The sequence below is a fragment of the Streptomyces sp. NPDC051064 genome (assembly GCF_044455985.1).
Classification (GTDB): Bacteria; Actinomycetota; Actinomycetes; order Streptomycetales; family Streptomycetaceae; genus Streptomyces.
In genome coordinates this window covers 1-56,822 of record NZ_JBITFK010000018.1, presented here as the reverse complement: position 1 = coordinate 56,822, position 56,822 = coordinate 1, and the positions used below count along the sequence as shown (strand labels likewise).

General features: G+C 70.4%; 46 protein-coding genes and 1 pseudogene. 30 read left to right on the top strand and 17 right to left on the bottom strand.

The genetic code is table 11. The features are described from left to right. From ACIBCU_RS37455 to ACIBCU_RS37440, 4 genes and pseudogenes are all read left to right on the top strand, one after another. Positions 1–152 (top strand): annotated as a pseudogene (locus ACIBCU_RS37455) (4-hydroxy-3-methylbut-2-en-1-yl diphosphate synthase); the annotation flags it as partial. A 143-nt stretch (positions 153–295) separates the two neighbouring features. Beyond that, a complete protein-coding gene (locus ACIBCU_RS37450) occupies positions 296–1,141 on the top strand; it encodes a GNAT family N-acetyltransferase (protein WP_399237038.1) in 846 nt (281 codons plus the stop codon). A 29-nt stretch (positions 1,142–1,170) separates the two neighbouring features. Further along, a complete protein-coding gene (locus ACIBCU_RS37445) occupies positions 1,171–1,746 on the top strand; it encodes a GNAT family N-acetyltransferase (RefSeq protein ID WP_362937786.1) in 576 nt (191 codons plus the stop codon). A gap of 105 nt (positions 1,747–1,851) precedes the next feature. Continuing rightward, on the top strand, positions 1,852–3,552 hold the full coding sequence (locus ACIBCU_RS37440; protein ID WP_362937789.1) for a proline--tRNA ligase: 1,701 nt from the start codon (positions 1,852–1,854) through the stop codon (positions 3,550–3,552). A 62-nt stretch (positions 3,553–3,614) separates the two neighbouring features. Here ACIBCU_RS37440 and ACIBCU_RS37435 read toward each other — a convergent pair whose 3' ends face one another. The 3 genes from ACIBCU_RS37435 to ACIBCU_RS37425 are packed head-to-tail and all read right to left on the bottom strand — an operon-like array spanning position 3,615 to position 5,590. Then, a complete protein-coding gene (locus ACIBCU_RS37435) occupies positions 3,615–4,529 on the bottom strand; it encodes an aminoglycoside phosphotransferase family protein (RefSeq protein ID WP_399237034.1) in 915 nt (304 codons plus the stop codon). A gap of 36 nt (positions 4,530–4,565) precedes the next feature. Further along, positions 4,566–5,060 (bottom strand): ferritin-like domain-containing protein, encoded by a 495-nt coding sequence (locus ACIBCU_RS37430; protein ID WP_399237041.1) that lies wholly within the window; start codon positions 5,058–5,060, stop codon positions 4,566–4,568. 5 nt (positions 5,061–5,065) lie between these two features. Continuing rightward, on the bottom strand, positions 5,066–5,590 hold the full coding sequence (locus ACIBCU_RS37425; RefSeq protein ID WP_399237032.1) for a hypothetical protein: 525 nt from the start codon (positions 5,588–5,590) through the stop codon (positions 5,066–5,068). A 171-nt stretch (positions 5,591–5,761) separates the two neighbouring features. Here ACIBCU_RS37425 and rimP point away from each other — a divergent pair, with 171 nt between their 5' ends. The 10 genes from rimP to ACIBCU_RS37375 all read left to right on the top strand — a co-directional run bounded on the left by rimP (position 5,762) and on the right by ACIBCU_RS37375 (position 18,861). Beyond that, the gene (rimP, locus tag ACIBCU_RS37420; RefSeq protein ID WP_399237030.1) at positions 5,762–6,259 is read left to right on the top strand and encodes a ribosome maturation factor RimP; all 498 of its coding nucleotides are present in this window, start codon (positions 5,762–5,764) and stop codon (positions 6,257–6,259) included. Positions 6,260–6,261: 2 nt separating this feature from the next. Next, positions 6,262–7,302: a transcription termination factor NusA gene (gene nusA / locus ACIBCU_RS37415; protein WP_362937801.1), complete on the top strand. Its 1,041-nt coding sequence runs from the start codon at positions 6,262–6,264 to the stop codon at positions 7,300–7,302. Positions 7,303–7,461: 159 nt separating this feature from the next. Then, entirely contained in the window at positions 7,462–7,740 is a 279-nt protein-coding gene (locus tag ACIBCU_RS37410) for a YlxR family protein (RefSeq protein WP_329206847.1), read from the top strand. Positions 7,741–7,888: 148 nt separating this feature from the next. Beyond that, positions 7,889–11,008: a translation initiation factor IF-2 gene (infB, locus tag ACIBCU_RS37405; protein WP_362937804.1), complete on the top strand. Its 3,120-nt coding sequence runs from the start codon at positions 7,889–7,891 to the stop codon at positions 11,006–11,008. 201 nt (positions 11,009–11,209) lie between these two features. Beyond that, entirely contained in the window at positions 11,210–11,506 is a 297-nt protein-coding gene (locus tag ACIBCU_RS37400; RefSeq protein ID WP_056792835.1) for a DUF503 domain-containing protein, read from the top strand. Between the two features lie 25 nt (positions 11,507–11,531). Continuing rightward, positions 11,532–11,990, top strand: coding sequence for a 30S ribosome-binding factor RbfA (gene rbfA / locus ACIBCU_RS37395; RefSeq protein WP_362937808.1), 459 nt, complete (start codon positions 11,532–11,534; stop codon positions 11,988–11,990). Further along, a complete protein-coding gene (gene truB / locus ACIBCU_RS37390) occupies positions 11,987–12,883 on the top strand; it encodes a tRNA pseudouridine(55) synthase TruB (RefSeq protein ID WP_104789493.1) in 897 nt (298 codons plus the stop codon). Before rbfA ends, truB begins: the two co-directional genes overlap by 4 nt. 231 nt (positions 12,884–13,114) lie before the next feature. Continuing rightward, positions 13,115–16,672, top strand: a complete 3,558-nt coding sequence (locus ACIBCU_RS37385) for a serine protease (protein ID WP_399237026.1) — start codon at positions 13,115–13,117, stop codon at positions 16,670–16,672. 43 nt (positions 16,673–16,715) lie between these two features. Further along, positions 16,716–17,669, top strand: coding sequence for a bifunctional riboflavin kinase/FAD synthetase (locus ACIBCU_RS37380; protein ID WP_362937814.1), 954 nt, complete (start codon positions 16,716–16,718; stop codon positions 17,667–17,669). A 79-nt stretch (positions 17,670–17,748) separates the two neighbouring features. Beyond that, on the top strand, positions 17,749–18,861 hold the full coding sequence (locus tag ACIBCU_RS37375; RefSeq protein ID WP_362937817.1) for an XdhC family protein: 1,113 nt from the start codon (positions 17,749–17,751) through the stop codon (positions 18,859–18,861). Here the strand turns inward: ACIBCU_RS37375 and ACIBCU_RS37370 are convergent. The 9 genes from ACIBCU_RS37370 to eccE form a co-directional block, all read right to left on the bottom strand. Beyond that, on the bottom strand, positions 18,858–19,856 hold the full coding sequence (locus tag ACIBCU_RS37370; RefSeq protein ID WP_399237023.1) for an oligopeptide/dipeptide ABC transporter ATP-binding protein: 999 nt from the start codon (positions 19,854–19,856) through the stop codon (positions 18,858–18,860). The two genes, ACIBCU_RS37375 and ACIBCU_RS37370, sit on opposite strands and share 4 nt — an antisense overlap. Beyond that, positions 19,853–20,914: an ABC transporter ATP-binding protein gene (locus ACIBCU_RS37365; protein ID WP_399237021.1), complete on the bottom strand. Its 1,062-nt coding sequence runs from the start codon at positions 20,912–20,914 to the stop codon at positions 19,853–19,855. Before ACIBCU_RS37365 ends, ACIBCU_RS37370 begins: the two co-directional genes overlap by 4 nt. Then, the gene (locus ACIBCU_RS37360) at positions 20,911–21,831 is read right to left on the bottom strand and encodes an ABC transporter permease (RefSeq protein WP_399237019.1); all 921 of its coding nucleotides are present in this window, start codon (positions 21,829–21,831) and stop codon (positions 20,911–20,913) included. The genes ACIBCU_RS37365 and ACIBCU_RS37360 overlap by 4 nt, the downstream gene beginning before the upstream one ends. After that, entirely contained in the window at positions 21,828–22,919 is a 1,092-nt protein-coding gene (locus ACIBCU_RS37355) for an ABC transporter permease (protein WP_362937829.1), read from the bottom strand. The genes ACIBCU_RS37360 and ACIBCU_RS37355 overlap by 4 nt, the downstream gene beginning before the upstream one ends. A gap of 3 nt (positions 22,920–22,922) precedes the next feature. After that, entirely contained in the window at positions 22,923–24,797 is a 1,875-nt protein-coding gene (locus tag ACIBCU_RS37350) for an ABC transporter substrate-binding protein (protein WP_399237017.1), read from the bottom strand. Between the two features lie 197 nt (positions 24,798–24,994). Then, positions 24,995–27,925: an SCO5717 family growth-regulating ATPase gene (locus ACIBCU_RS37345; protein ID WP_399237015.1), complete on the bottom strand. Its 2,931-nt coding sequence runs from the start codon at positions 27,923–27,925 to the stop codon at positions 24,995–24,997. Between the two features lie 353 nt (positions 27,926–28,278). Beyond that, a complete protein-coding gene (locus tag ACIBCU_RS37340) occupies positions 28,279–28,512 on the bottom strand; it encodes a DUF397 domain-containing protein (protein ID WP_104791893.1) in 234 nt (77 codons plus the stop codon). A gap of 82 nt (positions 28,513–28,594) precedes the next feature. After that, positions 28,595–29,305 (bottom strand): hypothetical protein, encoded by a 711-nt coding sequence (locus tag ACIBCU_RS37335; protein WP_362937838.1) that lies wholly within the window; start codon positions 29,303–29,305, stop codon positions 28,595–28,597. After that, positions 29,302–30,642 carry a type VII secretion protein EccE gene (eccE, locus tag ACIBCU_RS37330; RefSeq protein WP_362937841.1) on the bottom strand — a complete coding sequence of 447 codons (1,341 nt, stop codon included), beginning with the start codon at positions 30,640–30,642 and terminating at the stop codon, positions 29,302–29,304. Before eccE ends, ACIBCU_RS37335 begins: the two co-directional genes overlap by 4 nt. A 183-nt stretch (positions 30,643–30,825) precedes the next feature. Here eccE and eccB point away from each other — a divergent pair, with 183 nt between their 5' ends. From eccB to ACIBCU_RS37295, 7 genes are all read left to right on the top strand, one after another. Continuing rightward, a complete protein-coding gene (gene eccB / locus ACIBCU_RS37325) occupies positions 30,826–32,355 on the top strand; it encodes a type VII secretion protein EccB (RefSeq protein WP_362937844.1) in 1,530 nt (509 codons plus the stop codon). A gap of 11 nt (positions 32,356–32,366) precedes the next feature. After that, positions 32,367–33,617, top strand: a complete 1,251-nt coding sequence (mycP, locus tag ACIBCU_RS37320) for a type VII secretion-associated serine protease mycosin (RefSeq protein WP_362937847.1) — start codon at positions 32,367–32,369, stop codon at positions 33,615–33,617. A 147-nt stretch (positions 33,618–33,764) separates the two neighbouring features. Continuing rightward, entirely contained in the window at positions 33,765–34,217 is a 453-nt protein-coding gene (locus ACIBCU_RS37315) for a hypothetical protein (protein ID WP_399237011.1), read from the top strand. Continuing rightward, positions 34,217–35,887, top strand: coding sequence for a hypothetical protein (locus ACIBCU_RS37310; RefSeq protein WP_399237009.1), 1,671 nt, complete (start codon positions 34,217–34,219; stop codon positions 35,885–35,887). The genes ACIBCU_RS37315 and ACIBCU_RS37310 overlap by 1 nt, the downstream gene beginning before the upstream one ends. Before the next feature lie 25 nt (positions 35,888–35,912). After that, positions 35,913–37,172: a S8 family serine peptidase gene (locus ACIBCU_RS37305; RefSeq protein WP_399237007.1), complete on the top strand. Its 1,260-nt coding sequence runs from the start codon at positions 35,913–35,915 to the stop codon at positions 37,170–37,172. Between the two features lie 75 nt (positions 37,173–37,247). Then, on the top strand, positions 37,248–37,601 hold the full coding sequence (locus tag ACIBCU_RS37300) for a WXG100 family type VII secretion target (RefSeq protein ID WP_104789510.1): 354 nt from the start codon (positions 37,248–37,250) through the stop codon (positions 37,599–37,601). Between the two features lie 63 nt (positions 37,602–37,664). Then, a complete protein-coding gene (locus ACIBCU_RS37295; RefSeq protein ID WP_362937856.1) occupies positions 37,665–37,964 on the top strand; it encodes a WXG100 family type VII secretion target in 300 nt (99 codons plus the stop codon). Positions 37,965–38,344: 380 nt separating this feature from the next. Here ACIBCU_RS37295 and ACIBCU_RS37290 read toward each other — a convergent pair whose 3' ends face one another. From ACIBCU_RS37290 to eccCa, 3 genes are all read right to left on the bottom strand, one after another. Further along, complete coding sequence (locus ACIBCU_RS37290) at positions 38,345–38,983, bottom strand: hypothetical protein (RefSeq protein ID WP_399237005.1); 639 nt, start codon at positions 38,981–38,983, stop codon at positions 38,345–38,347. A 495-nt stretch (positions 38,984–39,478) separates the two neighbouring features. Further along, positions 39,479–40,081: a hypothetical protein gene (locus ACIBCU_RS37285; protein WP_362937862.1), complete on the bottom strand. Its 603-nt coding sequence runs from the start codon at positions 40,079–40,081 to the stop codon at positions 39,479–39,481. A gap of 345 nt (positions 40,082–40,426) precedes the next feature. Further along, on the bottom strand, positions 40,427–44,389 hold the full coding sequence (eccCa, locus tag ACIBCU_RS37280; RefSeq protein WP_362937865.1) for a type VII secretion protein EccCa: 3,963 nt from the start codon (positions 44,387–44,389) through the stop codon (positions 40,427–40,429). Positions 44,390–44,635: 246 nt separating this feature from the next. Here eccCa and eccD point away from each other — a divergent pair, with 246 nt between their 5' ends. The 6 genes from eccD to ACIBCU_RS37250 all read left to right on the top strand — a co-directional run bounded on the left by eccD (position 44,636) and on the right by ACIBCU_RS37250 (position 51,707). Further along, positions 44,636–46,138 carry a type VII secretion integral membrane protein EccD gene (gene eccD / locus ACIBCU_RS37275; protein ID WP_362937868.1) on the top strand — a complete coding sequence of 501 codons (1,503 nt, stop codon included), beginning with the start codon at positions 44,636–44,638 and terminating at the stop codon, positions 46,136–46,138. Positions 46,139–46,314: 176 nt separating this feature from the next. Then, positions 46,315–46,605, top strand: a complete 291-nt coding sequence (gene rpsO, locus ACIBCU_RS37270; RefSeq protein WP_003965855.1) for a 30S ribosomal protein S15 — start codon at positions 46,315–46,317, stop codon at positions 46,603–46,605. A gap of 270 nt (positions 46,606–46,875) precedes the next feature. Further along, positions 46,876–49,089, top strand: a complete 2,214-nt coding sequence (locus tag ACIBCU_RS37265) for a polyribonucleotide nucleotidyltransferase (RefSeq protein ID WP_328904477.1) — start codon at positions 46,876–46,878, stop codon at positions 49,087–49,089. After that, positions 49,086–50,465, top strand: a complete 1,380-nt coding sequence (locus ACIBCU_RS37260) for a M16 family metallopeptidase (protein ID WP_399237001.1) — start codon at positions 49,086–49,088, stop codon at positions 50,463–50,465. Before ACIBCU_RS37265 ends, ACIBCU_RS37260 begins: the two co-directional genes overlap by 4 nt. A gap of 22 nt (positions 50,466–50,487) precedes the next feature. Beyond that, a complete protein-coding gene (dapB, locus tag ACIBCU_RS37255; protein WP_362937871.1) occupies positions 50,488–51,240 on the top strand; it encodes a 4-hydroxy-tetrahydrodipicolinate reductase in 753 nt (250 codons plus the stop codon). A gap of 14 nt (positions 51,241–51,254) precedes the next feature. Beyond that, positions 51,255–51,707, top strand: a complete 453-nt coding sequence (locus tag ACIBCU_RS37250) for a tetratricopeptide repeat protein (protein ID WP_362937874.1) — start codon at positions 51,255–51,257, stop codon at positions 51,705–51,707. Between the two features lie 53 nt (positions 51,708–51,760). Here the strand turns inward: ACIBCU_RS37250 and ACIBCU_RS37245 are convergent, their stop codons facing one another. Both ACIBCU_RS37245 and ACIBCU_RS37240 read right to left on the bottom strand, forming a co-directional pair. Next, on the bottom strand, positions 51,761–52,312 hold the full coding sequence (locus ACIBCU_RS37245; RefSeq protein WP_362937877.1) for a hypothetical protein: 552 nt from the start codon (positions 52,310–52,312) through the stop codon (positions 51,761–51,763). Positions 52,313–52,405: 93 nt separating this feature from the next. Beyond that, entirely contained in the window at positions 52,406–52,645 is a 240-nt protein-coding gene (locus ACIBCU_RS37240) for a hypothetical protein (protein ID WP_104789522.1), read from the bottom strand. 175 nt (positions 52,646–52,820) lie between these two features. On the opposite strand from ACIBCU_RS37240, the gene thyX reads away from it, so the two are divergent. From thyX to ACIBCU_RS37225, 3 genes are all read left to right on the top strand, one after another. Continuing rightward, complete coding sequence (gene thyX / locus ACIBCU_RS37235; protein ID WP_399236997.1) at positions 52,821–53,558, top strand: FAD-dependent thymidylate synthase; 738 nt, start codon at positions 52,821–52,823, stop codon at positions 53,556–53,558. A 151-nt stretch (positions 53,559–53,709) separates the two neighbouring features. Further along, a complete protein-coding gene (gene dapA, locus ACIBCU_RS37230) occupies positions 53,710–54,609 on the top strand; it encodes a 4-hydroxy-tetrahydrodipicolinate synthase (protein ID WP_356713748.1) in 900 nt (299 codons plus the stop codon). 130 nt (positions 54,610–54,739) lie between these two features. Continuing rightward, entirely contained in the window at positions 54,740–56,425 is a 1,686-nt protein-coding gene (locus ACIBCU_RS37225) for a ribonuclease J (RefSeq protein WP_362937885.1), read from the top strand. Positions 56,426–56,822 lie beyond the last annotated feature (397 nt).

Below are 56,822 nucleotides of genomic sequence, written 5' to 3'. Positions count from 1 at the left end.
AGGGCCAGATCTTCGTGAAGGGCGAGGTCATCAAGACCGTCCCCGAGTCGAAGATCGTGGAGACCCTCATCGAGGAAGCCATGAAGATCGCGGAGCAGATGGAGAAGGACGGCATCGCCTCGGGCGAGCCCCAGGTCTCCATCGCCGGCTGACCTCCCGTCCCTCCGTGCCCCGCAGGCCGTGTCCTGCGGGGCACAGCCATGTCCTGCGCCCATCGGCCTTCCCCACCTGGGGCGCACCCCACAGCCTTGTTGGGTACAGTGCGGACATCAGTAGACCGTTTGGTGAGGCCCCAGTGTTGACGCAGACCACTACCCGGGTCCTCGACCCCGGCGAGCTCCCCGCCGCGCTCGCCATCCTCGAGAGCGAACCCGTGGACAACGCGTTCGTCACCTCCCGTGTCCAGGTCGCCGGGCTCGATCCATGGCGTCTCGGCGGCGAGATGTGGGGTTGGTACGCCGACGGCCGGCTGCGCTCGCTCTGCTACTCCGGGGCCAACCTCGTGCCCATCTGCGCCACCCCCGAGGCCGTCAGGGCCTTCGCCGACCGTGCCCGGCGGGCCGGCCGCCGCTGCTCCTCGATCGTCGGCCCGGCCGGCCCCACGGCCCAGCTGTGGCGCCTCCTCGAACCGAGCTGGGGCCCCGCCCGTGAGGTCCGGCCCAACCAGCCCCTCATGGTGACCGACCGCCCCTCGGCCGAGGTGGCGCCCGACCCGCTCGTGCGCAGGGTCCGCAAGGAGGAGATGGACGTCCTCATGCCGGCCTGCGTGGCCATGTTCACCGAGGAGGTCGGCGTCTCCCCGCTGGCCGGCGACGGCGGGCTCCTCTACCAGGCCCGGGTCGCCGAACTGATCACCACCCGCCGGTCCTTCGCGCGCATAGAGGACGGCAAGGTCCTCTTCAAGGCGGAGATCGGCGCGGCCACCCCCCGCGCCTGCCAGATCCAGGGCGTCTGGGTCGCCCCCGAGGCCCGCGGCCGGGGTCTCTCCGAAACGGGCATGGCAGCCGTCCTGCGCTACGCGCTCAGCGATGTGGCCCCCGTCGTCAGCCTGTACGTGAACGACTACAACACCGCCGCGCGCAGGGCCTACAGCCGTGTCGGCTTCCGCGAGACGGGCGCCTTCATGAGCGTGCTGTTCTGACCGGACGGTACGGCCAGTAGGGTTCCCGCATGGCAGCAGCAACCCCCACGTCCCCCCGGGGCTCCGGGAACCCCGACATCGTGGTCGGACCGCTCGACCTCGCCGACCGCGTCGACGAGGCACTCGCCGTGCAGGCCCTCGCCTTCGGCCTCACCCAGGACGAGATCGACGTACGCCGCCATATCGTGCTGCGGCACCTCGACCATCCGCAGGCACGCGCCCTCGGCGCCACCGCCGCCGACGGACGGCTCGTCGGATTCGTCTACGGGCTGCCGAACGACCGGACGCACTGGTGGTCCACCGTCGTGGAACCGTATCTGCGCGCCACCGGATCCGAGAGCTGGCTCGACGACTCGTTCGTGATCACCGAGCTCCATGTCCACCCGGAGTTCCAGCAGCGCGGCATCGGCCGGAGCCTGATCACCACCATCACGGACGCCGTCGACCTGCCCCGTTCCATCCTCTCCGCGATCGACACCGAGAGCCCCGCCCGCGGCCTCTACCGAGCCCTGGGCTACCAGGACCTGGCCCGGCAGGTGCTCTTCCCCAGCGCGCCCAAGCCGTACGCGGTGATGGGCGCGCCCCTTCCGCTGCTCCGCGGCTAGGGCCGACCGCCCCCCATGTGCCGGCCGGTCCGAGGAATGGATTTCCGCCCGCGCGGGCCCCCCGGCTAACCTCGGGCTCACCACCCTTCCGAGCAGGAGTTCATCATGGCCCAGGTCCAGCGCATGTCCCGATTGATGATCAAGACACTGCGCGACGACCCGGCGGACGCCGAGACGCTCAACCACAAGCTCCTCGTCCGCGCCGGTTACGTGCGCCGCACCGCGGCCGGCATCTGGTCCTGGCTGCCGCTCGGCAAGAAGGTCCTGGAGAACATCACCCGCGTCGTCCGCGAGGAGATGGACGCCATCGGCGGCCAGGAGGTCCTGCTCCCCGCGCTGCTGCCCAAGGAGGCGTACGAGGCGAGCGGCCGCTACGACGAGTACGGCGACCTGTTGTTCCGGCTCAAGGACCGCAAGGGCGCCGACTACCTCCTCGGCCCGACCCACGAGGAGATCTTCACCCAGGTCGTCAAGGACATGTGCTCGTCCTACAAGGACCTGCCCGTGATCCTGTACCAGATCCAGACCAAGTACCGCGACGAAGCCCGCCCCCGCGCCGGCGTGCTGCGCGGCCGTGAGTTCCAGATGAAGGACTCGTACTCCTTCGACACCACCGACGAGGGCCTGGCCGAGGCGTACCAGCTGCACCGCGCCGCCTACATCCGGATCTTCGAGCGCCTCGGCCTCGACCACCGCATCGTCTCCGCCGTCTCCGGCGCCATGGGCGGCTCCGCCTCCGAGGAGTTCCTCGCCCCCGCCCCCGCCGGCGAGGACACCTTCGTCGACTGCCCCAACTGCGACTACGCCGCCAACACCGAGGCCGTGACCTTCAAGGCCACCGCCGCCGACGCCTCGGCGACCGGCCCGGTCGAGGAGCTGGACACCCCCGACACCCCGACCATCGAGACCCTCGCCGCCCACCTCGGCGTCGAGGCCTCCGCCACCCTGAAGAACCTCCTGGTCAAGGTCGACGGCGAGATCGTGGCCGTGGGTGTGCCCGGCGACCGTGAGGTCGACCTCGGCAAGCTCGGTGAGCACCTCGCCCCCGCCGTCGTCGAGCTCGTCACCGCCGAGGACTTCGTGGGCCGCCCCGACCTGGTGCGCGGTTACGTCGGCCCGCAGGGCCTGGAGAAGGTCCGCTACATCGCCGACCCCCGCGTCGCCGCCGGCACCGCCTGGATCACGGGTGCCAACAAGGAGGGCAAGCACGCGAGGAACGTCGTCGCGGGCCGCGACTTCGAGGTCGACGACCACCTCGACGTCGTCGTCGTCGAGGCGGGCGACCCCTGCCCCAAGTGCGGCACCGGCCTCCAGGTGGACCGCGCCATCGAGATCGGCCACATCTTCCAGCTCGGCCGCAAGTACGCCGACATCTTCTCCCTCGACGTCCTCGGCCAGCAGGGCAAGCCGGTCCGCGTCACGATGGGCTCGTACGGCATCGGCGTCTCCCGCGCGGTGGCCGCCCTGGCCGAGCAGACCGCCGACGACAAGGGGCTGTGCTGGCCCCGCGAGATCGCCCCGGCCGACGTGCACGTCGTCGCCGCCGGCAAGGCGCTCCAGACCGAGCTCGCCCTCGACGTCTCCGAGAAGCTCAACGCCGCGGGCCTGCGCGTCCTGGTCGACGACCGTCCCGGTGTCTCGCCGGGCGTGAAGTTCACCGACTCCGAGCTCATCGGCGTCCCGAAGATCCTTGTCGCCGGCCGCCGTTCGGCCGAGGGCGTCCTGGAGCTGAAGGACCGTCGCACGGGCGAGCGCGAGGAGCTCACCGTCGACGAGGCGATCGCCCGCCTGACCGACCAGGGCTGATCCGGCCCCGACGGAGAGGGCCCCGCGCACCGCGCGGGGCCCTCTCCCATGCGTGCGGCCGGCTACAGCCAGGCCGCGAACTCCAGTGACATCTCGCCGTCCTGCGTGCGTCCTGCCGCCAGCGCCCGCGTGCCGGACTCGACGGCACGGAACAGCGTCCAGCCGCGCAGTCGCGCCTGGTCGACCTCCAGTGATTCGGCGAGCTTCTTGACCCTGCGGCGGGCCGTCACGGCACCGCCGGGCGAGGCGATCAGGTCCTCCACCCGGTCACGCACCAGCCGCGCCAGGTCGTACGCACGCTCCCCGGTCAGCGGCTCGGGGCCGACCGCCAGCCACGGGGCTCGTTCGCCGGCCAGGACCTTGCTCTGCCGGAAGTTGCCGTGCAGCAGGAAGGCCTCCGGGGAGTCCTGGACCAGCTCCTCGCGGGCCGCGAGGGCCGCCGAGACCAGCGGTTCGAGCGCGGGGTCCTGCGCGGCGGCGGCCCGCATGGGTCCCACCTGCCGGGCGGTGCGCTCCTCGACGGTCTCGAAGGCGTGGCCGGCCGGCGGCTCGACCCACAGCCGGCGCACCGTGCCCGCGGCCTCCAGCAGCGCCTTCGCCTCGGGCAGGGAGCGCAGGGACACCTCGTGGTGCAGCCGCTCCAGCAGGAGGGCGTCCTCGGGCCCAGCCGCGTCCGGAGCGGTCAGGAGCTCGACGGCCCCCCAGCCCCTCCAGTGCGCGAGAGCGGCCCTCTCCTGTGCGGGAGCGGCCCCGGGAGGCGCGATCTTCAGCACGGCCGGCGTGCCGTCGCCCCGGTGCACCAGGAGGACGAGAGCGCTCCGCCCGCCGGGGGCGCAGACCCGGTCGAAGGAGACCGAGTGCGCGGGCAGCGCCTCGTCGGTGAGTGCGGGGAGCCGCCCGAGCCACTCGGCGGCGGCCGCGTCCCCGTACGTCTCGCCGAGCGCTCGCACCAGACGCTGCGGCGGTTCGAAACCCATACGTGCCTTGTTCCCTTTCAGAGCGTGCTCAGTTGCTCAGTGCGTGACACCCGTGGCTCCTGCCTCCGCCGTGTTCTCCGGCGGGGCGGCCTTCTCGGTGAGCCCAGGAAAGGCTACGCCGGTGCCGCGCCAGCGCACCGCACGCACCGCGGCCTCCCGGAGCGCGCCCGCCGCGTCCTGCCGCAGCGGCCCCCCGGCAGCCCGTACGAGATCGGAGTACACGCCCGCCACCCGGTCCTCCAGCACGGCGGCGAGCCGCGTCGCGGTCGCGGGGTCCCGCACCGCGAAGGGCAGCGTGTACGCCGCGTGCGCCGCCACGGGTGTACCGCCCAGGTCGCGCACCGTGCGGGTGAGCGCGTCCCGTCGGGCCCGGTGGGCGTCGCAGGCCGCCGTGGCGTCGGTGCGGCGGCCGTCCTCCAGCCGGCCGCCCAGCGCCCCGTATCCGTACACGGCGGCGTGCTCGGCGGCGAGTGCGGCCTGTGCGGCACGCAGCGCGCCCTCGGTGTCGTCCGTTCCGGCCTCCTGTGTCATGCCGTTCATGCCGGGGGCTCCTTGGCCAGTTCGGTCAGCAGATACGCGTGGGCGGCGCCGGCCGCGGCGATCGAGGCCAGCAGCCTTGCCAGTTCCGGTTCGGCGGTCAGCAGGGCCGCGGCACGGACGTCGGCCACCCTGCGCTCCTCGCCCGCCAGCTCCCTCAGGGCCGCACGCGCGTCGGTGGCGGCCGCCGGCGGGGCGGGGGCGGGGGAGCCGCTCGCGGCCTTCGGCGGCCCGCCCAGGGCCGTGAGGTGCTCCCGCACCGCGGCCCCCATCGGCGCGAGCCCGGGTTCCGTCACCGGGTGGGCGGCCGCGAGCTGTTCGTAACGGGAGAGCAGCGAGGCACTGTCACGGGCCGCCGACGCACGCAGCGCCGTGCCCGCCCGGAGCGAGGCGGCCCTGGCGTCCGCGCCCCCGGAAGCACTCGGCGTCTCCGCCCCGTCCCCGCAGCCTGCCAGCACCGCACCCAGGGCCAGGGCTCCCGTAGCGGTGAGCGCACTCCTGCGCGTCGTCCCCGTGCGGTGCACTTGTCTCCTTCAGCCTGGTTTTTGACAGTTTCTGACCTGAAGTGATCACCGGACGTGAGCGTACCCGCGGCCGGACGGGAGGCGGACGGCAACACCCCTGCGGACCGGATACCCTTTGACCTGACACGCGACGATCCCCACAACAGCACACGCGGCCGAGGAGTCACCCGGATGAGCACCACCCAGAGCGACAGGCTGCGCGAACTGCTGGAGACACTCGTCAGCGCCAAGGAGCTCGACCTCGAGGAGATCGAGGTGTCCCAGGCGGGCCGCCGCCGGGTGCTGCGGGTCATCGTGGATTCCGAGGACGGCGTGGAGCTCGACACCTGCGCGGAACTCAGCCGCGGCATCTCCCAGAAGCTGGACGAGACCGACGCCATGGGTGAGGGCGAGTACGTCCTCGAAGTGAGCTCTCCGGGCGCCGACCGCCCGTTGACCGAGCACCGCCACTACGTACGCGCCACCGGCCGGCTTGCCAGGCTCACCCTGAGTGAGGGCGGCGAGCTGGTGGCGCGCATCCTCGGGGTGGACGACGAGGGACTCGATCTGGAAGTACCGGGCGTCAAGGGCCGCAAGCCCACGTCGCGCCGTGTCACCTTCGACGAGATCGTCAAGGCGCGCGTGGAGATCGAATTCAACCGCAAGGACAAGAAGGAAGAGGAGGCGTAGCCGTGGACATCGATGTGAAGCTTCTGAAGGGCTTGGCGCAGGACAAGGAGATCCCCTTCGACGTGCTCGTCGGGGCGATCGAGTCGGCCCTCCTCATCGCGTACCACCGCACCGACGGCAGCCACCGCCGTGCGCGCGTCGAACTGGACGCCGGCGGCCATGTCACGGTGTGGGCGAAGGACGACCCGGCCGAGCTCGAAGAGGGCCAGGAGCCCAAGGAGTTCGACGACACGCCGTCCGGTTTCGGCCGTATCGCCGCGACCACCGCCAAGCAGGTCATCCTGCAGCGGCTGCGCGACGCCGAGGACGACAGGACGTTCGGGGAGTACGCGGGCCACGAGGGCGACGTCGTCACGGGCCTGGTCCAGCAGGGCAAGGACCCGAAGAACGTCCTGGTCGACATCGGCAAGCTGGAAGCGATCCTGCCGGTCCAGGAGCAGGTCCCGGGCGAGGAGTACACCCACGGCCTGCGGCTCCGTACGTACGTCGTGCGGGTGGCCAAGGGTGTGCGCGGCCCGTCCGTGACGCTCTCGCGCACCCACCCGAACCTGGTGAAGAAGCTCTTCGCGCTGGAGGTTCCGGAGATCGCGGACGGCTCGGTCGTCATCGAGGCCATCGCCCGCGAGGCGGGTCACCGCACCAAGATCGCCGTACGTTCCACCCGGGCAGGCCTCAACCCGAAGGGCGCCTGCATCGGCCCGATGGGCAGCCGTGTGCGCAACGTCATGGCCGAGCTGCACGGCGAGAAGATCGACATCGTGGACTGGTCGGACGACCCCGCCGAGATGGTCGCCAACGCGCTGTCACCCGCACGGGTGAGCAAGGTCGAGGTCGTGGACCTCGGGACGCGCTCCGCCCGGGTGACCGTGCCGGACTACCAGCTGTCGCTGGCGATCGGCAAGGAGGGGCAGAACGCCCGCCTGGCCGCCCGTCTCACCGGCTGGCGCATCGACATCCGCCCGGACACCGAGACCGACGAGGAGCGCGACGTCGCGGACCGTGAGCGCGCCGAGCGCGCCCGGGAGCGTTCCGAGCGCGGCTGACCCACGGACCCGTGCCGGGGCCCGTCCGGGCCTCCGGACGGGCCCCGGCACGGGTCTCCGAAGGAATAGATCGAGGCGCCAGGCCGCTGAGATCACGACAACATCCGTTCGATTTTTGCCCCCAAGGGGTGAGGTCGGTGCGGGGAGGTAGACTTAGACGTGTCTGGCCGGACGCACGCCCGCGCTTGCCCCGAGCGAACCTGTGTGGGATGCCGGGAGCGAGCGGCCAAGAGCGAGCTGCTGCGCATCGTGGTGGACGAGGGAGAAGTCGTCCCTGATCCACGCGGTACGCTGCCCGGCCGGGGTGCGTATGTACACCCCGTCTCCGTCTGTCTCGACCTGGCGGTCCGCCGCCGGGCATTCCCCCGGGCCTTCAAGGCCAAGGGGCCGTTCGACTCCGCGGCACTGCAGCGGTTCGTCGAGCGGGTGACACCGTAAGAAAGTGAACGGCACGGGTCCCCGTGCGGTCAGGTACCTCGCGAGTTGGAAGTAGGTCGAGATTGCGATGAGCACTCGATGAGTACGCGATGAGTACGCCCATGAAGTAGCGACGGTCCGGCGGTAACCCGGACCTAAAAGGAGCGAAGTGGCTAAGGTCCGGGTATACGAACTCGCCAAGGAGTTCGGGGTTGAGAGCAAGGTCGTCATGGCCAAGCTCCAAGAACTTGGTGAATTCGTCCGTTCGGCGTCCTCGACGATCGAGGCGCCGGTCGTACGCAAGTTGACTGACGCACTGCAGGGTCCCGGTGGCAACGCCGGCAAGTCCGCTGCAAAGCCTGGCGCGCCCCGCAAGGCCGCCCCCTCGAAGCCCGCAGCGCCCTCCCCGGCCGCTGCGGCACGTCCCGCTGCCCCGAAGCCCGGCGCCCCGGCCCCCAAGCCGGCCGCCGCGGAGACTCCGGCGAGCAGCACCCCCGCGGCGCCCTCCGCGCCGTCTGCGGGCCCCCGTCCGGGCCCCAAGCCCGCGCCGAAGCCCGCCCCGGTCACCCCGGTGCCCGCCGCGGAGTTCTCGGCACCGGCTCCGGCCCAGCAGCCGGCCGCGCCGCAGCAGGCCCCGCGTCCCGCGGGTGCCACCCCCGGTCCCCGTCCCGCCCGTCCGGCTCCGGCCGGCGGTCAGCGTGACGGTGGCCGCGACGGTGGTCAGCGTGACGGCGGCCGTGGTGGCGAGCGTGGCGGAGACCGCCCCGCGCGTCCCGCAGGCCAGGGCGCCCCGCGCCCCGGCGGCGCCCGTCCGGCCGGTCCCCGTCCGGGCAACAACCCCTTCACCTCCGGCGGTTCCACCGGCATGGCGCGCCCCCAGGCGCCCCGTCCCGGCGGTGCCCCGCGCCCCGGCGGCGGTCAGGAGCGCCCCGGCGCCCCGCGCCCCCAGGGTGGTCCCGGCGGCGCCCCGCGCCCCCAGGGCCAGGGTGGCGCACGACCCTCTCCGGGCGGCATGCCCCGTCCGCAGGCTCCCCGTCCGGGCGGTGCCCCCTCGGGTAACCGTCCGAACCCCGGCATGATGCCGCAGCGTCCCGCTGCGGGCCCGCGTCCCGGCGGTGGCCCCGGCGGTGGCCGTGGTCCCGGTGGTGCCGGCGGCGGTCGCCCGGGTGGCGGCGGCGGTCGTCCCGGTGGTGGCGGCTTCGCAGGCCGTCCGGCCGGTCCCGGTGGCGGTGGCGGCGGCTTCGCCGGCCGTCCCGGCGGTCCCGGTGGTGGCGGCGGCGCAGGCCGTCCCGGTGGTGGCGGCGGCTTCGGCGGTCGTCCCGGATTCGGTGGACGTCCCGGCGGCCCGGGTGCCCGTGGTGGCACACAGGGTGCGTTCGGCCGTCCCGGCGGTCCCGCGCGTCGTGGCCGCAAGTCGAAGCGTCAGAGGCGCCAGGAGTACGAGGCCATGCAGGCCCCGTCGGTGGGCGGCGTCATGCTGCCTCGCGGCAACGGGCAGGCTGTCCGGCTGTCGCGCGGCGCGTCCCTGACCGACTTCGCGGAGAAGATCAACGCCAACCCGGCGTCGCTCGTCGCCGTGATGATGAACCTCGGCGAGATGGTCACCGCCACGCAGTCCGTCTCCGACGAGACGCTGAGGCTCCTCGCGGACGAGATGAACTACGTCCTCGAGATCGTCAGCCCGGAGGAGGAGGACCGCGAGCTGCTCGAGTCCTTCGACATCGAGTTCGGTGAGGACGAGGGCGGCGAAGAGGCCCTGGTCTCCCGCCCGCCGGTCGTGACCGTCATGGGTCACGTCGACCACGGTAAGACCCGGCTGCTGGACGCGATCCGCAAGACGAACGTCGTCGCGGGCGAGGCCGGCGGCATCACGCAGCACATCGGTGCGTACCAGGTCTCCTCCGAGGTCAACGGCGAGGACCGCCGTATCACCTTCATCGACACCCCGGGTCACGAGGCGTTCACCGCCATGCGTGCACGTGGTGCGAAGTCGACCGACATCGCGATCCTCGTGGTGGCGGCGAACGACGGTGTGATGCCCCAGACGATCGAGGCGCTGAACCACGCCAAGGCGGCCGAGGTGCCGATCGTGGTCGCGGTCAACAAGATCGACGTCGAGGGTGCCGACCCGACCAAGGTGCGCGGTCAGCTCACCGAGTTCGGTCTGGTGGCCGAGGAGTACGGCGGCGACACGATGTTCGTCGACATCTCCGCCAAGCAGAGCCTCAACATCGAGGCACTGCTGGAGGCCGTCGTCCTCACCGCCGACGCCTCGCTCGACCTGCGGGCCAACCCGGAGCAGGACGCGCAGGGTATTGCGATCGAGTCCCACCTCGACCGCGGCCGCGGTGCCGTCTCGACCGTCCTCGTCCAGCGCGGAACGCTGCGCATCGGCGACACGATGGTCGTCGGCGACGCGTACGGCCGTGTCCGGGCGATGCTCGACGACAACGGCAACAACGTCCAGGAAGCGGGTCCCTCGACCCCCGTCCTGGTCCTGGGTCTCACCAACGTCCCGGGTGCCGGCGACAACTTCCTGGTCGTCGACGAGGACCGCACGGCGCGTCAGATCGCCGAGAAGCGGGCCGCCCGCGAGCGCAACGCCAACTTCGCCCGCAAGGGTGTCCGGTTCTCCCTGGAGAACCTGGACGAGGCGCTCAAGGCCGGTCTGGTCCAGGAGCTCAACCTCATCATCAAGGGCGACGCGTCCGGTTCGGTGGAGGCTCTCGAGTCCTCGCTGCTCCAGCTCGACGTCGGTGAAGAGGTCGACATCCGGGTCCTGCACCGCGGTGTGGGTGCGGTCACCGAGTCGGACATCAACCTGGCGACCGGCTCCGACGCCATCGTGATCGGCTTCAACGTGCGCGCCGCAGGGCGTGCCGAGCAGATGGCCGAGCGCGAGGGCGTGGACGTCCGGTACTACTCGGTCATCTACCAGGCGATCGAAGAGATCGAAGCGGCCCTCAAGGGCATGCTCAAGCCGGAGTACGAAGAGGTGGAGCTCGGTACGGCGGAGATCCGCGAGATCTTCCGCTCGTCCAAGCTGGGCAACATCGCCGGTGTGCTGGTCCGCTCCGGCGAGGTCAAGCGCAACACCAAGGCGCGCCTGCTGCGCGATGGCAAGGTCATCGCGGAGAACCTCAACATCTCCGGTCTGCGCCGCTTCAAGGACGACGTCACCGAGATCCGCGAAGGCTTCGAGGGCGGTATCAACCTCGGAAACTTCAACGACATCAAGATCGACGACGTCATCGCGACGTACGAGATGCGCGAGAAGCCGCGAGGCTGATCCACGGGGAATCCCGGGGGGTGACCCCCGGGCTCTCCTGCACGGTCGGGGCCGGTCGACGGGTCGTATTTCCGTCGATCGGCCCCGGCCGTTCCGTGTACGGTTCGGATGTCCCCGCCGGGTGAAGGCGGGGCGTGGCTGTGCCAGTCCGGGGGACGACCCCGGACCCCGAACCCGAACCGGCGGGACATCCGGACATACATGTATGTGGGGACACTGTCCTTCGATCTGCTCCTCGGCGACGTACGGTCGTTGAAGGAGAAACGCTCCATCGTCCGCCCGATCGTCGCCGAGATCCACCGCAAGTTCGCGGTGAGCGTCGCGGAGACGGGCGGCCAGGATCTCTACCGCAGGGCCCAGATCGGTCTTGCCGTGGTCTCCGGGGACACCGGGCACCTCACAGACGTACTCGACCGGTGCGAGCGCATGATCGCAGGCCGGCCGGAGGTGGAGCTGCTGTCCGTACGACGGCGGCTGCACAACGACGAAGAAGACTGAGCACGTTCAAGAAGGAGAAGGACCAGTGGCCGACAACGCGCGGGCAAAGAAGCTGGCGGACCTCATCCAGGTGGTGGTCGCCGAGAAACTGCAGCGCGGTATCAAGGACCCGCGTCTGGGTACGCACGTGACCATCACGGACACCCGTGTCACCGGCGACCTGCGGGAGGCCACGGTCTTCTACACGGTCTACGGCGACGACGAGGAGCGGGCCAGCGCGGCCGCCGGTCTGGAGAGCGCCAAGGGCATCCTGCGCTCGGCGGTCGGTGCGGCGGCGGGGACGAAGTTCACCCCGACGCTGGCCTTCGTGGCCGACGCCCTGCCGGACAACGCCAAGGCGATCGAGGACCTGCTCGACCGGGCACGTGCCTCGGACGCCAAGGTCCGTGAGGCGTCCTCCGGCGCCAGGTACGCCGGAGACGCGGACCCGTACCGCAAGCCGGAGGACGAGGACGAGAACGACGAGGGCTCACCTTCCGCATGACGCAGAACAAAACGCCGGACGGCCTTGTCATCGTCGACAAGCCGTCCGGCTTCACTTCGCACGACGTCGTGGCCAAGATGCGCGGCATCGCCCGGACCCGGCGGGTCGGCCACGCCGGCACGCTGGACCCCATGGCGACCGGCGTCCTCGTACTGGGTGTCGAGAGAGCCACCAAGCTGCTCGGGCATCTCGCACTGACCGAGAAGGAGTACCTGGGGACGATCCGGCTCGGCCAGGACACCGTCACCGACGACGCGGAGGGCGAGATCACCTCGTCCACCGATGCCTCGGGAGTGACCCGCGAGGGCATCGACGCCGGGGTCGCCGCACTGACCGGCGCGATCATGCAGGTGCCGTCCAAGGTCAGCGCCATCAAGATCGACGGCAAGCGGTCATACGCCCGGGTGCGCGGTGGCGAGGAGTTCGAGATCCCCGCCCGCCCGGTGACCATCTCGTCCTTCCGTGTTTACGACGTCCGTGAGGCCGTCGCGGAGGACGGCACCCCGGTCGTCGACCTGGTCGTCTCCGTCGTCTGCTCGTCGGGCACGTACATCCGCGCCCTCGCCCGCGACCTCGGCGCCGGGCTCGGCGTGGGCGGGCACCTGACCGCGCTGCGGCGCACCCGCGTCGGACCGTACGGCCTCGACGCGGCGCGCACCCTCGACCAGCACCAGCAGGAGCTGACCGTGATGCCGGTGGCCGAGGCCGCCGCATCGGCCTTCCCGCGCTGGGATGTGGACGAGAAGCGCGCCAAGCTGCTGCTCAACGGCGTACGGCTGGACATGCCGTCGTATCCGCCGGGGCCGGTCGGGGTCTTCGGGCCCGACGGGGCGTTCCTCGTGCTCGTCGAGGAGCAGAAGGGCAAGGCCAAGAGCCTCGCCGTCTTCGCCTGACGTCCCCGTACGAGGAGGTCACGCGGGCTCCCCATGGGTTCGGCCGGTCGTGGAGCGGGCAGCCCCCGGTGCATGCCCGCTCCACGATCCCCCTCCCGCGACCATCCCTGTCCACAGGAACCCGCTGATTCACCCCAATGGACGGGCGCTCGGAGTGACCGGGGGGTGCGAGGGGGGCGCTTTCGCCCCGCGCGTTTCCGGTGGCGATCATCTGGGACCTACCGTCGGACCATGGGCAGCGGGGACCGGTCGAAACTTGTGAAGATCTGCGATCAGGCCGGCCGGCCGCGGGGGACCGGATTCGTCGCGGACGACCGGGGCACAGTCGTCACCAGCCATCAGGCCGTCGCACGATCCGTGCCCCTGACGCTGCACTCCGCCGACGGCCTCAGCTGCCCCGTCGGCCCCGACGACATCACCGAGCTGCCCGCTCTCGGCCTCGCGCTGCTGCGCACCGGCGGCCCCGGGACCCTCGGGGTGGAGCCGCTCCCCATCGCCGTACGGGAGCAGATCGGGACGGGCACCTATGTGCGGATCGCCGCCCACGGCTGGCGCGAGGCACGGGTGCTCGGGACGGCCCCCGCGACGTACTCCGAGGGCGGACGCGACCACCCCGTGACCGACGCGCTGGAGCTCGCCCTCGGTACGGACGGGCGCGACGCCCTGCGGTCCGGCGGCGCCGCCGTCGGCGGGCCCGTGACGGACCCGCGCACCGGTGCCGTCCTCGGCGTGCTCTCGACGGCGCTGAGCGCCGGGCGCGAGACCGCCGGGCTCGCGGTGCCGCTGGCTCCCCAGGACGCCCCGGCACCGCTGGCCGAGGTGCTCCGGCGCAACGCGAACAGCGTTCCGGGGTACGGCCGCGACCTCAACCTCGCGGGGGCGCTGCAGCTGACCGCCACCTCGCTCGGCCACGCGGACAGCCGGCCCTGCGGCACGGAGGCTGTCGAACGCCCCGACATCAGCGCGGAGTTCACCGCCTTCGAGACCGGCACGGGACCCGTGCTGGGCATGGTCGGCGCCCCCGGGACCGGCCGCACCACGGAGCTCGCCGCCCTGGCCGACCGACGCGCCCGGGGGGCCGTGCCCGCACTGACGCTCTGGCTGCGCGGAGCCGATCTGCTGGCCGACGACACCTCGGTCACCGACGCCATGACCAGGGCGCTGCAGCGCTCCGGAAGGATCATCACCGCTGCCGGGGCCAGGGGCGACATGGAGGCGGCCACCCCCGAGCGGGTGGCCCGCCTCGCCGCGGCCTCCGGGAACCCGCTCCTGGTCGTCGTGGACGGCCCGGAGGAGATGCCGCCCCTGCTGGCCCACCGGCTCGCCGGGTGGGCCGTGGCGACGGCCGAGTGGCTGCAGGCCCACGAGGTGCGGATGGTCGTCGCCTGCCGCCCCGAGCACTGGGAGACCGCCGGCGCGCTGTACCCCCCGGGAACACTGCACCGCCCGGAGCGGCCCGCCGGAGGCCTGCCGCCCGCAGTCCGGCTCGGCGACCTCACGGCGGAACAGGCCGAGCGGGCGGCGGAGCGGTACGGCATCGCGCCCGGCACCATCGCACCCGGCCACGACCGGCATCCGCTCACGCTGCGCCTGCTCGCCGAGGTGCGGGCGGCACTGCCCCCCGACGTGCCCGGCAGGCCCGGCACGGAGGAGGTCTTCGCTTCCCATCTGGACCTCGCCTGCGTCCGGATCGCCGTCCGGATCGGGGCTCAGACCGAGCCCCGGCTCAGGGGCACGGCGGTCCGCAGACTGGCGGCGAAGGTGGCCGGCCAGGTCCACGAGGCGGCCAGGCGCTGCCTCGGGCCGGGCCAGGGCGAGCTGGACCGGGAGGCGTTCGAGGAGATCTTCCCCTGGCGCACGGGCTGGGCCTCGGCCGTACTCACCGAGGGCCTGCTGGTCCCGGCGGGCGCGGGATACCGCTTCGCCCACGAGGAGCTGGGCGACTGGGTGCAGGGCGCGCACCTCGACCTCGACGCGGCGCTGCACTCGCTGGTCCACCGCTGGCACGCGGACGGGGCCTCCACAGAACCCGCGCCCGCCCCGCAGGACCCGGCGGAACCCCACAACCTCCCTGTGCCGCGCCATCGCATCGGCCCCGTGCTCCAGGCGATGCTCCTGCTGGAGCGGCGGCAGGGGCACGCGGCCCTGGCCCACCGCATGGCCGACCTGATCGAGGCGATGGACCGCCTGCCGTCCGGCCCGGGAGCGCAGGAGCGGCTCACCGACGCCGCCTGGTGGGCCGCGCACCTGCTCCGTGAGAGCCTGCTCAGGGTCCCCGACGCCCGGCCCTGCCTCGGCGTGCTGCGGGTGCTCGCCGGACGGATCACCCGGCGCTCCCTGTCCGGCGGCGGCCCCGCCGCGCTCGGGCCCTACGCGGAATTCGGGCCGTGGTTCTGGCGCCGGATCCGGCTGCCCGAGGCAGACCGGATCGATCTCCTGCGCCGTCTCCTGCCCGCCGACGGCGCCCCCCGCACGGACGGCGGCGAACGGTATCTGGACGCCGTCTCCCGGCGCCTGGCCGCCCACCCCCGGACCGTGCAGGCGCTGCTGTGCCGCTGGTTCACCGACGAGAGCCCCCTGCCCGCCGAGGAGGGCCTGCCGATGCGGCTCACCGTGGCCGCCGCCGCGCAGGCGCTCCTGTACGCCCGCCGGGACCTCGCCGTCGACGACCTGACCGAGGCGCTCGTCGACACCCACCACCCGCGCGCCGCGGAACTGCTCACCACTCTCGCCGAGGACGAGCCGACCGCCCTCTGCCGGGCCGTCGACCGGTGGGCGCGCGACGAGGAGCGGCCCGAGCGGCGCGCCGCCGCGGCGGTCCACGCCACGCTCACCGCCGCCCGTGCCCTGAGCGCCTCCGACCGCGCCCTGCTGCGCGGGGCGGCGCTCACCCTGCTGGCCCGGCCGGACGACACACCCCTGCACGCCCAGGCGCTCACCGTCCTCGTGCGGGACCCGGGCACGGGGGGCCGGTACCTGCCGCAAGCCCTGAGGATCTTCGCCGCCGGCGACCCCCGGCTGCCGGTGAGCCTGCTCACGGAGGTGTTCCCCGAGCACCCCGAGCCGGTGCTGGCCGCGCTGCGCGCCCGCCTCTCGCTGCCCGGGGAGGCCGCCGACGGTGTCCTGCGGGAGCTGGCCGCCCTGGACACCCCGGCCCTGGCGCTGCACGCCCCGGGTCTCGTACGCCGTTACATCGACAGCCGTGGCGACGGCGAGGACTCCGGGGCGCAGGCCGCCGCCTATGTGGATCTCCGGCTGGAGCACGGTCCTGCCTCCCGGGCGCTCCTGCTGCCCCTGATGACCGGGCTGCTGCGGGACCGCCCCGCACCCCCGTCCGTGCGCGCCGCGCTGGCCCGGGTACTCGCCGCCACAGGCAGTGCCGCGTCGAGGCCGCTGCGGGCGGAGCTGCTGGAGGTCCTGCTGGAGTTCGAACAGGAGAAGGGGAGGGACCCGGAGGTCCTCGACGCCCTGCTGAGGGCGGCGGCGGCCGGCTCCGGCCGCCGCCCCGAGGCCCGCACACGGGCTCTGGTGCACCGCACCGGCATGCTCCTCGTACGGACGCCCGAGGGCGCGGCCCGCTTCGACCGCGGCCTGGTCGAACTCGCTCGGGACGTTCCCGGATTCGCCGACCTCGTCGGCCGCTGGCTGGCGGACGCCCCGCAGGAGTGGGCCGCCGTCGTGGGCCCCGCCGCCCGGCGCACGATGGAGGCACTGGACGGTTCGCGGCCCGGGATCCCTATGCCGATGCAGGCCGCGGGACGTGAGCATGGCAGTCTTAGACCTGCGTAATGGACATACACACGTACACAGGTTCGGGCGAGGAGCGGTCAGAGTGCACTGCTGGCGTGGCTTGGAGGACATCCCTGAGGGCTGGGGGCGCAGTGTCGTCACCATCGGCTCCTACGACGGGGTGCACCGCGGACACCAGCTGATCATCGGCCGTGCCGTGGAGCGGGCGCGCGAGCTCGGTGTGCCCTCCGTCGTCGTCACCTTCGACCCGCACCCCAGCGAGGTCGTCCGCCCCGGCACGCACCCGCCGCTGCTCGCACCGCACCAGCGGCGTGCCGAGCTCATGGCCGGACTGGGGGTGGACGCGGTGCTGATCCTGCCTTTCACCTCCGAGTTCTCCAAGCTCTCGCCGGCGGACTTCGTCGTGAAGGTGCTCGTCGACAAGCTGCACGCGAAGCTGGTCATCGAGGGCCCCAACTTCCGCTTCGGACACCGGGCGGCGGGCGACGTCACCTTCCTCGCCGAGCTCGGTCCGACGTACGACTTCCAGGTCGAGGTCATCGACCTCTACGTGTGCGGTGACGCGGGCGGCGGCGAGCCGTTCTCCTCCACGCTCACCCGCCGCCTGATCGCCGAGGGCGACGTGGCAGGGGCCGCGGAGATCCTCGGCCGCCCGCACCGCGTCGAGGGCGTCGTGGTGCGCGGCGCCCAGCGGGGCCGCGAGCTCGGCTTCCCCACGGCGAACGTGGAGACCCTGCCGCACACCGCGATCCCCGCCGACGGTGTCTACGCCGGCTGGCTCACGGTGAACGGCGAGGCGATGCCCGCCGCGATCTCCGTGGGCACGAACCCGCAGTTCGACGGCACGGAGCGGACCGTCGAGGCGTACGCGATCGACCGCGTCGGCCTCGACCTGTACGGGCTGCACGTCGCGGTGGACTTCCTGGCCTACGTGCGCGGCATGCTGAAGTTCGACTCGATCGACGACCTGCTCGTCGCGATGGCAGCCGACGTGAAGCGTTCCAGTGAGCTGATCGCGGCGTACGAGCGGGCCTGACGCCTTCCTGTGGTGCGCACGCCGGCACCGGGGCATGGTCGGGGAAAGGGGCCCGTCGAGCCCGGGAGGACCTCCGCCCATGCGTGAACTGCTGTCGGAACTGCGTGACTGGCACACAGCCGGTACGCCCTTCGCCCTGGCCACGGTCGTCGCGGTGCGGGGCAGCGCGCCACGGGCCCCCGGCGCCCTCATGGCGGTGTCCGCGACGGGCGCGGTGGCGGGCAGCGTCTCCGGCGGGTGCGTGGAGAGCGATGTGTACGAGGTCGCCACCGAGACGCTCACCACCGGCCGTACGGAGCTGCGGACCTACGGCATCAGCGACGACGAGGCCTTCGGCGTCGGGCTGACCTGCGGCGGCACGATCGACGTCCTGGTGCAGCCCTTCGTCACGGCGGCCGACCGGGACGGACTGCGGGAACTCGTCGACACCGTCGCCGCGGGAGAACCCGTCGCGCTCGCCACCGTGGTGTCCGGAGCGGCGCGGCCCGGCGCCCGCCGGGTGGTCCTGACCGGCCGTGTCAGCGGTTCGCTCGGCGACGAAGGTCTCGACGCCGCCGTCACCGACGACGCGCGCGGGCTGCTCGCCCAGGGAGCCACGGGCAGCGTCCGGTACGGCGCCCACGGCGAGCGCCGGATGCAGGACGTCACCGTCCTCGTCCAGACGTACGCCCCCGCGCCCCGCATGCTCGTGTTCGGGGCCATCGACCACGCGGCGGCCACCGCGAGGATCGGGTCCTTCCTCGGCTACCGGGTGACGGTGTGCGACGCCCGCCCCGCCTTCGCCACCCGGGAGCGCTTCCCGACGGCGGAAGAGGTCGTCTGCGCCTGGCCGCACACCTACCTGGAGTCGACCCCGGTGGACGCGCGCACCGTCGTCTGCGTCCTCACCCACGACCCGAAGTTCGACGTGCCCCTGCTCGCCGCCGCGCTGCGCACACCGGCCGCGTACATCGGTGTGATGGGCAGCCGCCGCACCCACGCCGACCGGATCGCCCGGCTGCGGGAGGCGGGGGTGGGCGAGGCGGAACTGACCCGCCTCGCCTCACCCGTCGGCCTCGACCTCGGAGCCCGTACGCCCGAGGAGACGGCCGTCTCCATCGCCGCCGAGATCATCCAGCACCGCTGGGGCGGCACCGGCCGCCCCCTCGGGGAACTGGCCGGCGCGATCCATCACGACAGCGGCGGCGCCTAGGAGACGCCCGCCCCCGCGGCCGCCCAGTGGCAGGCCACCTGGGTGCGGCCGTCTCCCTCCAGCACCGGCAGATCCTTCGTGCGGCACGCGTCCGCGACTCCGGCACGCTCCGCCTCGCCCGAGGCGAGGATCTGGCACCGGGCGTGGAATCGGCAGCCGGACGGGACCTTCGAGGGGTCCGGCGGTTCGCCCGTCAGCAGCACCGGCTCACCGTCCGCCTCCGGCAGCACCGACAGCAGCGCCTGGGTGTACGGGTGCCGGGGAGCCGTGAGGATCTGCTCGACGTCCCCCGTCTCCACGATCCGGCCGAGATACATCACCGCCACCCGGTCCGCGATGTTCCACGCCAGCCCCAGATCATGCGTCACCACCAGTGCGGAGAGGCCCAGTTCGTCCCGCAGCCGCAGCAGGAGCGCGAGGATCTCGCCGCGTACGGAGGCGTCCAGCGAGGCCACGGGCTCGTCCGCGACGATCAGCTCCGGCTCCAGGACCAGTGCGCCCGCGATCACGACGCGCTGGCGCTGACCGCCGGACAGCTCGTGCGGATAGCGCAGGAAGAACCGCTCCGGGGGCCGCAGTCCCGCCCGCGACAGTGCCCCGCACACGGCCTCCCGCTCGTCGCCCGCGTAGCCGTGGATGCGCAGGCCCTCCGCCACCGCGTCGTACACCGTGTGGCGGGGGTTGAGCGAGCCGCTGGGGTCCTGGAGCACCAGCTGCACCCGCTTGCGGTACGCCTTGAGCGCCCGGCCCGCGTAGTCGAGGGGCTCGCCGCCGAACGTGACCCGGCCGGCCGTGGGCGGCACCAGGCCGAGCAGGGACCGGGCCAGTGTCGTCTTCCCGCAGCCCGATTCGCCGACCAGGGCGACGATCTCGCCGGGACGGATGTCGAGGTCCACCCCGTCGACCGCCCGCGCGGTCGCCGCCCCGCGCCGCCCGGGGAACGCGACCTTCAGCGCCTGGGCGCTGAGCAGGGGAGCCGGGGGAGTGGTCGTCATGAGGTGCTCCTTGCTTCCTCGGTACCGCCGTGCGGACCGGGCGTCGCGGTGGCTTCCGGCTCCACCAGCACACAGGCCGCCCGCCGGGACGGGCCGGCCGGCCGCAGCTCCTGGTCCTCGGTGGCACAGGAGTCCAGCGCGGCTGCGCAGCGCGGATGGAACGTACAGCCGGAGGACAGAGCCGACGGGTCCGGGGGATCTCCCGGCAGGCCGCGGGGCGCGTGCCGCGACGAGAGGTCGCCGATCCGCGGGAAGGCGGCCGACAGGGCACTGCTGTAGGGGTGACGGGCGTTCTCGTAGACCTTCTTGGCCGGTCCCTCCTCGACGACCCGGCCCGCGTACATCACCGACAGCCGGTCGCAGGTGTCGGAGAGCACCGCCAGATCGTGGCTGATCATGATCAGACCGAGGTCCTGGTCGCTGACGAGCTGTTCGATCAGCCGCAGGATCTGCGCCTGGATCATCACGTCGAGGGCCGTGGTGGGCTCGTCGGCGATGATCAGCCGCGGGTCGCAGGCCAGCGCCATCGCGATCATCACGCGCTGGCGCTGACCGCCGGACAGCTCGTGCGGATAGGCGGCCGCGCGTGCGGCCGGAAGCCCCACCTGTTCCAGCAGCTCACCCGCGCGCCTGCGGGCCGCCGCCGGGGTTCCCCTGCCGTGCAGCAGGATCGGTTCGGCGATCTGGTCCCCGATGCGGTGCACGGCGTTCAGCGAGTGCATCGCGCCCTGGAAGACGATCGACGCCCCCGCCCAGCGCACGGCGCGCAGCCGCCCCCACTTCATGGTGAGGATGTCCTCTCCGTCCAGCAGGATCTCGCCGCTCACGGTCGCGGTGGCGGGCAGCAGCCTCAGCAGGGCGAGTGCCAACGTCGACTTCCCGCACCCGGACTCCCCGGCGATGCCCAGCTTCTGGCCCGCCTCGACCCGCAGGTCGACTCCCCGTACGGCGGGGACGGCCGAGGCCCCGGAGCCGTAGGTGACATGCAGGTTCCGGACGTCGAGCAGCGGCTGCCCGGTCTCCGGTTCCGTAACGCTCTCGGTCTTCACGGCGGTCAACGGGACACCCCCAGCTTGGGGTTGAGCACGGACTCGATGGTGCGGCCGCACAGCGTGAACGCGAGGGCGACGACCGCGATGGCGAGGCCGGGCGGAGCGAGGTACCACCAGTTGCCGGAGCTGACCGCTCCGGCCTCACGGGCGTCCTGGAGCAGCCCGCCCCAGGAGACGATCGTGGGATCGCCGAGCCCGAGGAAGGCGAGGGTCGCCTCGGTGAGGATGGCGGTGGAGATCACCAGCGTGGTCTGTGCGAGCACCAGCGGCATGACATTGGGCAGCACATGGCGGGACATGATGTGGCCGTGTCCGCCCCCGAGCGCCTTGGAGCGCTCGATGTACGGACGGGACTCCACGGACAGCGTCTGCGCCCGCACGAGCCGCGCGGTCGTCGGCCAGGTCGTCACGCCGATGGCGAGGACCGTCGTCCAGAGGGACCGCGAGAGCACGGTGGCGAGCGCGATGGCCAGCACCAGTGTCGGCATCACGAGGAACCAGTCCGTGATCCGCATGACGATGTTGCCGTACCAGCCCTTGAAGTGACCGGCCGTGATGCCCACCAGCGTCCCGATGGCCACCGAGAGGAAGGCGGCGAGCAGGCCGACGGTCAGCGACACCCGCGTCCCCCACACCAGGAGGGCGAGCAGGCTGCGTCCGAACTGGTCGGTGCCGAGGGGGAACTCGGCGCTCGGCGACTCCAGCGCGCCGCCCGGCGCGTCGGTGACGCTCTGCGAGTCCGCCCCGACCAGCAGCGGGGCCGTAACCGCGGTCAGGGCGATCAGCGCGAGCACGGCCAGGCCGGCCAGGCCCGCCCGGTGGCTCCGGTACTGCCGCCAGAAGCGGGCCGCCGCCTGGCGCCGGCGGGTCCAGGCGAGCGCGCGCGGGCCGATGGCCGGCGCGGCGTCGGTCGAGGTCGTCATCGGCCCACCCGGGGATCGAGGAGCGGATAGATCACATCGGCGAGCGTGTTCATCAGGATCACCGCGGCGGCGAAGATGAAGAACAGCGCCTGCACCAGCGGCAGGTCGGGCACGCTCAGCGCCTGGTAGAAGAGTCCGCCCAGGCCGGGCCAGGAGAACACCGTCTCCACCAGGATGGCACCGGCCACCGTGTTGCCCAGGTTGACGAAGAGCAGCGTCACCGTCGGCAGCATCGCGTTCGGGACGGCGTGCCGGCGGCGTACGAGGTCGTCGCGGAGCCCCTTCGCGCGGGCCGTCGTCAGATAGTCGCTGCCCATCTCGTCGAGCAGCGAGGAGCGCATCACCAGCAGGGTGCGCGCGTACTCGACGGCGACGAGGGTGATGACCGGCAGCACGAGGTGGTGGGCCACGTCGAGGACATAGGCGAAGCCGCTCTCGCTGCCGGACTCCATGCCGCCGGTCGGGAAGAGACCGGGGATGGGCCCGATGCCGACCGACAGGGTGATGATCAGGAGCAGCCCGAGCCAGAACGAGGGCACCGAGTACAGGGTCAGCGCGAAGGCGGTGTGGAAGCGGTCGCCCGCCGAGCCGTTGCGCCAGGCGGACCTGGCGCCCAGCCAGATGCCGATCGCCGTGTAGATCACGAACGCGGTGCCGGTGAGCAGCAGCGTCGCGGGCAGCGCCTCGGCGATCTTGTCCATGACGGGGGCGCGGAACTGGTACGACGTACCGAAGTCCCCGGTCAGGGCCTTGCCGCAGTACTCGGTGAACTGCTGCCAGAGCGGCAGGTCCAGGCCGAATTCCCGGCGCATCGCGGCGATCTGCTCGTTCGACACCTGCCGGCCGCCGGTCATGTGCTTGACCGGGTCGCCGGGGATCAGACGGAACAGGAAGAAACTGGTGACGAGCACGGCGAACAGCGAGACGGCCGCACCGGCCAGCTTGCCCGCCGCATAGCGGAGATACGCGGTCGTGCTGCGCGCGCGCGGACTGCGGGCCGACGGCCCGGCCGGAGCCGGGCCGTCGGTCTGCACAGCGTCCACGCCCGCCGCGCCCTTCACGAGCGCGGGAGTGCTTTCTGTGCCCATGGACTATTCACGGTCTTCCGCGGTGGAACGACGACGCATGGCGAACAGCAGCCCGCCACCGGCGAGGACGACTACAGCGATACCGACACCGACGAGGACTCCGGTGGAGCTGCCGCTGTCGCCGGACGAGTCGCCCGACGCACCGGCGGCCGGGACCGCCGACCACCAGCTCCAGTAACCGTCCTGACCGTAGATGTTGCCCGCGTCCGAGGGCATGGTCGTGATCGACTCGATCTGGTCGGTGCGGTAGGCCTCGACGGCATTCGGGTACGCCATGACATTCATGTACCCCGTGTCGTACAGCCGCGACTCCATCTGCTTCACCAGGTCGGCCCGTTTGGCGGGGTCGTATTCGGCCAGCTGCTTCGCGTACAGCTCGTCGTACTGCTTGTCGCAGATGAAGTTGTCGGTCGCCGCCGTCTGCTTCGCCTTCGCCGGGAGCGCGGCGCAGGTGTGGATCGACATGACGAAGTCGGGGTCCGGGTTGACGGACCAGCCGTCGAAGGCGAGGTCGTACTCACCGGCGTACCAGGGATCGGAGACGTTGTCCCGGCAGTCGACCTTCAGACCGATGCCGAGCTCGCCCCACCACTCCTGGAGGTACTTGCCGATCGCCTTGTCGTTGGGGTCCGTGGCGTGGCACAGGATGCGGAAGTCGAGCGGCTTGCCGTCCTTGCCGGTCCGCTTGCCCGCGCTGTTCTTCCGGTAGCCCGCCTCGTCGAGGAGGGCGCCCGCCTTCGCCGGGTCGTAGGCGAGCTTCTGCTCGGCCGTCGGCTTCCAGAAGTACGAGCCGAAGCGGGGCGGGATGTAGCCCTCGCCCTCCACGGCGTAGCCCTGGAAGACCTTGTCGATGATGGCGGTGCGGTCCACGGACATGAAGAGCGCCTGACGGACCTTCTGGTCCTGGAGCGCCGCGTGCCCGTCGCCGAACTTCTTGCCGTCCTTGGTCTGCGCGCCGGGGTTGGTGGCCAGCGCGTAGAAGCGCCGGCCGGGGGCGTCGTTCACCTTGATGTTGTCGGTGGACTTCAGCGCCGTCGCCTGCGCGGGGGTCAGGCTCGGGCTTCCGGCGACGAAGGAAACTTCACCCTTTCGGAGGGCGGCGACCGCTGCGTCCTGGTCCTTGTAGTACCGGAAGACGAGCTCGTCGAACTTGGGCGAACCCCGCCAGAAGTCCTTGTTGGCCTTGAGCTTCACATAGCTGTCGACCTTATAGTCCGTCAGGATGAACGGCCCGTTGCCGACGATCGGGAACTTCGTGTCGTTGTTGAACTTCGAGAAGTCGCCGACCTTCTCCCAGACGTGCTTGGGAACGATGGGCACGTCCAGCGCCGTCATCGTGGCCTGAGGCTGCTTCAGCTCTATGACCAGCTTGTCCGGGCTGGGCGCGGTCACCTTCTTGAAGTTGGAGACGAAGCTGCCGTTCGAAGTCGCGGCGCCCTCGTCGGTCATCATCTTGTTGAAGGTCCACGCCGCGTCCTCGGCGGTGGCCTTCTCGCCGTCCGACCACTTCGAGTCGTCCCGGATGGTGTACGTCCACGTCAGCTTGTCCGCCGACGTCTCCCACTCGGTGGCGAGCCCGGGGATCGTGTGGTTGTCCTTGGCGTCGTAATTGGTCAGGAAGTCGTACATCAGCCGGCTGATGCTCGTGGAGAGAAGCCGCTGGGCGAGGAACGGGCTCAGGGAGTCGACGCTCTGCGCGACCGCGACCGTGAGCGTCGACTTGCCGTCGGCGGCCTGCGCCTGCTGCGGGGCGGGGGCGAGCGGGTTTCCGGGGACGACCGATCCGGCGGCCAGCGCCAGGGCGGCGGCTCCGGAGGCGAGGAGGATACGCAGTCGGCCGCGTGGGCGGGACGGGCGTGGTGGGAATCTTGTGACCATGGACGTGGACCTCGCGTCATGACTCGCACGGTGAAGGCGGGCAGATCTCTGGTTCGCCAGCTGGTGAAGCGAAGGTTTATCAGCGGCGGTCGAGTCGCGTCAACGGTCCGCCAAACCGCGTGTGGTCTGCGGGAATACGATGAGGGCCCGCACCGTGTGAACGGTGCGGGCCCTCATTGGTTTAGACCTCTACTGCCTTACTGCTGAGGGGCCGGCGGCGGCTGCGGGGGGTGCTGCTGCCAGCCCGCGGGCGGAACGGGGCCTTGCAGTTCGGGCTGTCCGGACTGATGTGCCTGGCCATCGTGTTGCGCGGGCGGCGGGGGCGGGCCGGCCTGCCCCGCGCCGGGCTGTGCCTGCGGGGGCAGCGACTGCTGCCAGCTGTTGTTCTGCGCACCCGGGCCGGCGTGCGGCGGGTACGGCTGCTGCGGCGCGGCGGCCTGCTGCCCGCCGTACGGCTGCTGGGGCGGATACGGCTGCTGCGGCTGCCCCGGGTACGGCTGTCCGGGGTACTGCTGCTGCCCCGGGTACGGCTGACCGGGCTGGGGGGCGTACGGCTGCTGGCCGGGCACCTGCTGACCGGGCGTCTGCAGGCCGGGCATGGGCGGGGCGAACTGCGGCGGCGGATTGCTGCCGTCGGCCGTCCACAGCCCCTGCTGCTGCTGGGCCCGCTGGAAGTCCTCCGCGACGAGCGCGGACAGGTTGAAGTACGCCTCGCGGGTCTTCGGGCGCATCATGTCGAGGTCGACCTCGGCGCCCGCGGACAGATGCTCGTCGAACGGCACGACCACGACGCCGCGGCAGCGCGTCTCGAAGTGCTGCACGATGTCGTCGACCTTGATCATCTTGCCGGTCTCGCGGACACCGGAGATGACCGTCAGGGAGCGCTGCACCAGTTCGGCGTAGCCGTGCGCCGACAGCCAGTCCAGCGTGGTCGACGCGCTCGAAGCGCCGTCGACGGAGGGCGTCGAGATGATGATCAACTGGTCGGCGAGGTCCAGCACGCCGCGCATCGCACTGTAGAGCAGGCCCGTGCCCGAGTCCGTGAGGATGATCGGGTACTGCTTGCCCAGGACGTCGATCGCCCGGCGGTAGTCCTCGTCGTTGAAGGTAGTGGAGACCGCCGGGTCCACGTCGTTCGCGAGGATCTCCAGGCCGGAGGGAGCCTGCGAGGTGAAGCGGCGGATGTCCATGTACGAGTTGAGGTACGGGATCGCCTGGACCAGGTCGCGGATGGTCGCCCCGGTCTCCCGGCGCACCCGGCGCCCGAGCGTGCCGGCGTCCGGGTTGGCGTCGATGGCGAGGATCTTGTCCTGCCGCTCGGTGGCCAGGGTCGAGCCGAGCGCGGTGGTCGTCGTGGTCTTGCCCACGCCGCCCTTGAGGCTGATGACCGCGATCCGGTAGCACGACAGTACCGGCGTGCGGATCAGCTCCAGCTTGCGCTGCCGCTCGATCTCCTCCTTCTTCCCGCCCAGCTTGAAGCGGGAGGCGGCGGACGGTGTGCGGCTGCTCTTGGCCTTCTGCTTGCCCCGGACCAGCCGGTCCGACGACAGCTCCACGGCGGCCGTGTAGCCGAGCGGGGCGCCCGGCACGGAGCGCTCGCGCTGGTCATGCGTGACCGGCGTCGGCCAGGCGGCACCGGTGCGCGGGTCGACCGGCGGGGCCTGGGGCGTGGGCGGCTGGGGCTGGTAGGCCTCGGGCTGGTGCTGCTGTGCAGGCACGTTCGGCGTGCCCTGCGCGGGCTGCTGAGGGGACTGCGGAGGGAGCGGGGCACCCTGCGCGGGGAACTGCGGGGGCTGCTGGCCGGCCTGCGGGGCCGGGAAGCCGTAACCGCCCTGGGGCTGTGCGCCGGGGGGCAGTTGGGGCGCGCCCTGGGCGGGATACTGCTGCGGCGGTGCCTGCGGGAACCCGTAACCGCCCTGCTGCGGTGCCTGCGGGAACCCGTAACCGCCCTGCGGCGGTGCCTGCGGGAACCCGTAACCCCCCTGCGGCGCGGGCGCGTTGGGCTGAACCGGCTGCTGGGGAGCCGGCGGGGTCGGCTGCGCGGGCGGCGGGGCAGGGGCCTGCGGGAAGCCGTAGCCGCCCGCCGTGCCGGCGGCCGGAGCGGGCGGCTGCTGTGCGGGCCACTGCGGCGCGGGCTGAGGCGCGCTCGGCTGCGGTGCGGCCGGCTGGAAGGCGGGCGGCAGCGGCGGGAGGGCGCCCTGCGCGGGCGGCGCGGGCGACCACGGGGCCGGTGCGTCCGGCGCCACGGTGCCCTGAGGCGCGTCCGTGGACGGCGCGCCGGCGGGCGATGTGTCGGCGGGCGATGTGTCGGTGGGTGATGCGCCCCCGGGCGGTGTGCCGTCCGACGGTGTACCGGCCGGCGGTGTGTCCTGGGGGCCGGCATCCGTCACGGAGCCCGCCGTCTCGTCGGTCTGCCCGTCGGCCCGCCCCTCGTCCGTCCCGGGCTCGCCGTCGGCTTCCCGCACGGAGTCCTGCGATGCGTCCTGCTCCGGGGGGCCCGTCTCCGCAGCGTCTTCCTCGGATCCTGCGGATTCCTTCTCACTCACCGGGCCGGCCGGGTCCGCGCCTTCGGGCTCGGACGGGGCGACAGGAGGCGTGGGCCCGGTGGAACCCGAGGCCGTGGCCCCGGCCTCCGCCTCGGCCTTGGCCGCTTCGCGCTCGGCGATCTCCTGCTTCAGAGCGGCGGGCGAGAACCGCATGGTGGCGCCGCTCTCCACATCACCGCCACCGAAGGGGCCGTCCGTGCCGCTCCCGGCGTCAGGCTCCTCGGAGCCCGCCGCGGGGGAAGCCGACGCCGGGGGAGCGGGCTCGTAGGAAGGTGAGGGCGGCTCGGACGAGGCGGCCGACGACGCCTCGGACGGCGCGGCCGGAACCGGCGGCCAGCCGGGCTCGAATCCGCCGGAAGCGGGCGGCCCCGGTACGGACAACGGCGCCCCCTGCGGCGGCGGAGGCGGCGCCAGGTGCGACCCCGCCCCTCCCGAGGAGTCACCCGGCGCGTTCTGCGTGTACCAGGCGGGCGGGGTGTAGTCGATGGTGAACTCACCCGTCATCTCGGCGGGATCCGCGTCGGACGACTCGTCGACGGGCGTGTTCCATCCCCCGCTGATCTCGTCCCGATCGCCGTTCACTTTGCCTCCTGGTGTGGTCGAGCACCCTTGTGCCGTGGTGGGTGGGGGCGACCGTTCCCGTTATGTCCGGTCCGCCCGGCTCTCCCCCTTGTGACGCGCAGTGCCTGCCCGCAGGTTCCTCTGCCGCGCCCCCACCCACCCTAATCGCCATGGGGCGCACTGCGGCAGGCCGTATCACTCGCGACCGCTGTCCCGTAGGTCACGCGCGGCTCGCCCACCGAGCGAGCGTGGCAGAACACGGAGGAACGGGCCAGGTCCCGCGCACAGGGGCGGGGCCGAACAGGGCTGAGCGGGGGCCGGACACAGCGAGGGGGCGGCAGTCCCCGACCGCCGCCCCCTCGCCGTGCGGTCGCCTACTTGAGGTCGAACTCGCCGTCCCGGGCGCCCAGCACGAACGCGCGCCACTCGGCCTCCGTGTAGCGAAGTACGGTCCCCGGGTCCAGCGACGACCTCATCGCGACCGCGCCCCCCGGGAGGTGGGCGATCTCGACCCGTTCCTCGACGTTCTCGGTACCGGGTGCGCTCAGCCACTCCACATCCGAGATGTCGAGAGCGTAGAGCTCGTCCTTTTCCTGCTGGGTGCCCATGCGCACGTCCCTTCGGTCGAACTGTGTCGTTCCCCGCCATGATCCTGAAAAGCGGCCGGTCCGGGGCGCGAACGGGACGGATTCAGTCCATCCTGCGAGCGGTGCCCAGCAATCCGGTCTCCACGTCCGTCGCGCTGGTCATCACCCAGTGGCGCTCACGGCCCGCCACCCAGAGGGTGACACCGTCCGCCAGGGTGGGCAGCGCCTCGCTCTCGGCCCGTGCGAGCCCCAGGATCCGGCCGATCTGCTGTGCCTCTTCCGGCGACACCCGCTGAACACCCACGAGGGTCGCCGCCCGCATCAACCGGGGTGCCACGGGGCTCAGATAGGGCAGCAGCGTCAGCACCGACTGCCACGGCGAGGACACCACCCGGCCGCGGGGCGGACGCATTCCGCAGTCGCGCACCACCACCACAGGGCTGCCGACGGTCGCACCGGTCGGCGGGACCCGCCCCACGTCATGGAGCGAGATGCACTCGAGACCGGCACCCGCGGCCTGCGCCAACGTGGTCCACGCCTGGGTGCGGCCCGTCTCGACCGCCACCCGCGCACCCGTACCGGCGGCGCGCAGCGCCAGGACCTGCGCGGTCCACAGACCGCCGATCAACAGGACGTCGTACGGCGCCGGCCGGTGGAACCCGATCATCTGCGGGCGCCCCTCGGCGTCGTCCCCGATGATCACGCCGTCGTCCCCCACCGGCAAGGACAGCGCGCCCAGATGGTCCGCAGCCAGGGTGTGACCGGCATGGCGCGGCCCCAGCAGCCCCCGCCTCGGAGCGATGTGCTTCGTCACTGCGCGCCTCCCAGCGGGAGCGTGGCCAGGACACCCGGCAGCTGCTCGCGGTCCAGCCGTACGAGACCGACCTCCGCGTGCCGGGCGGCTTGCTCCAAAGTCCTTCGTACCCCGACCAGTTCGGTGTCGGAGCCGCCGGTGATCCGTACGTGGCCGCGCACGGACATGTGCCCCTGGTGCGCCCCGCGGCGCACCGTCAGGCTGAACGTCGTCGCGTACGCGGGCACCGAGGTCAGCAGCGCCACGAGCCGCGGCAGCGGAGTCGCTCCCCGGCCGAGCTCGGGCCAGCGGTCCACGGCGTAGGTGGTGTGCCAGCGGTCGTCGCAGCGCCAGACCCGCGTGGTCTCCGTCGTCCGTCGCTGCGGCGCGGCATCCGGACGCCCGGCGCGTGCCGACAGGATGGGATTTGCACACGCGGACGTGGCCACGGCGGAGTTGAGCTCGTCCTGGTCCAGCACCGAGGCCCGGAACCCCGCGCCGGTGATCCGGCTCGCCACATGGTCCGCGACCCGTACCAGGCAGCGCTGAGCCCCTCCGAGCCCGCCACCGCGCGCCTCCACGGCCTCCCGGCACAGCTCCGGATCCAGCTTCACCGCCACCCAGGTCATCCGCAGCGCGGGCGCCCCGGTCCGGTCCTGGAGGGGGGCGTACGACAGCCTGGCCACCGACCGCTCCGGCAGATGCGGCGCCGGCGCGGGCCGCACCTGCTGCACCAGCTGCGCGGACTCCAGCACGATGTCGTCCACCGCGAGCGCGTCGCCCAGGAGGGACAGCGGGAGCGCGCGGGCACCCATGGCCTGACGGAGCGACTCACCGCTCGCCTCGACCCGTACGACGGCGGTCAGGAACGTCCCGTCCCCGATCATGCCCACCGTGCGGCGGGCGCCGTCCACATAGATGTAGGGAGCGAACCCCGGTACGTTCTCCGCCACCGGCGCCAGCTGCGGCTCCGTCTCGGCGGGGGACGCCGTGGCGGTCCGCCTGCGACGGCGGAGGGACGACACGGTCGACAGCCAGTCCTGCACGGCCCGGCCCCGACGGCGTACCACCGCGAGCAGGATCAGCAGGGCGGCGATCACACCGGCGGGGATCATCCAGGCACCGCCGAGCGCTGCGCCCACCACGGCGACCGCCAGGGCGGCCTCGACGAGCACCAGCTGCCGCAGCGCGGGCCCGACGCGGCCGGTCCTGGAGATCGAATGGAGAGTGGTCGCAGCGGGAGTGTCCCCCGACTGACGGGGAGCCGATCCGTCCGGCCCGTTGCTGCGTTGCCGCCGGGAAGGGGCGGGCGTTCGCTGGGTGGACCGCCTCGTGCGCTCGCCCGTCGCTGCAGCCATCGCCGCGTTGCCCCCTCGTGTCCGTATTCACCGTTTTTTACACGGGCGTTGATCGGGCGATCACCCTACCTGAGCGGTGAATGCCAAGTGCCAACAGGCATAGTAGGGGTCCCGGTCGGCGGCAGCGGTCCACGGCGGGTGTGGGAACCTGGTCGCCCACTGGGGAGAAGGGGCAGCGCGCACATGGCATCACGGCGGGACGAACTCAATGCCTACACCTTCGCGAAGCGGAGGTTGGTCGCACAGTTCCTGCAGCCCCACCCGTCCGGCTCGGAGGAGGGTGCGCCGCGCCCTCTTCGCGCGGTGGTGCCCGGAGCGATCGTCGGCGTGGTCGTCCTGGCGGTGTTCGGAGCCTGGGGGATGTTCAAGCCCGTGGCGCCCCAGAAGTGGGACACCCCGTACGAGAACGTCATCATCGCCAGCAAATCCACCACCCGTTACGTGGTGTTGAAGACCGACGGCAAGACGCAGCTCCACCCCGTCCTGAACATGTCCAGCGCGAAGCTCCTCCTCGCCCCGGACAAGGGCAAGGTCATCAACGTCGACGAATCGGTCCTCGACAACGGCAAGATCCCGCACGGGGCGACCCTCGGAATCCCCTACGCCCCGGACCGCCTGCCCGACCCGAAGGAAGCCGGCTCCACCAAGCGCTGGGCGGTCTGCGAGCGGCCCGGCGAGGGCGGCAGGGCCATCCAGAAGGCGGCGTTCGTCTTCGCGGAGCGCGAGCAGAAGAAGACCGAAGGCACGGGCAAGCTGCGGGGCGGCGAGGTGATGTACGTCGAGGGCCCTGGCCCGGACAGAACCCGCTACATCGTGGACGCCTCGGGCAAGGCGTACGCGGTGGAGAAGGACGAACTGCTGCTGCGCACCCTGGTCGACCGGAACGCCCCCCAGCGGGTGTCCGCCGACTGGCTCGCCACGCTGCACATGGGAGACGCGGTCACCTTCCCGGCGATCGACGGAACTCCTGGGGCCGACGCGGGCGTTCCGGGACAGCTGCAGCCCGAGGACAACAAGGTGGGCAGGGTCCTCGCGGCCACCGCCGGCACCAGGACCCAGCAGTACGTGGTCCTGCCGGGCAGGGTCGCCCCGGTATCCGACTTCGTCGCCAAACTCCTGCTCAACAGCCGCGCCCTGGTCGACCTCAACCCGAACGGAAGGGTGAAGCACGTCAGCGCCGGAGCCTTCGAGCCCGGGGAGGCGTTCGGACAGGCGAAGGACTGGCCCACGAGTGAGCCGGCACCCGTCAACTCCGCGGACACGGCGAGCGGAAGCCGCAACACCGTGTGCAACGTCCTGCGCGGTGTCTCGGACAAGAACGGCGCCAGCACGCTCAGCACCTGGGCGGGCACGGCCTTCCCCGCCACGCTCCCCACCGGCTCCAGCAGCGCCTACGCCACCCCCGGATCGGGGCAGCTCTTCCGGCAGTTCAAGGGGTCGAGCCCCGACTCCGGCCCTCTCTTCCTCGTGACCGACACCGGGCTGCGCTATGCCATGCAGTCCAACGGCGACAGCGTGCAGGGCGACTCAGGCATCGGTGAGTCCGGCACCAAGGAGGAGAAGGAGAACAGCCAGCAGGAGGCGCAGCAGGCGCAGAACCATCTCGGGTACAAGGACGTCGACCCCGCGCCCGTTCCCGCCGCCTGGTCCACCTTCCTGCCGACGGGCCCCCGCCTGTCGACGGGCGCAGCCCGCCAGCCGCAGGGTTCGTGAGGAGCGACCACGTGACCACGGACCCCTCTTACCGGCGGCGGCTGCTGACAGCCGCGGCCGCCACTGCCGTTCTCCTCGTCTCACTGCCGGTGCTGCCCGCAGCGGCGGACGACTCCACCCAGTGCACCTTCGGCCCGGAATCCAAGATGTACACGGGCCGGCCCTGGGCACTCCAACGTGTGCTGATGGACGAACTGTGGGAGCAGTCCACCGGCAAGGGCGTACGGGTGGCGGTCATCGACACCGGTGTCGACATCAAGAACCCACAGCTCACCAAGGCCGTGGACGCCGGGAGCGGCCGCAACTACCTGCCGAAGAACCTCAAGGACGAGAACGGCAACAAGATCGAGCGCGGCAAGGAGAACGGCACCACCGACGTGGTCGGCCACGGCACCAAGGTCGCCGGCATCATCGCCGCGCGAGAGGTGAAGGGCACCGGCTTCACCGGCCTCGCTCCTGACGCGACGATCATCCCGATCCAGCAGAACGACGCCGAGGGTCACGGGACGGCGGAGACGCTGGCAGACGCCATCAACTACGCCGCCGGGCCGGGCAGGGCGAACGTCATCAACATCTCCCAGGACACGGCTGACGCGGTGAAGCCCACGGCCCTCCTGGAGCAGGCGGTGGACGCCGCCCTGGCCAAGGAGATCGTGGTCGTCGCCTCGGCCGGCAACGACGGGCTGGGCGGCAACATCAAGAAGACCTACCCGGCCTCGTACGAGGGTGTCCTGTCCGTGGGTGCGTCGGACCGCAACAACGAGCGGGCCGCCTTCTCCCAGTCCGGCGACGTGGGCGTCTCGGCTCCCGGCGTGGACATCATCTCGACGGTCCCCGGCGGGGGACACTGCTCCGACAACGGCACCAGCTTCTCGGCCCCGTACGTCGCCGGGGTCGCGGCCCTCATCAAGGCCAAGCACAAGGACTGGACGCAGGAGCAAATCGTCGCCCAGATCGAGCAGACGGCGGAACGCTCGATCGCGGGCAAGGACCACCTGGTCGGCTGGGGCGTCGTCGACCCGGTGCGCGCGCTGACCGAGGATGACAAGCCCATCGAGAAACCGGTGGCACACGAAGGTGTGAGCAAGGGCGAGGCACCGTCCCCGGCCGTCGTCCACCTGGGCGAAACCGCCGAGGAACGCAACGCCCGGCTCGCGACGTATGTCGTGGTGGGCGGGGGAGTCCTGGTCGCAGCCATAGCGGGTGCGGCGGTGGCTGTACGCGACAGGCAGCGGCGGCTGGGTCGACCGGGCGGTGCATGAGGCCGGGGAAGTTACGTGATGGACAAGACAGTTGGTCCTGTCAGTGCCATTGGCTAGAGTGATGTTATGGGGTCAGTGCTGTTCACGCGGGTGCGATAGCAACGCGAAACGGACTGAGCAAACGGGGAATCGGGGAAGGGCAGCGACGTGGCCGAAGGTAAAGGTGACCTGCGAAAGGGCGTAGGCGCCCTGGAGAAGTTCCAGAAGAGCGTGAACGCGTTGCTGGCGGACCTCGAGAGCTCACCGGCCGGCAAGTCGAAGGTCGCGGCGCAGACGGTGTCGCGTAACGCCTTGAGCGGCGGGAACACAAGCTTCGCAGAGGCGGACGGCCTCTACACCCAGTACAACCGCGTCCATGACGCGCTCGTCACGCTCTCGAAGTCGCTGGGCGACCAGATCGAGTACCTGAGCCTCGGCGTGCACGCGGCGGCGGTCGGCTTCGACAACGTGGACGACGACACGCGCCGGCGGTTCTACGAGATCCAGATGCGTCTGGACGCGGAGAGCGAGAAGGCGCGGGCGGAGAAGCACGCCAAGCCTGAGCAGCCGCGCTCCGACAGTAACCCCGGCTCTGCCTACGACGACTTGGGTGATAGCTGATGAGTGACGAAGAGCAGCCGGAACTGACGCCTGCGGAACAGCAGCAACAGGACAAGGAACGCGTCCAGGGGCAGCTGATCGTCACGGACGTGACCCGTCAGATGCAGGGCGTGATGGAGGCATTCGGCTTCGGAAGCCCCGGCCCCTCGGGTCGGACGTCCTTCGAGGGCGTTGACCTCAACGTGATGATCGACCTGATCGAGAACTCCAACCCGGAGCACCTCGAGGAGGCTGGTCAGGCGCTGCTGAAGGCACGGACCGCGATCGGGGACGCAGCGAAGGAGCTGGGCGACTTCATCGCGGACGTCGACTGGGAGGGCGAGTCCGGAGTCGCCTTCCGCGACTGGGGCAAGGGCTTGGTGGCCCATGCCGAGAAGCTGGGCGAATTCGCCCAGGCGGCCGGCACACAGATCACGGTCGCGGGCACAGGCCTCGCCTCGGTGCGTAACTCCCTTCCTCCCCGCGACAGCCGCCTCATCCGCAAGTCCCCCGACGACATCGAGTCCCCGGCGCGGATCGAGACGAACCCGGAGTACGCGGCGGCACTGAAGGTCGAGAAGGACCGCCAGGAGGCCATCAACCAGGCCAACCGGCTGGCTTCGTACTACGCGGTGGCGGGGGAGACGCTGGCGTCGCAGGAGCCACCGCGATTCGATAAAAAGCTTGATGTGGCGATGCCGCGGCCATCGGACCAGAGACGCGGAGGGGGAGAGTCAGGCGATGCGTCCCCCGGAGACACCGGGTCGTCAGGTAGCGGAGAATCCGGACGTGTGACGGGGCATACGGTGACCGGCAGTCCGAATCCTCCAGCAAACGGCAACGGTCATGAGACGCCCGTGGCGGTGGCGCCGGTCTTGGACAAGGGCACAACATCGACAGAAATCAACAGCGTTGCCACTCCGCAGTCGCCGGTGACTACTCCCGCCACGCACTCTCCCGTGCCAACCACGAGCCCTGCACCGTCTGGGGGAGGCCCGAATCTGCCCATGACGACCGGGTTCGTGAACCCGGTGACCGGCAACTCACGGGGACCCCAGACATCAACAGGCGCGCCCAGAACTGTTGGCCAGCCAGGGGGCGGAAATCGCACAGGTGGTGGCCCAGCGGCGAACAGCCGCGCTGCCGGACCAACGGTGGGACGTCCTGCGCCCATGAACGGGGGCTCGGCCTCCGGAACAGCTGGTCGCGGAGGTGGCGGGCCGCAGTCTCCCGCTGCTGGTCGTTCAGGTGTCACGGGAGGCAGGCCGACAGCAGCGGGCCATGCAGGCACATCCGGAGCTACCGCACCGCGGGCAGGCCGAGGTGGGATCGTCGGTGGAACCCCGCAGCGCGCGGTTCCCGGCGCGGGGGCGCCCGGGGGCACTCGTGGTGTCCCGCGCGGCACGGTCATCGGAGCCGGTGGTACGGGCAGCACATCCCGCCCTGGCGGGCGAGGCACCCCCAGCACCAAGGGAGTTGTGGGCACGCCGCGTGGTGGCGCTCCGCGGCTTGGCGCGGGCTCGAAGGGCTTCACCGCCGGGGGTGCGGGCCTCGTACGTGGCCCTGCGGGTCGAAAGGACTCCGGAGACGAGGATCAGGACGACGGCACGCCGCGTCCCGACTACCTGACGGAAGACAGAGAGACGTGGGAGGCCGGCCGGCCTGGGGCCGCACCGCCGGTGATCGAGTAGGTACACGGAAGGTTCGGAAGTCAGGATGACAGCAGTAATGAGCCAGACCCGCAAGAGTCGGGTGGCGCTCGGATTGCGCGGGCGCCTGTTCGGCACGATGGCTGTGACCGCTGCGCTGAGTGTGGGACTAGTGGGGACCGCTCCTATCGCGGTCGCCACAGACGTGCAGTCGAAGCAGTGGTACATCGAACTCATGCATGCCGAAGAGATGTGGCAGACCACCACGGGTGAAGGCATCAAGATTGCTGTCATTGACACTGGCGTCAACTCGTCGACGCCCTCGCTGAAGGGGCAGGTCCTCAAGGGGCTTGACGCCACCGATGCCGAGGGGGATGAAACCGACGATTACGATGGTCACGGCACGACTATGGCTGAGTTGATCGCTGGGACCGGTCAGGGTGGGGGTTTGAAGGGCCTAGCTCCGGGCTCGAAGATCATCCCGATGAGGGTGGCCAACACGCAGTTTCAAAATGAGCATTCGGTCAATGCTTATGACACTGCGGACTCGATTCGCGCTGCTGCCGATGGTCCCGCTCAGATCATCAGCATGTCGTTTGGCAGTGAATTCAAAATGGATCGAGAGATCGAAGCGGTAAAATACGCTCAGAGCAAGGGAAAGTTGTTCTTCGCTGCTGTTGGCAATGAAGCCGAGAAGGGCAACAAGCCGATTTACCCTGCGGCGTACCCAGAAGTCGTTGGTGTCGCCGCTACCGATCGGCAGGGCAAGGCATCTGAGACCTCTCAGCACGGCGATTTCGTGGATATTGCCGCGCCCGGTGATGACCTTCCGTTCTGGTGTGATGAGAACTTTGAGCGTTATTGCCAGGGAAACGGCGGAACCAGCGCCGCAACAGCCATCACGTCAGCCGCCGCCGCCCTGATCTGGTCTGCCCACCCGGACTGGACAGCCAATCAAGTCCTCAACGTGCTCTTCGACACCGCTGGGCGAGGTGACATGGAAGAGGGCACGCTCAGCAACTACATCGGACACGGCATCATTCGCCCGGCCGTCAACATCCTCAAGGGCACGGGAACTCCTGGCGCCCCGGACATCAGTCCCCTCACCAAGGAAAAGACGGCCGGCTCCACGGCCTCGCCCGCCGCATCCGCATCAGCTTCGTCACAGCCTGAGAAGAAGGACAAGGCTGAGGATGCCGCCATGGCAGGCTCCAGCACGGAGAAGAACGACGGCAGCCAACTGGGCCTGATCCTCGGCGGAGTGGCAGTAGTCCTCGTGCTCGGCGGCGGCGCTTTCGCGCTCGTTCGCAAGCGTCGTAGCGCCTGACCGACCGCAGTTCCTCACACGCACCCCGGCGGGAACGCCGGACCGAACAAGAGCACCAGGAAGGAAGCCAGAACTATGGCAGATCAGAAGCTTTCAGATGAGATGCTCCTCAAGCTCGAGGGTGAACTCAGCAGGCGATTCGACTCCGTGAGGGGCCAGCTGAAGACGCTGCAGGCGACGATCGACAGCCTGGAAGGTGCCTGGAAGGGCATCGGCGCCAACGCCTTCAACGTCAAGCAGGCTGACATCAACGTCAGGATGAGCGGCATCGCCACCCGACTGGTCAATTTCCAGGAAGCCATCAAGGCGGCCCGCACGATCTCGGGCAACACTGAAGACGAGATCAGGCAGGCCCTCCAGGGAGTGGACGTCGTCGACGGTCACTCGACCGGCTCGGAGGCCAAGACCTCGGCCATCAACTCCCTCTGAAGCTTGCTGTACCCGTACCGAGTACGGGCCACCACATCGAACTAGATTGAACTGGAGGACCGTATGTCGACCAACGACGGCACGATGGTTGTCACTTACTCGAGCCTGGAGCAGGCTGCCGGGGACATCGACCGGCAGAGCAGGCAGCTTCAGGAAGACCTTGCGTCGATCAAGCGCATGATCGCCAACGTCTCCGAGCTCTGGGTCGGCGAGGCCAAGACGGCGTACGACGCGGCGCAGGCCGGCTGGGACCGCGACGCCACGGGGATCCACACCGCCCTGTCCGAGATCTCCCGGAAGGTGCGCGACGCCGGTACGGCCTACCAGGCCGGCGACAAGAGGGCGCGGGCCAACTTCGAGTAGGACTCGACAAGTACAAACAGGTCAGGGTGGGCACGCACGGGAGGTGCCCACCCTGACGTGTGTCCTGGGCCGCCGCCCGAGTGGGCGCTTGAGGGGATGAGCGAGGCACTCGCACAAGAAGTCGGCCCGCTCGGCATCCACGTCACGATCGTCGAACCCGGCCCCTACGGCACCGGCACCGACTGGCGTCCGGCGCGTCCGCGGCGCACACAGACCCCATCGCCGCGTACGAGCCGATCCGCGAGGCGCGCCGGGCCGGTGCTACCGCCCGCGCACCACAGGATCCGCAGTCGACCGCCGATGTCATCATCGAAGTGGTCGACACCGACCCCCCTGCGGCTCTTCCTCGGTGAATACCCCTATCCGGTGGTCGAAGCCGCTTACCGACAGCGACTCGACACCTGGAACGCCTGGCGGCCTCTCGCCAGTCGCGCTTGAGCGGCGTAGCGGCGAATCACGCACGCAGAAGGCAACTCCCACAACGCATCCGACGCTCGCTGTGACTCGTCCTTCACCAGGGTCCACCACCAAGCGATGCTGGCGATCGGCAGAGGCTGGTCGGCGGGATTCTCCGGATTGACGTAGCGATGGGTGGTAAGGGACCAGTCGTAGTCGGCGCGGATCCAGGAGTCGCAGTCCGTGATCCACCGACGTAGCTCGGGGCCGGCGTCACGCAGGATCTGGTCGCGGAGATGGAGGTAGAGGGCCATGGCAAGGGTGTGCATCATGGCGGTCTCGCTCACCGCTTCGTCGAGGGTGCGTTGCCGCTCGTACACGATCAGGTTGACGATGTTTCCGTATCCCTCTTGGCTGCGTTGGCGCTCTTTGTGGTACGAGACCAGGTCGCTGGACCAGCCGGTGATCGAGGCGAAGATTTCGACGAACCCACGGATGTCGTGGTGCTCGTAGTCGGCCGCGGGGAGGTCGTACCCGTGGATGATCTCGCTGAGGGTCGAGAAGATCTTGACCCCGGATGAGTCGAGCCGGACCGCCGGGTGGTCAGGAAGTCCGAGGTCCACGGCAACGCAGCGACGCGTCCGGAAGGGGCGCCGCGGCTGGTTATCTCGCCCACGGAGATACGGGTCAGCCGCTCGCGCTGCGCCCGGTCGGAGTAGACGCCGAACCGATCGAGCCAGGCAGACGAGCGTTCGTCGATCTCACGCCAACTCGGATGCATCCCCGAGGGGAGCGGAACCCACAGTTGGGGGATCTTCGGCGCTGGTGCTGGGGAGGGGCCTGAGTTCAGGCATCTGACGCGTCTCCGGCGCCCGTGGGAGGTGCGAAAGTGGTTGATCACGCATCGTTTGCAGTTGTTCGGTCTCTGCGCACGGTTGGCCCGAAAGTGCCTCTTACCGGTTCGGGATTCACCGATTCGGCGGTGGAGCATTGGGTTCCGCCCACCCGGGACCCGCGAAAGAGCTGAGCACGCCCGGTCCGCCGTAGTCGTTCCTGCCAGGCGGCCCGCTCTACGCAGGGTTACCTCGGGGGGGAGGTGGCGCTCCGATGAGGGGGCCTCAGCACTCGCCTTCGCGGCTCGTCACGGCAAAGTCGTAGTTCGGGACCGTCACCGAGCCGGCTCCGCCCGCCACGCCGGGGGGCTCGTAGTCCCCGTCCTTCGACGGCATGCGCACGACGTGTACGCAGAAGGCCGCGTCCGCGCCTGCGGCCTGGACCGTGTAGTCCGCGCCGGAGGGCTTGTTCGAGGCTGCGGCGCCGGCGTCCACGCCGCTCTGCGGTGCGCCACCGCCGCCGTTCTCGACGACCTCTTCCTCGATCATCTTTGCGAATTCCTGATCGAAGCCGCTGTCATCACCGAAGATGTCACCGAAGCGCGAAGTGCCGTCCAACTCCGCCGTGGCCTGGCTGACCGCGCTGGTCAGTTCGTCATCGCTCCACTCTCCATCGGCGACCACAGCCATGAACTGGAACGCCGAGAAGACGCCGATACCGGCCATTCCGAAGAGGACGACGCGGGCGACGACGAATGCGGAATCCGGAACTTCGGGTGCCGAAGGATTGAACGACTCACGCCACCCACGGACCCGGTCCGCCTTCACACAGCCCATGGCGACGAGTCCGGTAGCCAACACCAAAACAACCACGGTCAGCGTATTCAACGCCTACCCCTCCTTTATGTTCCGACCGCAGGATCGGCGATACACAGCTGTCGTGTCGCCTTCCCTCTATTTTGTGCGATCGTGATATCGGTTCATCCGCCCCACCGCCACCAGGCCCGGCCTTGTTGAGGCGCATCTGCGTGCCGCCCTTGCCGGCCGCGTCTTCCTTCAATTGCTCCCACTCGGCCCATGCCATGTGGAACCCCTCAGTCGGTGCGTACCGGAATGCTGAACGTTTCGAACATCTGGCGCGCCGGCGCAACCCCGCACGCCGCGGCGGGCGGCGACAGCAGCGTGTATCCCCTGCCGTCACCGCCCGCCCCGGTACCGCCGTACCCCCTACCGCTACCCGTCCATGAGACCGGACTGCACCAGCGGATTCCCGCGGCGCCGGGTGACGAACACCCCGCGCCCCGGGGGCATCGGGCGCGGTCGTACGTTGCCGAGGATGTCGCCCTCGATGGGGTCGCCCGAGAGCATCACGCCCTGCGCGCCCAGTTCCAGGATGCGCTGCAGGAAGGGCTCGTACAGTGCGCGGCCCGCCCCCGCCGTGCTGCGGGCGATGATGAACCGCACGCCGACGTCGCGGGAGAACGGCAGCATCTCCGTGAGCTTCGCCAGCGGGTTGCCGCTCGACGTCGAGACCAGGTCGTAGTCGTCGACGACCACGTACACGTCGGGGCCGCTCCACCAGCTGCGATCGCGCAGCTGCTGCGCCGTGACCTCGGGCGAGGGGGTGCGGCGCTTCATGAGGTCGTACAGCGCGTCCGCGTGGTGCTCCATGTTGTTGGACATGGGCACGTACTCCGCCAGGTGCGTGGCGGGGGTGACGTCCAGGAGCGCTCGCCGGTTGTCGATGACGAAGAACTTGGCCGCGTTCCCCTCGTACCTCTCGGTCAGCTGCTTGATGAGCAGGCGCAGCAGGTTGGACTTGCCGGACTCGCTCTCGCCGAACACCAGGAAGAACGGGTCCCGCTCGAAGTCGAGGAAGACCGGCTCCAGGTTGTTCTCGTCGATACCGAACGCGATGCCCCGCTCCGGCCTCGCGTAGCCCGCGGGCAGTTCGCGGACCGGGAGTTCGCGGGGCAGCAGCCGAACCGCCGGGGCGGGCGCCGCAGTCCAGTGCCGGGCGACCTCCTGGTTCATGGCGGCCGTGGCCTCGGACAGGTCGCTGTCGGAGTTGATGCCGTCGATCCGCGGTACCGCGGCCATGAAGTGCAGCTTCTCCGGGGTGAGACCGCGACCGGGCACGCCGGCGGGCACGTTGACGGCGGCCTTGCGGTCCAGCTCGGAGTCCATGACGTCACCGAGCCGCAGTTCGAGCCGGTTCATCAGGTGGTCCTTGAGGTTGGCCCGGACCTCCATGGAGCGCGACGCCGTGACGATCAGATGGATGCCGTAGCCGAGACCGCGCTGCGCGATGTCGATGGCCGCGGACTCCAGGGCCTCGTAGTCCGTGCGGAAGTTGCCCCAGCCGTCGATGAGGAGGAAGACGTCGCCCCACGGCTGGTCCGTCGCCGAGATCTCGCCCCGCGCCCGCATCCTGCGGAAGGTGGCGATGGAGTCGATGCCCGCGCTGCGGAAGTACTCCTCGCGGCGCGCCATGATCCCGTACACCTCGGCGACCGTACGGCGGACCCGCTCGGGGTCGAGCCGGGACGCGACCCCTCCGACATGGGGGAGACCGGAGACCGAGGCCATGCCGCCGCCACCGAAGTCGAGTCCGTAGAACTGGACCTCCTGGGGCGTGTGGGTGAGGGCGAAGCCCGCGATGAGCGTGCGCAGCAGCGTGGACTTGCCCGACTGCGGGCCGCCGGTGATCTGCATGTGGCCCGCCGCGCCGGAGAAGTCCCGGTAGAGCGTGTCGCGGCGCTGCTCGTACGGCTTGTCGACCACACCCAGCGGTACGACGAGGCGTCCCGAGCCCTCGAACCCGGGCTGGGTCAGCCCGCGCCCCTCCACCGCGGAGAGCCCCGGCAGGAGCTCGTCCAGCGATGGCGGATTGTCCAGCGGAGGCAGCCACACCTGGTGCGCGGACGCCCCCCGGCCCTCCAGCCGGCGCACGATCACGTCGAGCACCGTGTCGGCCAGGGCGTCGTCCTCGGACGTGCGGGCGTCGGGTACGCCGGCCTGCGCCGTCGGCTGTACGTAACGCACCGGTACCGGAGCCGCGGTGAACACCACCGGCCTGCGGTCCACCGGCAGAGGACCGGAGGCCGCGGCCGGCTGGGCACCCGAGCGGTACACCCCGGAGACGTAGGCCGCCTTGAAGCGCACCATCTCGTCCGTGCCGTACTTCAGATAGCCCGAACCAGGGACATTGGGCAGGTGGTAGGCGTCGGGCACGCCCAGCGCGGCGCGGGACTCACCCGCGGAGAACGTACGCAGACCGATCCGGTACGACAGATAGGTCTCCAGGCCTCGCAGCCGCCCCTCCTCGAGGCGCTGCGAGGCCAGCAGCAGATGGACGCCCAGGGAACGGCCGATACGGCCGATCTGCACGAACATCTCGATGAAGTCCGGCTTGGCCGTGAGCAGCTCGCTGAACTCGTCGATGACCAGGACGAGGGAGGGGATGGGCTGCAGCGGCGCACCCGCGGCCCGCGCCTTCTCGTAGTCGTGGATGTTGGCGTAGTTGCCCGCGTCGCGCAGCATCTCCTGGCGTCGGTTGAGCTCACCGCTGATGGAGTCGCCCATGCGGTCCACCAGCGTCAGGTCGTCCGCGAGGTTGGTGATCACCGCTGCGACGTGGGGCATCTGCGCCATGCCGGCGAAGGTGGCGCCACCCTTGAAGTCCGCGAGGACGAAGTTCAGCGTCTCCGAGGTGTGGGTGACCGCGAGGCCGAGGACGAGCGTGCGGAGCAGCTCGGACTTTCCGGAACCGGTGGCGCCGACACACAGGCCGTGCGGACCCATGCCCTCCTGCGCCGCCTCCTTGAGGTCCAGCATCACGGGGCCGCCGTCCTCGCCCACGCCGATCGGCACCCGGAGCCGCTCCGCCTGCGAGCGGGCCCGCCAGGTCCGGCTGACGTCGACCGAGGCGGCGTCTCCGAGATTCAGCAGATCGGTGAACTCCAGATTGGCGAGCAGCGGTTCGTCGTCGTCCCCGCCCGACGCCACGTGGAGGGGGGCCAGTTGCCGCGCCAGTGCCTCCGCGGCCTCGTGGCTCAGCAGGTCGGGGAGGCCGTCGTACACCAGGCCGTGCCCCGACTCCAGCTGCAGCGAGTGGGGGTCGACCACGATGGAGAGGCCGCCGCGCGCTCCGGTGACCTGGCCCGTGACGATCTCGACGACGGTGACGCCCTGAAGGCCCTCCGCCGACGCGAGCGCCGACGTCGCCGGTACCGACTCGCCGTCGAGCACGACGACGACGTGCGGCTGGTCGAGGATCGGCTGGCCACCCGGCTGGAAGCGAGGCCTGCCGTCGAGACGGCCCGCGAGCATCTCCTCCAGCTCCGCGACGCTCGTGGTGATCAGACGGCGGCTGCCGGCGCCGTCGATGGAGCCCTGCACCTGGACGTGGGGGAGCCACTTCGTCCATTCCCAGCGCGGAGCGGCGTCACGGCCGGTCGCGACGGCGATGATCAGGTCCTCGGGGGAGTGCAGCGAGGCGAGCGCCCCGACCATCGCGCGGGCCGTGGCACGCGCGGACTCCGCCTCACCGCTGATCGTCAGGTGGTAGAAGGCACGGAGCGATACCGCCATCGGCAGCCCGTCCAGCGTGCTGTGGGTCGTCAGGAACTGCTGCATGGCCCCGGCGGTCAGCGGCTCCAGCTCATCGACCGGCGCGGTGTCCGGTGCGACGAGAGGCGTGGCGAGTTCCTGGCTGCCCAGGCCGATGCGCACGTGTGCGAAGTCCGCGTCCCCGACACGGCGCTCCCACACCCGGCTGCCCTCGGCGACGAGCGCCCACAGCTGTTCCGGAGACGGGTGGAGGTAGAACTGCGCGTCGCGCTGCTGCCGGGCGGTCCTCAGCACAGCGCGTCTGGTCTGCGTCAGGTACTTCAGATAGTCGCGCCGCATGTCCGCGAGCTGACCCTGGGTACCGCGCCGGAAACGGATGATCATCGCAATGGCCATCGCGACCGTCGACGCAATCATGATCATGCCCATGATCCGCATGATCGGGTTCGGCGTCATGAAGAAGAAGACGACGGAACCACCCATGCCGAGCATCGGCAGCAGCTGCATCATCACCCCCTCCTGCTGCCCACGGGGCAACTCGGGCGGAGGTTGCAACTGCACCTGCTCGCCCGGAACTTCGGAGGGGAGGGCCCGCGGTGGGCGCTTGACGACAATCTGGCTCACAGCTCACCAATTCCCTTGCCGGACGGAACTGTTCCTATCGGCGCCCCCGTGGCGACGGGTTCCGTCCGCGGGAGGATCCTACTGGCGTACCCGGCGACCCGAGGGCGGTAGGGTGTCGCGACGCGTGTACGCATCCGCTAACTACCGCAAAAAAATGGGTCATTCGGGACGCAGCTGGAGCCCATGGCCCAGGGGTGCGTTCCAGAGGGAACCCAGGAGAAGCATGAGGGGGAGCAGCAGGTGACTATGACGGCGCAAACGGCGGCTACCGGATCCGGTCGGCCGGGTCCCGGAGTTCCGGCCGGCAACGGAACCGGCTTCTGCCGGGTCACGGTCGTCGCGCCCGACAGCCGCGTCGACGTGGCGCTGCCCGAGGACATCCCCGTCGCCGACCTCTACCCGGAGATTCTCCGGCTGTCGGGGCAGAGCCCCGCCCAGGGCGCCCCGGTCGGCTATCACCTGGTGCGCCGTGACGGCACCGTGCTCGACAGCGGGCGCACGCTGGCCGGCCTGCGCGTCCTCGACGGCGAGCTGCTCTCCCTGCGGCCCTTCTCGGAGTCGCTGCCCCCCGCGGTCTTCGACGACGTCTCCGACGCCGTCGCCACAGCCGTCGCCCGGGACCGCACTCTCTGGGGTGACACCCTCATGCGCTCGGCCGGCCTCTTCGGCGGGTCCGTCCTGCTGGTCCTGCTCGGCTTCGTGCTGTGGACCTCCGACGTCCGGCACGACATGCACGGCCTGCCGGGCATCCTGGCCGCCGTCACCGCCCTGCTCCTTCTCGCGCTGGCGTGCGTACGCGCGCGGGTCTACGCGGACCGTGGGTCGTCCATCGCGCTGGGGATCGGCGCACTCACCAACGCCGCGGTCGCCGGCGCAGGGCTCCTCTCGCTCAGCCAGGGCCAGGGCATCGGCAGGCTCCAGTTCCTGCTCGCCTGTGCCGCCGTGCTGGTGGTGTCGGTGATCCTCATGATCGCCGCCCCGGAGGGCGACGGAACCTTCGTCGCGTTCGTGTTCGCCTCCGCCATCGGCGTACTGGTGACCTTCATCGCGATCATGACCGGCATGGCGCCGTCCGAGACCGCGGCCGTCTGTGCGCCCCTCTCGGTGGGGCTCCTGGGCTTCCTGCCCGGGCTCTCCACCCGCTTCGCCCGCCTCCCGATCGGCTTCGAGCCTCCCCGCACCACCGTCGGCGACTACGGGACGTCCGACCCGGCGCCGCAGGGCCCCGTCGATGCCGACCGCATCGCCGCCCAGGCGCGGCGCGGCCACGAACTGCTCGTCGGCCTGGTCGGCGGATGCGCGCTGGTGGCCGTGGGCGCAGCCGCGGTGCTCGGCTTCTCGGACAGCGTCTGGGGCCAGCTGCTGGCGCTCGCCACCGGGGTCGCGATGCTGATGCGCGCCCACCTCTTCCGCTACACGGCCCAGGTCGGCTGCGCCCTGGGAGCCGGCCTCGCCGCACTCGTGCTCCTCGGCCTCGGACTGTCGCTCAATCCGCCGACCGAGCTGATCCGCGCCGCACTCACGGGCGACAGCGCGGGGCTCGACATCCGTACGATCTGGCTCACCGCCGCAGTCGCGGGCGTGGCCGCGCTGATCACCGCCATAGGGCTGATCGTGCCGCGCAAGGGCGTCACCCCGTTCTGGGGTCGCTTCCTGGAGGTCGCCGAGGCCTGCGTACTCCTGACGCTGCTGCCGCTGTGCCTCGCCGTTTTCGACGTCTACCACTCGATCCGGGCACTCACCAGCTGACACCCGTCGGGGGTGCCCCGGAGGACTGGTACTCTGACCAGTGGCCGTTTGTGTACGCGTCCCCGGATCATCCTGGGGGCTGCGCTCATCGGACCTTCGCCTCCGAGTCATGGAAGCTCCCCTGAGATCAAGACCAGGGGCACTCGTGGGCGCATCGAACATCAAGAGGAGTACGCGTGCCGCTCGACGCCGCTACGAAGAAGCAGATCATGTCCGAGTTCGCCCAGAAGGAGGGTGACACCGGATCCCCCGAGGTCCAGGTCGCCATGCTCTCCCGCCGGATCTCGGACCTGACGGAGCACCTCAAGACGCACAAGCACGACCACCACTCCCGTCGTGGTCTGCTGATCCTGGTCGGCCAGCGTCGCCGCCTCCTGCAGTACCTTGCCAAGAAGGACATCCAGCGCTTCCGTGCGCTCGTCGACCGCCTCGGCATCCGCCGCGGCGCGGCCGGCGGCGCCAAGTAAAGACGCTGTTGAAGGGAGCGGTACCCACTTCCAGGGGACCGCTCCCTTTGCCGTACGTGCGGTATCGGGCCCCGGCTCAGTAACCTGGACGTACAACACAAGACGAGGAGAGGCGCCCCACGGCCGCCGCCGGTCCTCGGTAGTGGCCCCCGGGACAACGCCCGGGAGCTTCGATCGAAGACCGGCCCCGCACACACGGTGCGCTTCTCCGCACCGTCCTCCGCCACACGGGCGGCAGGACGAAAGACGACGAGTATGGAGAAATCACTAGTGGAGAACGAGACCCACTACGCCGAGGCCGTTATCGACAACGGAACCTTCGGCACCCGCACCATCCGCTTCGAGACGGGCCGCCTGGCCAAGCAGGCCGCAGGGTCCGCCGTCGCGTACCTGGACGACGACACCATGGTGCTGTCGGCCACCACCGCTTCCAAGCGGCCCAAGGACAACCTCGACTTCTTCCCCCTCACGGTGGACGTCGAGGAGCGGCAGTACGCGGCCGGCAAGATCCCCGGCTCCTTCTTCCGCCGTGAGGGCCGGCCCTCCGAGGACGCGATCCTCACCTGCCGCCTGATCGACCGCCCGCTGCGCCCCTCCTTCAAGAAGGGCCTGCGCAACGAGATTCAGATCGTCGAGACGATCATGGCGCTCAACCCCGACCACCTGTACGACGTGGTCGCGATCAACGCCGCCTCCGCCTCCACGATCCTGGCGGGCCTGCCCTTCTCCGGCCCGATCGGCGCCACCCGCGTCGCCCTGATCAAGGGCCAGTGGGTCGCCTTCCCGACGCACACCGAGCTCGAGGACGCCGTCTTCGACATGGTCGTCGCCGGTCGTGTCCTGGAGGACGGCGACGTCGCGATCATGATGGTCGAGGCCGAGGCCACCGAGAAGACCATCCAGCTCGTCAAGGACGGTGCCGAGGCCCCGACCGAAGAGGTCGTCGCCGCCGGTCTCGAGGCCGCGAAGCCCTTCATCAAGGCGCTCTGCAAGGCCCAGTCCGACCTCGCCGCCAAGGCCGCCAAGCCCACCGGCGAGTTCCCGGTCTTCCTCGACTACCAGGACGACGTCCTGGAGGCGCTCTCCAAGGCCGTCAGCACCGAGCTCGCCAAGGCGCTCACCATCGCCGGCAAGCAGGAGCGCGAGGCGGAGCTCGACCGCATCAAGGAGATCGCGGGCGAGAAGCTCCTCCCGGCCTTCGAGGGCCGCGAGAAGGAGATCTCCGGTGCCTACCGCGCGCTGACCAAGAAGCTGGTCCGCGAGCGCGTCATCAAGGACAAGGTCCGCATCGACGGCCGCGGCGTCACGGACATCCGTACGCTCGCCGCCGAGGTCGAGGCCATCCCGCGCGTGCACGGCTCGGCGCTGTTCGAGCGTGGCGAGACCCAGATCCTGGGCGTCACCACCCTCAACATGCTCCGCATGGAGCAGCAGCTGGACACCCTCTCCCCGGTGACCCGCAAGCGCTACATGCACAACTACAACTTCCCGCCGTACTCCGTCGGTGAGACCGGCCGCGTGGGCTCGCCCAAGCGCCGCGAGATCGGCCATGGCGCGCTCGCCGAGCGCGCCATCGTGCCGGTGCTGCCGTCGCGCGAGGAGTTCCCCTACGCGATCCGCCAGGTCTCCGAGGCGCTGGGCTCCAACGGCTCGACGTCCATGGGCTCGGTCTGCGCCTCCACCATGTCGCTGCTGAACGCCGGTGTGCCCCTCAAGGCCGCCGTCGCCGGTATCGCCATGGGCCTGATCTCGCAGGAGATCGACGGCAAGACGCACTACGTCGCCCTCACCGACATCCTCGGTGCGGAGGACGCCTTCGGCGACATGGACTTCAAGGTCGCCGGCACGAAGCAGTTCGTGACCGCGCTCCAGCTCGACACCAAGCTCGACGGCATCCCCGCCTCGGTCCTGGCCGCCGCGCTGAAGCAGGCCCGTGACGCGCGTCTGCACATCCTGGACGTCATGAACGAGGCCATCGACGTCCCGGACGAGATGTCCCCGAACGCCCCGCGGATCATCACCGTCAAGATCCCGGTGGACAAGATCGGTGAGGTCATCGGCCCCAAGGGCAAGATGATCAACCAGATCCAGGAGGACACCGGCGCCGACATCACGATCGAGGACGACGGCACCATCTACATCGGTGCCCAGCAGGGCTCGCAGGCCGAGGCCGCCCGCGCCACGATCAACGCCATCGCCAACCCGACCATGCCGGAGGTCGGCGAGCGCTACCTGGGTACGGTCGTCAAGACCACCACCTTCGGTGCGTTCGTCTCCCTGATGCCCGGCAAGGACGGTCTGCTGCACATCTCGCAGATCCGCAAGCTCGCCGGTGGCAAGCGCGTGGAGAACGTCGAGGACGTGCTCGGCGTCGGCGCCAAGGTCCAGGTCGAGATCGCGGAGATCGACTCCCGCGGCAAGCTCTCCCTCATCCCCGTCGTCGAGGGCGAAGAGGACGAGAAGAAGGACGACACCGACAAGTGACGTCCCGTAGTTCCGTGACGACGGCCCGCCCCTCCTCGGAGGGGCGGGCCGTCGCCCGTACCCAAACCCTTCTCAAGGGCAGCAACGGCATCGGCACCGTCCGCCGCACGGTCCTCCCGGGCGGTCTCCGGGTGGTCACCGAGACGCTGCCCTCCGTACGCTCCGCCACCTTCGGGATCTGGGCCAACGTCGGTTCACGCGACGAGACGCCCACCCTGAACGGCGCGACGCACTACCTCGAGCACCTCCTCTTCAAGGGCACGGCCAAGCGCAGCGCCCTCGACATCTCGTCCGCGATCGACGCGGTCGGCGGCGAGATGAACGCCTTCACGGCGAAGGAGTACACCTGCTACTACGCGCGGGTCCTGGACACCGATCTGCCGCTGGCCATCGATGTCGTCTGCGACATGCTGACCGGCTCCCTGATCGCCCCCGAGGACGTCGACGCCGAGCGCGGCGTCATCCTCGAGGAGATCGCCATGACGGAGGACGACCCGGGCGACTGCGTGCACGACCTGTTCGCGCACACGATGCTCGGCGACACCCCGCTGGGCCGCCCCGTGCTCGGCACCGTCGACACGATCAACGCCCTGAACCGCGGCCAGATCGCCCGCTTCTACAAGAAGCACTACGACCCCACGCACCTCGTCGTCGCCGCCGCCGGCAACGTCGACCACGCCACGGTCGTACGACAGGTCCGCAAGGCGTTCGAGCGTGCCGGGGCCCTGGGCCGCACCGACGCCGTCCCCACGGCGCCCCGCGAAGGCTCCCGCACGCTGCGCGCCACCGGCCGCGTCGAACTGCTGAACCGCAAGACCGAGCAGGCCCACGTCGTCCTCGGCATGCCCGGCCTGGCCAGGACCGACGAGCGTCGCTGGGCGCTCGGCGTCCTGAACACCGCACTCGGCGGCGGCATGAGCTCCCGCCTCTTCCAGGAGGTACGGGAGAAGCGCGGCCTGGCCTACAGCGTGTACTCGTACACCTCGGGCTTCGCCGACTGCGGGCTCTTCGGCGTGTACGCGGGCTGCCGCCCCAGCCAGGTGCACGACGTCCTCAAGATCTGCCGGGACGAGCTCGACCGCGCGGCGACGGACGGCCTCGGCGACGAGGAGATCAGCCGCGCCGTGGGACAGCTCGCCGGGTCCACCGTCCTCGGACTGGAGGACACGGGCGCGCTCATGAACCGCATCGGCAAGAGCGAGCTCTGCTGGGGCGAACAGATGTCCGTGGATGACATGCTGGCGAAGATCGCGGCGGTCACCCCCGACGAGGTCCGGGCCGTCGCGGCCGACGTCCTCGGACAGCGGCCCTCGCTCTCGGTCATCGGCCCGCTGAAGGACAAGCAGGCCGACCGCCTCCAGGAAGCGATCTCCTAACCACCCCGTAAGGAAAGAACACATGAGCAAGCTGCGCGTGGCCGTTCTCGGCGCCAAGGGACGCATCGGTTCCGAGGCGGTACGAGCCGTGGAGGCCGCCGACGACATGGAGCTGGTGGCCGCACTCGGCCGCGGGGACTCGCTGGAGGCCCTCACGGACAGCGGTGCCCAGGCGGTCGTCGAGCTGACCACACCCGCGTCGGTGATGGACAACCTCGACTTCTGCGTCCGGCACGGGATCCACGCGGTCGTCGGCACCACGGGCTGGACCGACGAACGGCTCGCGCAGCTGAACACCTGGCTCTCCGCCTCCCCGGAGACCGGTGTGCTCATCGCGCCGAACTTCTCCATCGGCGCGGTCCTCACGATGAAGTTCGCGGAGCAGGCCGCCCGCTACTTCGAATCCGTCGAGGTCATCGAGCTGCACCACCCCAACAAGGCGGACGCACCCTCCGGCACGGCCACCCGCACCGCCCAGCTCATCGCGGCGGCCCGCGAGAAGGCCGGAGCGGCGCCGCAGCCCGACGCCACCGCCACCGCGCTGGACGGAGCCCGCGGCGCGGACGTCGACGGGGTCCCGGTCCACTCGGTCCGGCTCCGAGGCCTCCTCGCCCACCAGGAGGTCTTGCTGGGCGGTGAGGGCGAGACCCTCACCCTGCGCCATGACTCGCTGCACCACAGCAGCTTCATGCCGGGCATCCTGCTCGGCACCCGCCGCGTGGTGACCACTCCCGGCCTCACCTTCGGCCTGGAACACTTCCTCGACCTGAACTGACTGGGCCCAACCCCATGCGCGCAAAGCTCACCTACGTCGTCACCGCTGCCGTACTGGTCTTCTACTTCGTCCTGGCCGGCAGCCGCGGCGTCCTGCTCATCAAGCACGGCACGCTGCTCACGGTCACCTTCGGCGTGGCCGTGCTGATCCTGCCGGTGATCGGCATCTGGTTCCTCTGGAAGAACACCCAGTTCGTACGCAGGGCCAACGCCCTGGCCGCCGCACTGGACGCGGAGGGCGGCCTCCCCGTCGACGAACTGGTGCGCACGCCCTCCGGGCGCATCGACCGCGACTCCGCCGACGCCGTCTTCGCGCGGCGCCGGGAGGAGACCGAGGACAGCCCGGACGACTGGCGCTGCTGGTTCCGGCTGGCGGTGGCCTACCAGGACGCGAGGGACACCCCACGCGCCCGAAAGGCGATGCAGCGCGCCATCGCCCTGCACACGAACAAGCCGGTACGCGCCTGACTGGCGCCGTACCGGCTTGTGGGTGTCCTGGCGGCCCCGTGAGGGCCTTCGGGTCAGCGGGTGCGGTATTCGTCGCCCCAGGCCTCGATGGAGTCCGTGGCACGCTCGAATGCCTCGGCGCGGGCCAGGAAGTCCGCGTTGTGGTCGGTGACCAGCGGCGCCAACTGCTCACCACCCTTACGCACCACGATCAGGGCCTGTCCCTGGACGGTGCGTGGGAGACCGAGCCACTTGACCGGCTGCTGCACCGTGCGCACGGCTGCGGCGTCGTTCCACCGGACGGTGGTCGTGAGGAAGAAGCCCACCCGGCGTACGCCGTGCCGGCTCACCCAGGCACCGACCCGAAGCAGCCGCAGCGCACAAGCGATCACCACGGCGGCGAGCACGAAACACACGGTGGCGCCGGAGAGCGATCCGGCGAACGTGATGATCATCGCCGCCAGCAGCACGAAGGACGCAAGCAGCAGCAGGGTGGCTGCCGCCGCGACCCGCCACGGGCCGGGGCGGTAGGGCCGCCGCCAGCTGTCGTGGTCGTCGAACGGCAGCGCGATGTCCTCCGCTTCCGCGTCGAATGCGCGGTCGGCCGTCAGGAAGGGCAGGGGCACGACTGATCCTCACTCACAAGCACGCTCGATTGCTGTGCCCGGTGAGGCTACCGAGCAGCCCCCCGGCCGACCACCCCAGGGGGCCCGTACGGGTCAGCGGTGCTGCGCGGCCTCGGACGTCTGGCTGTGCGACGGCGTCCGGTCGGTGTCGAGAGCGGGCAGGCCGAAGAGCAGCGAACCGGCGAAGCCGGCGATCAGCGTCAGCCCTACGAGGGAGTGAGCGGCCAGCTGGGAGCGCGTGGCGCGTCGGCGGGGAGGCGGAGTGACATTACTGCGGAACCGGTCGGCCTCGGCAACGAACGAGAACGGGACGGATTCACGCCGGCGGAACATGAGGAAGCTCTCCTTGAACTCTGTGACGGGTGCTGCTAATGAGTCAGACGTACGAGAGGCCTCATCGGTGCCCCGAATCGCCGAACCCGTCCAAAATTTCCCGCTGACGGAGGCCGTCCCCGAGGCCCGTAGAGTGGACGCCGCCCGAGCGACGCCATTGGAAGGACCCCCGCCGGTGACCGACACCCCCGAGCCCACGAAGGCCCACTTCCGCAGCGATGTCACCGTTGACCTGGTGAAATCAGCTGCCGGCGACTCCGACGTGCTGTTCGCAGCCCGCGTGTCGACAGCAGGGGAGCAGTCCCTGGAAGAGGTCGCCAAGGACCCCGAGCGCTCCAAGGGGCTCATCAATTACCTGATGCGGGACCGGCACGGCAGCCCGTTCGAGCACAACTCGATGACCTTCTTCATCAGCGCCCCGATCTTCGTGTTCCGTGAGTTCATGCGGCACCGCGTGGGCTGGTCGTACAACGAGGAATCGGGCCGCTACAGGGAGCTCGAGCCGGTCTTCTACGTCCCGGGCGACTCCCGCAAGCTCATCCAGCAGGGCCGCCCCGGCAAGTACGAATTCGTCGAGGGAACCCCGGAGCAGCACCAGCTCACCAGCCGCGCCATGGAGGCGTCATACCGCCAGGCGTACGACGCCTACCAGGAGATGCTCGCCGCCGGGGTCGCCCGCGAGGTCGCCCGTGCCGTGCTCCCCGTCGGCCTGTTCTCCACGATGTACGCCACCTGCAACGCCCGGTCGCTGATGCACTTCCTCGGCCTGCGCACACAGCACGAGCTGGCGAGGGTGCCGTCCTTCCCGCAGCGCGAGATCGAAATGGTCGGGGAGCAGATGGAACAGCACTGGCAGAGCCTGATGCCGCTCACTCATGCCGCCTTCAACAAAAACGGACGGGTAGCCCCGTAGGCGGTGTCCGTATTGCGACGTTTCGTGAAGTTCATCTAGGCTGATCAAACGGACCCGGCACTGCTTGAACCCCCGAGCAGGCAGTGCCGGGCTCCTCTTCCTCGTCCCCCGAGGGAGCGCGGCGCTCCGAGCAACGAGTAGCGTGTTACCCATGGCTCCGATCTCCACTCCGCAGACCCCCTTCGGGAGGGTCCTCACCGCTATGGTCACGCCGTTCACGGCGGACGGCGCACTCGACCTCGACGGCGCCCAGCGGCTCGCCGCCCATCTGGTGGACGCAGGCAATGACGGCCTGGTCGTCAACGGCACCACGGGCGAGTCCCCGACCACCAGCGACGCGGAGAAAGACCAGCTCGTACGGGCTGTGCTGGAAGCTGTAGGAGACCGGGCCCACGTCGTCGCCGGCGTCGGCACCAACGACACCCGGCACAGCATCGAGCTGGCCCGCACCGCCGAGCGCAGCGGTGCCCACGGCCTCCTCGCGGTCACGCCGTACTACAACAAGCCGCCGCAGGAGGGCCTCCTCCGCCATTTCGGCGCCATCGCGGACTCCACGGAGCTCCCGGTCATGCTGTACGACATTCCGGGCCGCAGCGGTGTGCCGATCGACACAGAGACGCTCGTACGCCTCGCCGAACACCCCAGGATCGTCGCCAACAAGGACGCCAAGGGAGATCTGGGCCGTTCCAGCTGGGCCATCGCCCAGTCCGGCCTCGCCTGGTATTCCGGCGACGACATGCTCAACCTCCCGCTCCTCTCGGTCGGCGCCGTCGGTTTCGTCTCCGTCGTCGGCCATGTCGCCACCCCGGAGCTGCGCGCGCTCATCGAGGCCCACCTCGGCGGTGACGTACAGAAGGCCACGGAGATCCACCAGAAGCTGCTCCCGGTCTTCACCGGGATGTTCCGCACCCAGGGCGTGATCACCACCAAGGCCGCGCTCACCCTGCAGGGCCTGCCCGCCGGCCCGCTGCGCCTCCCTCTGGTGGAACTCACCGCCCAGGAGACGGCCCAGCTCAAGATCGATCTGGCTGCCGGTGGGGTACAGCTCTAACCACGGACTTCACAACTGAATACGCGAGGACACTCGCGGCGGAAACACCACCTGACAACAGCAAGTGCACGAATGACATGCGCGCCACGTGCCCTCAGCGGTACGTGGCGCGCGTGGTAAGGAGAGTCTTTTGAGTCATCCGCATCCTGAACTCGGTACCCCGCCGAAGCTCCCCAAGGGCGGCCTGCGGGTCACCCCGCTGGGCGGCCTGGGCGAGATCGGCCGCAACATGACGGTCTTCGAGTACGGCGGCCGCCTGCTCATCGTCGACTGCGGTGTGCTCTTCCCGGAGGAGGAGCAGCCCGGCATCGACCTGATCCTTCCGGACTTCACCACCATCCGGGACCGCCTGGACGACGTCGAGGGCATCGTCCTCACGCACGGCCACGAAGACCACATCGGCGGCGTCCCCTATCTGCTCCGCCTGAAGCCGGACATCCCGCTCATCGGCTCCAAGCTGACCCTCGCGCTCATCGAGGCCAAGCTCCAGGAGCACCGGATCCGCCCCTACACCCTCGAGGTGACCGAGGGGCAACGCGAGCGCATCGGCGTGTTCGACTGCGAGTTCATCGCGGTCAACCACTCCATCCCGGACGCTCTCGCCGTCGCCATCCGCACCCCCGCGGGCATGGCCGTCGCGACCGGTGACTTCAAGATGGACCAGCTGCCGCTGGACGGCCGTCTCACCGACCTGCACGCCTTCGCCAGGCTGAGCGAGGAAGGCATCGACCTTCTTCTCTCCGACTCGACGAACGCGGAGGTCCCCGGTTTCGTTCCGCCGGAGCGGGACATCTCCAACGTCCTGCGCACGGTCTTCGCCAACGCGCAGAAGCGCATCATCGTGGCCAGCTTCGCCAGCCACGTCCATCGCATCCAGCAGATCCTGGACGCCGCCCACGAGTACGGCCGCAGGGTCGCCTTCGTCGGACGCTCCATGGTCCGCAACATGGGGATCGCCCGCGATCTGGGCTATCTGAAGGTGCCCGCCGGGCTGGTCGTCGACGTCAAGACCCTCGACGACCTGCCCGACGACGAGGTCGTGCTGGTCTGCACGGGCTCCCAGGGCGAGCCGATGGCGGCCCTCTCCCGTATGGCCAACCGTGACCACCAGATCCGGATCGTTCCGGGCGACACGGTGATCCTGGCGTCGTCGCTGATCCCGGGCAACGAGAACGCGGTCTACCGCGTGATCAACGGCCTGACCCGCTGGGGCGCGAACGTCGTCCACAAGGGCAACGCCAAGGTCCACGTCTCGGGCCACGCCTCGGCCGGCGAGCTGCTGTACTTCTACAACATCTGCAAGCCGAAGAACCTGATGCCGGTACACGGCGAATGGCGCCACCTCAGGGCCAACGCCGAGCTGGGTGCGCTGACCGGCGTGCCGAAGGATCACATCGTCATCGCCGAGGACGGCGTGGTCGTCGACCTCGTCGACGGCAAGGCGAAGATCGTCGGCAAGGTCCAGGCCGGCTACGTGTACGTCGACGGCCTCTCGGTCGGCGATGTCACGGAGACCTCCCTCAAGGACCGCCGGATCCTCGGCGACGAGGGGATCATCTCGGTCTTCATCGTGGTCGACAGCTCGTCCGGCAAGATCGTCGGCGGTCCTCACATCCAGGCCCGCGGCTCCGGCATCGACGACAGCGCGTTCACCGCGGTGGTACCCAAGGTCCAGGACGCCCTCAACAAGTCGGCGCAGGACGGCGTGATGGAGCCCCACCAGCTCCAGCAGCTGGTCCGGCGCACGGTGGGCAAGTGGGTGTCGGACACCTACCGCCGGCGCCCGATGATCCTTCCGGTCGTCGTCGAGGTCTGACCCGGACGGTCGCCGACGGTCGCCGACAGACCGCCGGCAGGCCGCCAACCAGGAGCGGGGCGCCCCGATTTGCATCGGGGCGCCCCGCTCCAGTACGTTTGCCATTCCGCCTGAACGGGAAGCACCTCGCGCACATGTGCGCCGGGAGCCCCTCGAGGAGGCGGGAAATCCGACTCAGAATCTCTGATAAAGTCGGACGCGCCGAAAGGCAAAGGCCACTCCACAGGCCACTGGAATCAAATTCGGACCGAAAACGGACCGGAAAAGAGTCTGGTAAAGTTGGAACCGCCGGAAAGGGAAAGCGCGAAAGCGAAGAACTGGAAAGCGATTGAGCAGGAACCCGCTTCGGCCGGGAATCGGACACGAAAGAGTCTGATAGAGTCGGAAACGCAAGAAC

Excerpts from the sequence above, each read along its gene's own strand:
- ACIBCU_RS37445 (WP_362937786.1), top strand. The coding sequence starts at position 1,171 with ATGGCAGCAGCAACCCCCACGTCCCCCCGGGGCTCCGGGAACCCCGAC.
- ACIBCU_RS37440 (WP_362937789.1), top strand. The coding sequence starts at position 1,852 with ATGGCCCAGGTCCAGCGCATGTCCCGATTGATGATCAAGACACTGCGC.
- ACIBCU_RS37435 (WP_399237034.1), bottom strand. The coding sequence starts at position 4,529 with ATGGGTTTCGAACCGCCGCAGCGTCTGGTGCGAGCGCTCGGCGAGACG.
- ACIBCU_RS37430 (WP_399237041.1), bottom strand. The coding sequence starts at position 5,060 with ATGACACAGGAGGCCGGAACGGACGACACCGAGGGCGCGCTGCGTGCC.
- rimP (WP_399237030.1), top strand. The coding sequence starts at position 5,762 with ATGAGCACCACCCAGAGCGACAGGCTGCGCGAACTGCTGGAGACACTC.
- ACIBCU_RS37400 (WP_056792835.1), top strand. The coding sequence starts at position 11,210 with ATGTATGTGGGGACACTGTCCTTCGATCTGCTCCTCGGCGACGTACGG.
- truB (WP_104789493.1), top strand. The coding sequence starts at position 11,987 with ATGACGCAGAACAAAACGCCGGACGGCCTTGTCATCGTCGACAAGCCG.
- ACIBCU_RS37385 (WP_399237026.1), top strand. The coding sequence starts at position 13,115 with ATGGGCAGCGGGGACCGGTCGAAACTTGTGAAGATCTGCGATCAGGCC.
- ACIBCU_RS37375 (WP_362937817.1), top strand. The coding sequence starts at position 17,749 with ATGCGTGAACTGCTGTCGGAACTGCGTGACTGGCACACAGCCGGTACG.
- ACIBCU_RS37370 (WP_399237023.1), bottom strand. The coding sequence starts at position 19,856 with ATGACGACCACTCCCCCGGCTCCCCTGCTCAGCGCCCAGGCGCTGAAG.
- ACIBCU_RS37360 (WP_399237019.1), bottom strand. The coding sequence starts at position 21,831 with ATGACGACCTCGACCGACGCCGCGCCGGCCATCGGCCCGCGCGCGCTC.
- ACIBCU_RS37355 (WP_362937829.1), bottom strand. The coding sequence starts at position 22,919 with ATGGGCACAGAAAGCACTCCCGCGCTCGTGAAGGGCGCGGCGGGCGTG.
- ACIBCU_RS37350 (WP_399237017.1), bottom strand. The coding sequence starts at position 24,797 with ATGGTCACAAGATTCCCACCACGCCCGTCCCGCCCACGCGGCCGACTG.
- ACIBCU_RS37340 (WP_104791893.1), bottom strand. The coding sequence starts at position 28,512 with ATGGGCACCCAGCAGGAAAAGGACGAGCTCTACGCTCTCGACATCTCG.
- eccE (WP_362937841.1), bottom strand. The coding sequence starts at position 30,642 with ATGGCTGCAGCGACGGGCGAGCGCACGAGGCGGTCCACCCAGCGAACG.
- eccB (WP_362937844.1), top strand. The coding sequence starts at position 30,826 with ATGGCATCACGGCGGGACGAACTCAATGCCTACACCTTCGCGAAGCGG.
- ACIBCU_RS37310 (WP_399237009.1), top strand. The coding sequence starts at position 34,217 with ATGAGTGACGAAGAGCAGCCGGAACTGACGCCTGCGGAACAGCAGCAA.
- ACIBCU_RS37305 (WP_399237007.1), top strand. The coding sequence starts at position 35,913 with ATGACAGCAGTAATGAGCCAGACCCGCAAGAGTCGGGTGGCGCTCGGA.
- ACIBCU_RS37300 (WP_104789510.1), top strand. The coding sequence starts at position 37,248 with ATGGCAGATCAGAAGCTTTCAGATGAGATGCTCCTCAAGCTCGAGGGT.
- ACIBCU_RS37295 (WP_362937856.1), top strand. The coding sequence starts at position 37,665 with ATGTCGACCAACGACGGCACGATGGTTGTCACTTACTCGAGCCTGGAG.
- eccD (WP_362937868.1), top strand. The coding sequence starts at position 44,636 with ATGACGGCGCAAACGGCGGCTACCGGATCCGGTCGGCCGGGTCCCGGA.
- dapB (WP_362937871.1), top strand. The coding sequence starts at position 50,488 with ATGAGCAAGCTGCGCGTGGCCGTTCTCGGCGCCAAGGGACGCATCGGT.
- ACIBCU_RS37250 (WP_362937874.1), top strand. The coding sequence starts at position 51,255 with ATGCGCGCAAAGCTCACCTACGTCGTCACCGCTGCCGTACTGGTCTTC.
- ACIBCU_RS37240 (WP_104789522.1), bottom strand. The coding sequence starts at position 52,645 with ATGTTCCGCCGGCGTGAATCCGTCCCGTTCTCGTTCGTTGCCGAGGCC.
- dapA (WP_356713748.1), top strand. The coding sequence starts at position 53,710 with ATGGCTCCGATCTCCACTCCGCAGACCCCCTTCGGGAGGGTCCTCACC.